We start from the raw sequence: 54,710 nt of genomic DNA, 5'->3' as shown, positions 1-54,710 counted from the left end.
AACTTGCAGTTTTTACTTTTCAGAACTCCCCAGATATATCTGTAAAGTGGATCATTTCCTGAATTGTATAGAACTTTCTCACTATTTTTTGTGTGGAAAGGTGAGGTGATATAAAATTTGGCGGTAACTAGACATGATATTCTTTTTTTTGAGAAGTTATGAAACTTTTGCGATAAAATCGATTAAAAAAATCAATAGTTCAACCCGCTTCGGGGTTGAGGAGAGTGGTTGGTTGTCGTATTCCCCCAATTTGATTGGGGGTGATGAATGGTTGGATCACTTCGTGATCAATATTGAATCCTTCCTGGTTTCATCTTTCCATGCGCTGCCTGCGTCTCGTACTTAAATGGCCGTTTCGTAAACCTTCCGTATAGGTTCCGTAAACTTTCCGTATAGGTTCCGTATAGCCGCCGTATAGCTCCCGTATAGCTCCCGTATAGGCTCCGTATAGGCTCCGTATAGCTTCCGTATACAAGTGAAATTCAAAATGTCATCGATTATCTCTATGGCCGCCGGTAGCTCCCGCTGTTAGCGGGTGCTGGCATTTCTATCCTGCGAAAACTATAATCAACACGTTTAATAGAATTTGCCTGCAATCGGTAAAGTGTCCCAAACTTTTCCACGTTTGTCGTTTCGATTGTGGAAAATCCGGAAATGGAATGCTGAATTCCCGGTGAAGCTGCAAGTGCTGTGTGCCCTAAGAAAAAGGAATGACTTGTCTGCCCGAAAGATAAAAAAATAAGCGACTGCCTTTGCGGGGCAGTCGCTTTCTAGTTGTGATATTTTAACTTTTTATTCCCTTGTCATGGAAAATGGATAGGTAGTACTATAATCTATACCAGGAAGTGAAATGGTAAAAATCATATTATAGTTTCCTTCACAGGAGTTAAATGTTCCTGAACCCTCGTAGTGTATTGGCCCATAGCCCCATGCATCAGATGAAAGGATTTGATTTGCAACAGTCACATTAAAAGTGGCTGGATCAATAACCATTTTCAGAGGTCCTTGATCTTCAACCAATCCTTCTCCACCGGTAACTTCAAGTCCCGAAACATAAACAATGTATGGGTCTGTTTCATCGATAGCAATAGAAATCTTACCTCCACCATCTGCATACCAGTCACTAGTAACAGCATATGAACCATAAGCTAGGCTTGGGTCATATTCACAAGGAAGCTTGATCTGGATACTGGCTAGAGAACGTGTTGAAAGTCCTTGGGATGTGGTAATTACATAGATATAAAAAGAAGTTCCAAGACTTACTTCACTTTCAGAAATACCCAATGCGGTTAACATGTCCGGGGCAGTTATGTTAAAACTTGCCGGGAACGATTGTATTTTATCCAAGATTCCGGTTTTCCCTTCATATACGACTTGAATTTCTGCATCGTCAACAACATCCCCTTCCATTAAGTCAACAGTGAAAGTTACAAAGCTACTTTCTTCCAGATCGGAGAAGACAGGAGATTCGGGTGTTAGTTCTGAAATAACAGGTACAACTGCGAGTCCCCTCGATCCAACTAAGTTTTCGTTGGTATCCTCGCATGCTCCAAATAGTAGAACAAATGCGAAGAAGAAAGCTATTATATTAATCTGTTTCATAGTTGTTTTTTTTGTATTGTAAAAATAAACTAGCGAGTACCTCCGGCCCACCATACGTTTTCAGTATATACATAAGTACCATCTCCGTATGCATTCCGGACATTTTCATTAGTTGTGACATCTTCAGATCCATAAGTAAACCGTAAAGGGAATTTCAATGGATTATCTATTTTAATGAAATCATTTCCCATTGCTTTTAAACGGCGGATGTCATTGTAAGCTTCCACTGCTTCTTCTTCAAAGAAAGCAATATATTTTTGAACCATGATTTCTTTGAGAGTAGCTGCCTGGTCTGTTAAAAGTGGCAAAACTTCATCCTGATAATATGCTTCTGCATCTTCAGCAGAAATACCGATATTATCTTTACCGCATGCCGCAATAATGGCATTTTTGAGGGCATCTTTGGCATCATCCAGTTCATTCTTGCGAGCAAAGGCTTCAGCCTTCAGAAATTCGACTTCATGATAGCTTAATAGATATGTTGGAGCAGTTAAAGAACTGATAGCTGATATTGCATAAACACCTTGGGCTTGGTTTGGGCTACCGTTTGGTGCAAATAAAAGCTCCCCATCTTCATCGTAAGGTTTGAATAATATGGCATCACGAGGATCATTTCGCTCAACTAACTTGTCATGGAAACTTTTACTGGCACCGAAATAGTCTCGATCCAAAAAGAATTGCTGAAACGGACTTTTTGTTGTGGTTCCATTATAATTAAACTCACACTGCTCCGAAGCGTTTGTGAACGACAGATTGGCGTAAGAAATTACAGCGTCATAATCTGCAGACTTATGAGATAATCTCATGGTGTACCTGGCTTTCAAGCCATTGGCGAACTTGATCCATTTAGCAATACTTGCCGCATTTCCTCCATAGATGAAGTCCTGTTTCCCAAGCAATGGGAAAGTGGTTTCTTTGGCCAAATTTGTTGTTGCGTTATCCAACAAGGTGAAGATTTCATTATAGATATCTTCTTGTTTGTCCAGTTTTGGTGTAAAGATAACACCCGGTTGCAGGGCTTCTGTCCAGGGGACATCACCCATTACATCGGTTAAGATGGCTAAGTTGTAAGCTGTTAAAGTCTGAGCAATACCAAGAGTGTGAAAGTTACCTTCTTCGGAACCACCTTCAGAACATTTCTCGATGATCGTTTTCAGGTTTAACAAATTCTGGTAAATTGAATTCCATGAATTATTGTAGGTAGTGCTGCTTTGTGGCTCATTCGAACGGATTTCAGCATTATACATCTGGTTATATACCCCCACATTATGCTCAACGTAAACTGATGAGTAGAAGGCAAGATCACTACCGGTTACACTGAATGCTGAACTTGTCATAGCTTCCGTGATAATCAAACTGGAAGAAACATCTGTTGGGTCATTGACATTCTTGTTGATATCATCCATGGTATCTTCAGAACAAGAATAAACAACAACAGCACAACATGCAATTATTAGTTTATTGATATATTTTTTCATAATCTATACAATTTTAAAATTAGAATTTCACTTCTACTCCAAAACCAAAACTGGTTGCCTGGGGTAATGTAAAGCGCTCGAAGCCTCCGGCGATGTTGTTGTTACCTTGAGAACTTTCAGGATCAAAGTTTGGAAGTTCTGTCCATAGTAGAATATTTCTGGCAAAAGCTGATACAGATACATCCACTTTCGGGATAGTATTCTTCGGTAAGAAATATTTTAGGGAGAGTTCTCTCAATTTGATGAATGAATTTCCAAAAATGTAGTATTCATCTATGTTGGAAAGAACATCAGAATACAGCGTTTGAACAGCTTGCGGATCTGTTTCGCCTCCACGTACGATGTCATTAGGGGTACCGTCGGCTTTATAACCTTGATAGATGAAGGTTGATTCTCTGTCTTCTGTTCTTTCAGACATACCGTAAAGGTCTAGAAGGCCGTTTGAACCTGAGTACATGTGCCCGCCGTTTTTCCATTCGAATACAGCGCTCAATGAGATGTTTTTGTAAGTAAACGTAGAAGATCCTCCAAGGATAAAATCAGGAGACACAGAGCCGAGGACTCCAGGGTCACCGGCCATTGGCATACCGTAGTCAGCATCTCCAGGATTTTCATTGACCAGAATTTGTCCTTTTTCGTTTTTCTTGTATTGAGTACCGTATATTACCGGGTAAGTATCGCCAATTCCGGCACGCACCTGAGGCGTTACAAAACCTCCCAGAAAAATACTTTCAACACCCGGAGCAAGTTCATCCACTACGTTGTCAATCTTTGAATAGTTAACAGATAAATCCCAAGTGAAATCTTTGGTCGAGATTGGAGTGAGGTAAAGCATAACCTCGTGGCTGTTGGTATGAACTTTACCACCATTCATCATTAAGCTGGCAGCACCGGTTGATCCGGCCAATGGAACCTGGAAGATTTGATCTTCAACATTCTGACGAGAGTATGTATAGTCAATACCAAAGCGGTTTTTGAACATTTTTAGGTTTACCCCTACCTCGTATGATTTTGTATTTTGGGGTTTCAGTGCCGGGTCGTACAATATATTGTTGGGAATGTAAGTGTTTACCCCATCTACCGGATAGGCAACAGGTTCTCCAGTCCAGAAACCACCTCCATAGTTGGGTTTAGAGAAAAAGTTTTCATAGTAAGTACCAGCTTGGCCTACTTCAGCATACGAACCTCTTACTTTTGCAAAATTTAACCAGTCTAACTCTTTTAAGAAATTCAATTCTGATGCAATAAAGCCAAGTGAAACAGATGGATAAAAGAACGATCGGTTATCTCTTGGCATCGAAGAAGCGATGTCATTTCTTCCCGTTGCATTGAAGAATAACATGTCTTTCCAGGATAATGAGAGGCTGGAGAAAAATCCAACTGTGCGATTTTGGTATTGTTCTTCAGAAGATGTTACTGTATTGGCATTATTGATATGGTTCCATCCCCCAAAGTTGAATTCTTGTCCGTATTGGTCATATGTCTTTTGACGGTTATGATCTAATTCATTACCCAAAATAACATTTAGCTGGAAATCGTTGTTGATTTTCCAGTCATAATTTGCAGTCAGCAATGAGTTGTAGGTCATATCGGTAACTCCATAGTTATTGATCTCACCTGTTTTACCTTTGCTGCCATAACCGAATATGTCCTGGAAGTGTGTCGTATAGCTATCCACACCTAATTGATATTTAACCGTCAGGTTCATATCTTCTGTGAATGTAGCGTTATACTCAACATAGCCATTCCCGAAGAAACGATTGGTTTCTTCATTGAAAGTATTGTTTTTTTCGATCCAGTAAGGATTGTCAAAAGTGAGTGAACGATAGTAGATCTGTGTGTAAGGATCTCCAGGAACGTGGTATGGGATTCCTTTCAAATTATAACTGCTTGGAGCGGACAGAACACCAGCCAAAGATCCGTCATTGGCACCAGTTAGTTTGTCAATAACTGTTTTGGCATAGTTTGCATTGAACCCAACAGAAAAGTTATTGTTGAGTTTTCGTTCTGCTGTGGCTTTGGCATTCCAGCGTTCCATGCCGGTATTTAAAGCAATACCTGTTTGATCTGTATATCCCAACCCCAAGGAGAAATTACCGTTGTCATCGGCTTGGCTAACATTAGCCGATGAAGTTGACGTAACACCTGTCTGGTAATAGTCATCCCAGTTATTATAAACTTGTGGCTTTACCCATGGATCCAGTCCAGCTTTTTCAAGTTGGGGTACTTTGTACATGCCTTCGTGTCCATTCCCATTTCCGCCATATGTTGGGTCATTAGGCAATTCTGTAATTTTTGCACCCCAAGACATGGACGTACCTGAGCTGTATGCACCTGAGTATCCTTGTGACCAAGTCGTTTGGTAGTCTGGTGTGCGGGATACTTTTTCAAAGCTTGTAGTTTGATTGATTGTGACAACGGGAACACCCTTAGCTCCACCTTTACCACTTTTTGTTGTAATAATAACTACCCCGTTTGATGCCCGGAGCCCATACAGCGCAGCAGCAGCTTGTCCTTTCAATACATTAATGCTCTCAATATCATTTGGGTTAATATCCAGTGCCCTGTTTGAGATGTCAGCTCCGGTAACACCATCACCGGTGTTATAGGAAGCAGTACTGGCTATAGGCATGCCATCAATTACGTATAGCGGAGTATTATTCCCTGTGAATGAACGAGAACCTCGGATAATGATTTGTGATGAAGCACCAGGCATACCACTCGACACTTTAATATCGATACCGGCAACTTTTCCCTGAAGCGCCTTGGCAAGATCCGGTGAACCAGTTTTCATCAATTCTTCCGAATCAACATCCTGTACGGCATACCCAAGGGCTTTCGCATCTCGTCTGATACCCATGGCCGTCACGACAACCTCATTGATGCCTACAACATCAGATTCCATAACCACATTGATGGTAGTTCCGGAAATGGCGGCTTCTTGGGTTTGCATGCCCACAAATGAAAATACCAATGTTTTGGCATCTTGTGGTACTTTAAGGAAGTACTTACCGTCAAGGTCGGTGATGGTACCCAATGTGGTACCCTTGACTGAAACAGAAACACCAGGTATGGACATGCCGTCGTCGGCAGAGGTTACCGTACCTGTAATTTCCTTGGTTTGGGCTAAGACAGCCTGCAAACCAATTGCAAAAATTGCAAGTAGTAATGCGATTTTTTTCATAGAAATAATTTTAAATAATTAAACAGCATCATTTTCAATATAAATAAGGACAGTTGAATGAATTTCCCCTCAATAGTTGATCGTTTTCAATACCTTCTGTTCCCCCAAACATTCAGCTATTGTTTTTTCGTTGTCGTCTTGGAATCGTCAATTTCAATTTATTAATTCCAGCGCAATAATGTTAAAAAACCTTAACAATTACAAAAGTAAAAATTAAAACTTATCCCGAAAGAGGTCGAATAAAAAATTGTATGATATGTTTATGACATTTGTCATGTTTGTGGAAGTGCTTTGTTTTTAGTATGTATGTAATAAGCTAGATATTTTTCTTTGACACAGCTAATTGTGAAAGTGACGGGAACTGATTTTAGGATCTAGAAAATATCCAGAAGTTGTGTTAAATTTTCGATAATACCAGTTTTGAAAGAGGGGGTGGTGGGTGGAATGTTGTCTGTATTTTGGCTTAAGTTCGTAAAAACAGGGGGAGTGTCAGTTGAATTTGTGTTTTTTTGGAGATGGATGCTATCCATGCCGAATTGATTTGCCCCTAAAATGTCGGTTTCGAATGAATCGCCAATCATGATGCTTTTGCTCTTTTTGGCATTGCAGTTCATCAGGGCATGTTTGAAAATACGTTTGTCGGGTTTGGGGGCCTGGATCTCTTCCGAAATGAATACCCCTTCAAAGTAGGGGGCCAATCCGCAGGTATTGATTTTTGCGTGTTGCACCTCTTTAAATCCGTTGGTGATGATGTGCAAATGGTACCGTTTCGATTTTAAATAGCTGAGCGTTTCGAGTGCGCCTGTTACCAGTTGTTTTTGGCGGGGCATAATTTTCAGGTACAGGTCGTTCATCTCCACCGGGTCAATGCCTTCGATTTGGAAGTGGGCCAGGGAGTCTTCAAAGCGCTTTTTAATGAGTTCGGGTTTGCGGATTTCCTGTTTTCGGTAGGCTTCCCACAGGCTGGTGTTCACTTGTTCGTAAAAGTGGTAAAAGCTGTCGAAATCGGGCAGCTGACTCTCTATTTTTAGCTGGGATACGGTTTCCTGCATCGCCAGCCGGGCATTGGTGTCAAAATCCCACAGGGTATTGTCGAGATCAAAAAACAGGTGTTCGTATTTCCGGCCTCCCCCCGCCCCTCCAAAGGAGGGGAGCTTCCCCCGATCCCCCTCCCGAAAAGGGGGAACATTGCCGTCACTTAAATGCTTGGGTTTTGACATTTGGGTTTATTTTTTTGAGTATTTCTTAATTTATAAATCTTGGCTGCAAACACTTTTTCATGAGATTCGCCATGAAACCAAACGGATGGCTAACTCGTGAATAGTTCCGTTAGGAACTTGATATGGGTAGGATATACATTTGTATCAATCCTGTTCCGTCCCGGACGGGACGGAAGAAAAGCTGGACATTGCTTTTTCTACCCATATTTGGCGCCTAACGGCGCTTCTTAAACGTCATTCATGTCGTATTCTACTGGTTTAAAGATGTATCGCTCGTCATGCGGTACTTGAAAACGTTCTAAAAATTCAAGATATTCTTCAATGAATGTTTTCTTATGATGATGGATTTCTTGTCTTTTTATGTATTCAATAACAGGGTCAACATGAGATTTACTGTAGGAAAAAGCACCATATCCCTCCTGCCAAGAAAACTGAACTTGCATAAATCTCTTTTCATTGATCCACTTTGAGGAGCTTCCCTTAACATGCTGCATCAAATCAGATAATGATTGGGTAGGTCTCATGCCAAAGAATACATGGATATGATCAGGCATACCATTTATCGCCAGGATTTTATGCCCATAATTTTGAATGATTCCGGTTATGTACTGATACAATTCATCCTTCCAGGATTTTTTAATCAGACAAGAACGATCTTGAACTGAAAATACTGCTTGAATATGAATTTGCGTGTACGTGTTAGCCATTTCTTATTCTTTTCATTGGTGTCCGGTTAATTTATTCTAAAAATGCTGTAGCCCGCGTTTTTATTGCGTCCGGCAGTTGCCGGACTTGGGGAATAAGGGATTACTTTTTTTCTACCCATATAACGTCCCTAAAGGGACTGTCCGGCAACTACCGGACAACATATTGGAAGAAACATGTTAGTAATTACAACAGAGTCCCGTAGGGACTTTATATCCTGTTTACCGGGCACCAATGTTTTTTTTAGCTGAACTCTTTTCCCCCTCCTTGAGAGGCTTTAGGGGGCGGCTTCCCTTCCACCACGATCACAATTTCGCCCTTAATGGTTTTTGCCTTAAAGTGTTCCAGAACTTCTGAGATCGTGCCTCTGGCATTTTCTTCGTGCAACTTGGACAGCTCGCGGGAGACAGAAATCTGGCGATCGCCGAAATATTCCAGCAGTTGCTCCAGCGTTTTAATCAGCCGGTAGGGCGATTCGTAGAAAATCAGCGTACGTTCTTCACCGGCCAGTGCTTGCAGCTTTTTTTGACGTCCTTTTTTTACCGGCAGAAATCCTTCGAAACAGAACCGGTCTGACGGCAGTCCTGAGTTCACCAGCGCCGGGATCAGGGCTGTTGCCCCGGGGAGGCATTCCACGTCGATTCCGTTTTCGAGGCAGTTTTTCACCAGCAGAAAGCCCGGGTCGCTGATACCCGGTGTGCCGGCGTCGGAAATGAGCGCAATGTTTTCGCCGGATTCGATGCGCCGGGCAATGTTCCCGGCCGTTTGGTGCTCGTTAAATTTATGGTGCGAACTCAGTTTGTTTTGTATCCCAAAGTGGTTCAGTAATTTGGACGAGGTGCGGGTGTCTTCGGCCAAAATCAGGTCCACTTCTTTCAGAATCTTTACGGCGCGGAAGGTCATGTCGTCCAAATTACCGATCGGCGTCGGTACCAGGTATAGCTTTGCCATGATTAATTCGAAAATCTGCGTTTGACCAATTGGGCGAATTTGATGCTCATCTCATTCTTTTTCCACCTGAAATTGTTGCTCAGGTAGCTGACCGCTTCGGTCATGTCGTTCATCCGGTCGATTTGCGTGACGGTGGCATGAAACAAATTGGGATCGTTATTGAAAAGTTCGCGGATAAACTGGAACCGGTCGTTCAGGCCGATGGCTGATTCGAGTCGCGCAATCGGGGTGCTGGCCAGTTGTTGGTCCAGTTTGTGGGCCCCCGAGAGCAGTTCGTTGAGCGACTTTCCCTGGTTGAAAAACTCACCCACAATCTTTCTGTGGTTTTCGATCACATCTTCCTCCTCCTCCGCATCGGGTTGCCGTTCTTCCTCGTTAATTTTAACGGCAGGTGTTGCTGGCGTTGCAGCAGCTTTTTCTGTTTCGTGCGGTGCCGGCCCCGGGATATCACGGGCTGGCGGGGCAACGGCCTCTTTCGGCTGAATAGTTTCCTGAATGGTTTCCGGTTCGGAGAGCTTAGCAGCACGCCTATCCGCCAGGATTGGTGGTGCCGGTTCTGCTGGCCGGTCATCTCTTTTATCCTGTCCGTTGATTGGTTCCGGGGCAGGCGCCGGTATCGGGCGTTCGGCCGGAAGTACCTGCTCGCGGGGCTGGCTGTTCATCTCCTTCAGAAATTCATAGGCCTGTAAAATAAGCCGCGATTTGCTCAGGGCAAATTCAATTTCAATGCCGGTAAGCTGGTTTTTATCCGTCAGTTCCTGTGTGATTTCGTTCAATTCTTCCAGATCTTTAGCGATAATCCGAAGTAGTTTGTTTTTATCCATAATACTATTCCCAACAATTTAACCCAACAATTTCGTTACTTTTGTAAAAGTACTAAAATCTTAATTGAATAACGTGAAATGTTTCTGGAAAGGGATGTCAGTCACCGGAAATCCGGCGGTAGTATTGAGGTAATTGCCGGTTCCATGTTCTCGGGGAAAACCGAGGAGTTGATCCGCCGGTTGCGCCGCGCCCGGTTTGCCCGGCAGAAGGTGGAGATTTTCAAGCCGGCGATTGACACGCGTTATTCGCACGAGGCGGTGGTGTCGCACGACGAGAATTCAATTCCTAGTACCCCTGTTGACAATTCAGCCACCATTTTGTTGTTGTCGGGCGGGGTAGAAGTGGTTGGTATTGATGAGGCCCAGTTTTTCGACAAAGGTTTGGTGGACGTATGTACCCGGCTGGCCGACCAGGGCGTCCGGGTCATCATCGCCGGACTGGACATGGATTTTAAGGGAAAGCCTTTTGGTCCGATGCCCGAACTGATGGCCATTGCCGATTATGTATCCAAAGTACACGCCATTTGTGTCCGGTGCGGGAATGTGGCCCAATTTTCCCATCGCCTGTCGGCCAATGAAAAGCAGGTGTTGCTGGGCGAGAGAAATGAATATGAACCCTTGTGCCGGGTATGTTTCAATAAATTACGTTCGTAATGCCAATTATTCAGCTGAACCGGTTAGCCGCCATCATTAACGGTAAATTTCTGTGCGGACAAGACGTTGCGGCACATGTGCCCGTCAAAACCATCTCCATCGATAGCCGCACCCTGGCCGATGTTTCTTCCTGTTTGTTTTTCGCCATCAAAGGGGTTCGCCACGATGGGCATGATTATCTGGAGGAATTGTACCGGAAGGGGGTCCGCAATTTTGTGGTTTCAACCGAAGATACTCCCTTGGTTCGCTATTCCGATGCCTGCGTTGTTTTTGTTCCCGACACCCTGGAGGCGCTGCGACAGCTGGCTGCAACCGTGCGACACGGTTTTCATTACCCGGTGCTGGCCATTACCGGCAGCAACGGAAAAACCATCGTAAAAGAGTGGTTGTTTGAATTGCTTCAGGATGAGCTGAAAATAATACGCAGTCCTAAAAGCTTTAACTCGCAGGTGGGGGTTCCGCTTTCGGTTTGGAACATGACCGAAAATTTTGACCTGGCCATTTTTGAAGCCGGTATTTCGCAGCCCGGCGAAATGGAGAAGCTGGCCAGGATCATCCTCCCAACGGTGGGGCTGATCACCAATATTGGCGACGCGCATCAGGAGAATTTTCAAAGCCAGGCCGAAAAGGCTGATGAAAAGTTGCAGCTGTTCGAATCGTGTGAGCTGATTATTTACTGCAAAGACCAGGAATTGGTGCATCAGCGTATTCATTCGAAATTTGGGAACGAAGTAAGTTTGTTTTCGTGGTCGTTCACCGATAACAGTGCGGACTTACTTATTCGCGCCGAAAAAGAGGCGACAGCCACAACCCTGTATTTTAAGGTCAACGGTGAAGGGACCTCGGTCGAAATTCCGTTTGGCGATGCGGCCTCCATCGAAAATGCCTGTCACTGCCTGGCTTTTGTGTTGGCCACCAACCGTTTGACGGAACAGGTGAAAAGGCGGTTCTCAAGCTTGCAAGCCGTGGCCATGCGCCTGGAGTTGAAGCAGGGCGTCAATAACTGTTCCCTGATTAACGACTATTATAATTCCGACATCAACTCACTCGAAATTGCCCTGCAGTTTTTGAACCGGCAGGCCAGCTTTGGGAAACAACCGCAATCACTCATTCTTTCCGACATTCGCCAATCCGGTTTTACATCGGGCGAACTGGCTCGTGTGGTGGCCCGGCTGGTGAAGCTGTACCGGGTAAACCGGCTGATTGGCATCGGTGAGGAACTGTGGAAACATCAGGCATTGTTTGCTGCTGATGCTGTTTTCTTCCGAAGTACGGACGAATTTCTGGCACATTTCCGGCCGTCAGATTTCAAAAACGAACAGATTTTGCTGAAGGGCGCCCGTGAATTCCGCTTTGAACGCATTGCTGCCTTTTTGCAGAAAAAATACCATCAAACGCAGATGGAAATCAACCTGAACGCCCTGGTTGAAAACCTGAACCGGTATAAAGCTTTGTTGAAGCCGGAAACGAAGGTGATGGTAATGGTGAAAGCCTTTTCGTATGGCAGCGGAACGGTGGAGATTGCGCGCGCGCTCGAATTTCAGCAGGTGGATTACCTGGCCGTGGCCGTGGCCGACGAAGGTATTGAGCTGCGGCAGGCGGGTATAGAAACCCCGATTATTGTGATGAACCCGGAGGAGCACAGTTTTGAAATGATGCTGGAGTACCGTCTGGAGCCCAATATTTATTCCACCGAAGTGTTTCAGCAGTTCGATGCGGCTGCCCGGCGTTTAGCCGTTTCGGATTATCCCATTCACCTGAAAATTGAAACCGGCATGCACCGGCTGGGTTTTTCATCGGCTGATGAATTGGCGGTGATTGCCCGGCGCGTTCCGGAAGAGGGCCGCCTGCGCATCCGGTCGGTGTTTTCGCACCTGGCTGCCAGCGACGATTCCATGCACGATGCCTTTACCCGGCAGCAGTATCAGCGGTTTAAAGAGCTGAGTGATGTTGTGGTCCGGACTCAGCCCAATCCGGTGATCCGCCATTTGCTGAATTCTGCGGGCATCGAACGTTTTGCCGATCTTCAACTGGAGATGGTGCGCCTGGGGATTGGTCTGTATGGTGTGGCCCAGTCGGCAGCTTTGCAGGTTGAAACCGTTGCGCGCTGGACAACGGTTGTGTCGCAGGTGAAGGACGTTGTGCCTGGCGAAACCGTTGGATACAGCCGGAAAGGGAGAGTGGAACAGCCCAAAAAAGTGGCCATCATCCCGGTAGGCTATGCCGATGGCTACGACCGGCGCTTAAGTAACGGTGCCGGTAAGGTCTGGGTGAACGGGCACATTTGTCCGGTCATCGGCAACATTTGCATGGATATGACCATGATTGATGTAACAGGTTTGGCTGTTCATGCGGGCGACACGGTGGAACTGATGGGCGGACAGATCCGGCTGGAAGAACTGGCCCGTTGGATGGGTACCATCCCCTACGAAGTGCTCACCGGAATTTCACAACGTGTGCACCGGATTTATATTCAGGAGTAATTCCGTTAAATATGTCCATTAAATGTGTAGGTTTTCCGGGGTCAATTGAAATTCTTATGGGGAAATTCATTATGTGATATTAAGCAAGAACCTTATTCTTTGTAACTAACCTTAGTAGCCCATGTGGCAATGTGCATCCAACCTTATTCACCTTATTTTTTAGTGTATCCTGATAATATTTTAGGAATTGTTCATGCTCCTCGGAGAAGCTCAACTTTTTATGATGTTCTGGTTGATTTAAAATGTCTTGACATGCCTGGTGTTCAAGTCATTATATTCAATCTTCACCAGATAAGGTAAATAAGGTTAATATGCACTTGTTTATTACTGGACTACTAAGGTTTAAAAGATAAAAAAAATAAGGTTTTATTTCACTGGTGTCCGGTTAAATCTTTCCGATATTTCTGTAGCTCTTGTTTTAATTCCATCCCCAAGGGGACTTCAAGAATTTGGGCTTACTTTCTTTTTCTACCCATATTAAGTCCCTTACGGGACTGTACCTCAACCAGAGCTACTTTTTACCTCGAACACTATTTTGTCCTGCATGCCCAATTATCCCGATAGGGACCATATGTGGGTAGGGAAATATGTTGCCAATATGTATCTAAGTCCCAGAGGGACGAGATATATTTTACCGGATATTAATGGTATTATTTCTTGTGTGATCTATCCTAATTTACTGATTCGTTCGAGTTTGTGCAGGTCGAGGATTTTGATTTTCCGGCCATCGATGGCGATCACTTTTTCACCGGCAAAGGTTGAAAGTGTGCGGATAGCATTCGAGGTGGTCATGTTCGACAAGTTGGCAATATCTTCGCGCGAAAGGTAAGCTTTCAACGATACCCCGTCGTTTTCGAATCCGTATTTTTCTTTCAGCAACAACAAAGACTCAGCCAGTCGTCCGCGAATGTGTTTTTGGGTGAGGGTAACTGTCCGTGAGTTGGAGAAGCCAAGCTCTTGGGCCAGTTTGCGCAGGATCCGGGCGCTAAAATCAGGATTGCGGAGCAGTCTTCCAAAAAAATGGTCAGGGCTTACCATGCAAACCAGCGAATCTTCCAGGGTAACGGCTGATGCATTATGGATTTCCTCCGCCAATAGGGCCCGGTAGCTGACATAGCCCATGGGTTTGGTCATGCGGATGATTTGTTCGCGTCCGCCAACGCCTTCTTTGAAAATTTTCACTTTCCCGTCGATCAGGAAAATGAAAGCTGAAGGTTTGTCTCCTTCCTTATAAATGAATTCGTTTTTTCTGAAAACAGTGATCGAGGCGTGTGAAAGAAGTTCTTCCTTTTCTTCGGGGTTCAGCAAGCTGAAAACAGATTTAGGATTTTCAAAAATCTCTTTGATCCCCAGTTCTTGACTCAGCATAGGGTTTAGTTTACATGTTTTACAGCATCAAAGTTAATTAAATCCACGAAATAAGAAATTTTTTCCGGCTTTATTTTCAGCTGTTCTCCCGACTAATCAAAGGAAATCGATTGCACAAGCCCCGGTTGTCCAAAGTAGCTTTTTGTTTAGAAATACCTTGCGACGAGGGGCATTTTTCTTCCAAAACCAAAAGCTTTTGAGCTGACCCGTAAAATCGGGGGGGCCTGGAAGCGTTTATATTCGTTTTGGTTGACCATGCGTACTGTTTTTAGTACCGTCTCCCGTTCAAAACCTTGTTTGATGATTTCTTCCGGCGACTGGTTCAGCTCGATATATTTGAAAAGGATGGCATCCAGGATTTCGTAGTCGGGCAGGGTGTCGGTGTCTTTCTGGTCGGGGCGAAGTTCGGCTGATGGCGGTTTGATGATGCTGTTCTCGGGTATCAGTTCCTCATTCCGGTTGATGTACCGGGCCAGTTTGAAGACATCCGTCTTGTAAACATCACCCAGCACCGAAAGCCCGCCGTTCATGTCGCCATAGAGTGTCCCGTAGCCAATCGCACATTCGCTTTTGTTGGTGGTGTTCAGCAAAATATTTCCAAACTTGTTCGAAACAGCCATCACCAAAATGCCGCGCGCGCGGGCCTGAATGTTTTCTTCGGCCACACCGGGAGGTAGATTTTCAAAGATGGGGCTTAGCTGGTTTTCAAACTCGTTCACCATATTTTGGATGCTGATGATGTCGTAGCGGATGTCCAGGTTTTCGGCCAGCTGAACGGCATCGGCAACGCTGTGGTCGGACGAATAGCGGGAAGGCATCAAAATGCCGCGGACATGCTCGTTGCCCAGCGCCTCGACGGCCAGCGCGCAAACCACGGCTGAGTCAATCCCGCCCGACAGGCCCAGCACCACATCCGTAAAACGCATCTTTTGGAAATAGTCGCGAATGCCCAAAACCAGCGCCTGGTGGATCTTGGCGATATAATCTTTTTGCTCCTGCTTCTTTTCAACCGGCCTTTCGGTGTCCACCACCACAAAGTCTTCTTTGAAGTAGTCCAACTCAACCGGGATGCTGCCGTCTTCTTTTACAAAGCAGGAGCCGCCATCGAAAATCAATTCGGTCTGCGCACCGGTTTGGTTTACATAGACAATGGGGAGCCGGTATTTCACCGCGTTTTTGACCAGTATATTTTTGCGCCAGTTTTCCTGGTTGTACGAAAAAGGCGAGGCCGACAGGTTAATGACCAAATCGGGCTGCTGTTTGCTGAGTTCTTCCAGTGGCGAAGTTTGGTACAGCTTGTCCTTGCCAAATTCGTTTTGGGTGGGTTGCTCGTCCCACAGGTCTTCGCAAATGGTGACAGCCAGCTTTTTGCCGTTAAATTCGATGACGTTGAACTCCTGGTTGGGCTCAAAATGCCGGTATTCGTCAAAAATGTCGTAAGTGGGCAACAGCGATTTGTTGCGGATGGCCTCTACCTTGCCGTTGTTCAGAAACAAAGCCGAGTTGTAGAGTTTTTTGCCCCGGCTTCCCGTGTTGATGCTGGGGGCGCCCACCAGCGCGGCAATACCCTGGCAGGCTTGGGCGATTTTCTCCACGGTTTGGCTGGCCTTTTCGATAAACTCTTTACGTTCCAGCAAATCGTGGGGATAATAGCCGGTAACCGACAGCTCGGAAAAAACAACCAGTTCGGCGCCTTCGTTCTTCGCCTGGTTGATGGCCGTAATTATTTTTTCGGCATTGTCTTCAAAATTGGCAATATGGTAATTTAATTGGGCCAGCGCGATCTTCATAAAACGGTTGTTTTTGGATTTGATTTCGGCTAACAAAAATAAACGAAATCGAAGAAAAACAGGGCTTATTTTTAAAATAGCAGCCCTACCTTCAAATTGAGCGAGTTCACGGTCGTTTTTTCATCGAAGGCATTGTCGGTGGTCACGTCCAGGAAGCCGTTTTTGTAAATCAAGCCAATAACCATTGCATTGCCGCTGCCCAGGTCGAATTCGCCCCCCGCGCCAATGTTCATGGCCAGGTTGAACAAGTTCACTTCTTTGTTGATGTCGTTTTTGTCGAGTACGCCATCGCTATCTCCTTTTGCCCCAATGTTGATGAAGCTGGAAATACCAAACTGTCCCCAGTAGGTCCATCGTTGAAAGTGGCTGGTTTTTAATTTGACGGCCATCGGTATTTCGAGGTATTGCAGGCGGTATCGGATGCTGCTGCCCGGTTTGATGGATTCACCTGCAAAAGTAAAGTTGGTGGGTGAATAGAAGTCGAGTTCGCCCCCGGTGTTCGAAATTAAAAGCCCGGTTGTGAGGGCGTACCGTTCGCTGGTATCGAAAAACAGGTCGGCGTTCAGGCCGAAGTCAAAACCCGCCGTAGCTTTCCCCCGCGAGATGACATTCAGCCCCGAGCTCATCCAGTTCAGCGAGGGATGGGCCGAAAAAGAAAGGCGAATGGATTCGGGCCAACTTTTTTGGGCCGATGTCATGAGAAAGAGTACTAAAAAACCGGTAAGGAGTGTAAATTTTTTCATGCGCTAAGAATTTTCTGTTTGTTGAACGCTCTTAAAAGCTGGTTTTGTATGTGCAAATCTCGAATAATAATTTTGAATTACCAATCCTCCCGGTGTTGGTTAACGGTATCGTTAAGTTAAAAGTAAAACGTCAAAAGGCAAAAATAGAACCTGCAAATAATTAAGTGCGCAGAAATAAGGCTGATGTCGGAGGATACCGCTGACTGGTCCCCAAAGGCTGTTGATCCGGATAGCCAGTGATGACTTCTGCTCCTTCAAAAAAAATTAATCAGACAAATAAAGACAAAAAGGTATTAAAATGAATTAATTTTGTCGTAACTTGTATTTCATTGAAATTTAACAATTTAAATTGCGATTATGAAAAAACAGAGTTACACAGGAAAGAAGACAAGGCTGGTTGCTTTGATGCTGGCTTTGGTTTTCGGAGCGATCCCCATCTGGGGTTTTGCTCAGCAGAATCCGAACATGTTTGCGGTGGTTGACTACATGAAAGTAAAGCAAGGTGAGGAAGGAAAATACCTTGATTTGGAGAAAAACTTCTGGAAACCCATCCATCAGGAGCGAATTGCCAATGGCGAGATTTTTGGTTGGTTGTTGTTTGGTGTGCGCTATACCGGTACAGCCGACGAATACAATTATGTAACGGTGACACTTTTCAACGATCCGGCCAAACTGGAAAGGACCTTTCAGATTGATCCGGCAAAAGTACATCCCGGAAAGGACCTGGATAAAGCCTTTCATGAAACTTTGCACTGCCGTGACCTGGTCAGGAGCATCCTGATCCACCGGGTAGATGCAGCTTTCCCTGAAGACGGCCCCGGGAGTAACCAGTATTTGCAGGTAAACTATATGAAGGTGAAGCCAGGCGTTGAAGGTCAGTATGTGGAAACGGAACAGCAGGTTTGGAAACCGGTGCACCAGGAATTTATTAAAGCAGGAACACGTTCCGGCTGGTGCTTGTGGCAGGCAGCCTTCCCCGGAGGTGCAAATTTACCCTATCAGTTTTTGACAATTGATTATTTACCTGACTTTTCAAAAATTGGAATGGCGGATTATACGGATGCTTTTTTGAAGGCGCACCCGGGAAAGGATGTAAGTTTGCTGACACAGAATACAAGCCAATCCCGAACATTAGTCCGGTCGGAGTTATGGGAAAAAATGGATGCCATTTTTAAGGAATAAATCCAAACATCACGATGGAATTAATCTTCAAGAATAATTCAGGCCCCGAAATTCGGTTTTCGGGGCCTTTTCCATTATTTTTGAAAAATCATTGTGCGAAAAATACCTCTTGTTATGAATCGTGTTATTTGGGCTTTCGTGCTTGCCACCTTGTTGTTTTCGTGCCATCAGGACCCGCTGAAAGTGGATGTGTCGGACATCGATGTTCATTTGCAGCTGAAAAGTCTTGATGATGCCTTGTTTGGGGCAAGGGACAGGCTGCCGGAAGAATTGTCGTCCATCGAAGCTGAATTTGCGAATTTATTACCCTTGTTCACTTACCAGATGATCCGTATCGGCGGTCCGGAAAACCCCGACTATACAGCGCATCTGCAATCGTTTCTGGATGATAGCCTCCTGCTGGAACTGAAGGAAAAGGTTGATCAAACCTTCCATAAAGAAAGGCTGGAGCGTGAACTGACGGATGCATTTCGCCACTACCGGTACTATTTCCCCGAACGGCTGATACCGGAAGTTTACACCTGTGTGAGCGGTTTCAACCAGTCGCTGGTACTTACCGACAGCCTGATCGGTATCAGTTTGGATAAGTATATTGGCACTGATTGTGAGTATTATACGCAACTGGGGCTCCCCCGGTATAAAATACGAAACATGCATCCTGAAAAAGTGGTGCCCGATGTGATGTATGCCTGGGGATTGAGCGAATGGCCGTTTGAGGAAATCGCCCCGCATTTGATTGACCGGATGATTTATGAGGGCAAGTTGCTGTATTTTGTGGATGCCATGCTGCCAGATGTGGCGGATACGCTGAAGATTGGCTTCACCAATAAGCAGCTGGAATTTTGCCGGGCCCGCGAAGATGCCATGTGGACGTACCTGGCCGAGAATAAACTGTTGTTTTCAACCGAACGGATGGACGTCAAAAGGTACATCGACGATGCACCGTACACGTCCAGCTTTACGGCCGATTCACCCGGAAGGACAGGCGCCTGGCTGGGGTGGCAGATTGTGCGGTCGTACATGAAGAAAAATCCGGAAACAACCTTGAAAGAGCTGATGGCAGAAACCCATTATCAGGGCATCCTCAATCGATCGGGATATCAGCCCGGCCGCTCCGGGAAATGACAGTGGACTTATTCGTTGATTTGCAGGATGAAGCCGCTGCTGTGGATGTTCCTGATTTCTACCGTAGTATCTTCTGATAAAAATTTTCTCAACTTGGTGATGTAAACATCCATGCTGCGGGCCGTGAAATATCCGTCGTCGCCCCAGATTTTTTTCAGCGCTACTTCGCGGGGCAATAAGTCATTCCGGTATTCGCAAAGTAGTTTCAACAGCTCGGCTTCTTTGGGCGACAATTTTTGTTCGGCTCCCTGTCGCACAATGCTTCTTCGCTGCACCTGGAAACGGTAACTCCCCAGTTGATATTCTTCCGGTTTCTTCTGGTAGGTTGTGCCTCTGCGATTCAGGATGGCCCGTATTTTACAAAGCAGGACCTCGCTGTCGAAAGGTTTGGTTACGTAATCGTCGGCGCCTGCCTGGTATCCTTTCAGAACGTCTTCTTTCAGGGCTTTTGCCGTCAGAAAAACAAAGGGGACCTGTTTGTCGATTTTACGGATTTCGGCGCCCAGGGTAAAACCATCCACATGGGGCAACATCACATCCAGCAGGCACAGGTTGAATTTCCCGTTGCGAAAACGCTCCAGGGCACGTTTCCCGTCGTCCACCCAGGTTACGGCAAAGTCATTCAGTTCGAGGTACGATTTAAGCACTGCACCAAAACTCAGGTCGTCTTCCACCAAAAAAATATGTTGACTTTCGCTCATGTCGCAGAAAAAATTAAAGGTTCGCTAATCCCGGGTTTCCCGGTGAAACGGTAAAAACACATCAAAGCGGCTGCCCTTTCCGGGTTCGCTGTGTACCGAGATGCTTCCCCGGTTGGCTTCTACCACGGCCCGCACGTAACTCAGTCCCAATCCGAATCCTTTCACATTGTGGATGTTGCCGGTGGTTTGCCGGTAAAACCGTTCAAATATTTTTGCCTGCACCGATTTGCTCAGCCCGATTCCCTGGTCAATCACCGAAATGATAACTCCCCGCTCTGTATTTTTCGTTTCAATTCGGATGCGGGGCTGGTCGGGCGAGTATTTGTTGGCATTGTCCAGCAAATTGTAAACGATGTTGGCGCAGTGGGTTTTGTCGGTGGTGATGGTCGGGTTCGTGGCATTCAGGGCAGTGGTAATTTCACCTTTGCGCTTTTCCACTTGCAGGATAATGCTTTGTACAACCTCATGGATCAACTCGTGTATTTGTACCGGTGCCCAGTTGAACTCGAAATCCTTTTTGTCGAGCCGGGCAATGGTCAGGATATCTTCCACCTGCCGGTTCATGCGGGTATTTTCTTTTTTGATCATACCAACGTAGAAGCCAACTTTTTCGGGCTGGCCGATCACCTTTTCGTTCAGGATTGAGTCGGCAGCTACCGAAATGGTGGCGATCGGCGTTTTAAATTCGTGGGTCATGTTGTTGATGAAGTCCGATTTCATTTCGGAGATTTTTTTCTGTTTCAGCATGAACCATACACTCAGCGTAAAAGTAAGCAGGATGATGAGCGAAAAGACCAGCGATGCCAGCAGTAGCCACGATACCGACCGGTAAATGAAACGGCTTTGCCCGGGAAAATGAATGACCAGGTAACTGTTGCGGGCAAAAATGGCATGGGGGAACAGGCGGGTTTTGTGGGGACTGGTGGCCAGCGCCAGGCTATCGGCTTGAGCGGTTGTTTCGCGGAGGGTATCGTTTTCAGCAATGGCCAGGTCAAATTCAATCGGGATGTTTCGGTCGGCCAGGATTGTCTTTACCAGCACATGCATCTCTTCAATCGGCACATCGGTGTGGTTGAAGGTGGTTATTTCGGTCATCACCTGGTTGGTGAATTGCCGCAGCTTTTCGGTTTTCAGATGAACGCGTTGCCGGATCTCCGGTTTCAGGATGTCGAGCGAATCAGTCAGCAGTTGCAACGAATCCAGCCTGGATAAGCTGGCATCCATAAATGCGCGGGTGTCGGTCAGCAGGGTGTCTTTTTCGGAGATGATGATGCGTTCAGTCTGCATTTTTTTCCCGTTTCCCAGGTTGAAGGTGAACACATGTACTTGTTTGCTGGTGTCGGTTTTTACCTCGAATCGGGTGTTGGCCGGATTGTTGCGGTCGCGGATAATTTTCACCGGACGGGGCGGGGGAGGAGGAGCGATGTTTTTTCCCTTCCAAATCAGGCTGTCGGGGCCGGGAAACCGGCTGATGAATTCGAGGTCCTGCCGGTCCTCCAGCTTCTGGGCTGCCAAGGCCAACGCTTCGTACACACTGCGGTTGAACAATTCATTTTTTACCCGGATGGCATTGTTAATCCAAACCACCTGGATGACAATGATGCCGATAATCGACAATCCCATCAGGGCCATAATGACTGTAAACGCGCGTTTGTTCATGCATCAAAAGTACGGAATTCGCCGGCAGGCTGTTTTGATTTTAACTTTTCCTTAACGGTTTTTAAGCAGGTGTTAACTCATTTTCAGTACACTCCGGGCATACCTTTGTTTCGTAATTTGAAATGAAACACAAAAAACGGACAGATATGAAGACACTTGTTAAAACGGGTTTTTATACCCTGGTTATGATGTTGGTTCTGGTGGTATCGGGTTTTGCCCAAATCCCCGGCGACCAATCCAAACCTGAAAAGAAGAAGCACCTGAGAATGGTGAAGATTGAAAACGGCGTGAAAACCGAGTTGGATACGACGATTGTTGGCGATGGCGATTTTACCTGGTTCGAGGGTGATTTTCCGCATAATCTTGACTCCGTTATTCATTCTAAAATGAAACGGTTTGAGTTTGACTTGCAGGACGATGAAAGCGGAAAATCCCGGAAGTTCGTGTTTGTTTCGCCCGGAGGCGAGGATGAATGGATGATGCATGAATTCGATTTTCCGGAGGTTGATTCGCTGCGCCGGATGATCCATCTGCACCACAAAAAAGCCTTGGGCGACAAGGATGTGATGATCTTTAAAGGGAAAGCGCCCATACCCCCTCATCCGCCGCTGCCACCTATGCCGCGGGTAAAAGTAATGCACGGTGGAAACGTGATTGATTTGGATGCACCCGAAATCATTTCATACAAGAAAAAAGACCTGAGCGGTGATCGGGAGAAAATCGAAATCATCCGGAAGAAACGTCCAGAAAAGGAGATGCGGATGGAAGAAGAGATTATCATGGAAAGCCCGGAAGAATGATTCCGGTGCCCTGTGAAAACAAGGAAACATTCCCTTTTGCAGAAACAGAAACAAACAAGCGACAAAGCCGGCTGGTCATTCACCGGCTTTGTTTTTGCTCAGGGCATCCGTTGTGCACCGTTTACGAATTAGTTGTTCTCCCTCGTGTTTTCTGCCTTGTTCAGGGTCATTTGCAGGGGCTTCATTTCTTCGCCCCAGTAAATGGTGTGGTGAGGGAACGGAATTTCAATGCCATGCTTGTCAAAGGCTTCTTTCAAGCGTTTGCGATATTCGCGGCCCACGTTCCACTGTTCAATGGGGCGGGTTTTGATGCGGCCTTTGATGACCAGGGCGCTGTCGCCAAAACTGTCGAGCCCGAAAATTTCCATCGGCTCCAGGATTTTTGGCCCAAAGGTTTCATCATTCCGTAATTCTTCCGATACTTCACGCATGACGTCCATCACCCGGTTCAGATCTTCCTTGTAGGCTACGCCAATGTCGAACACCATGGCCGACCAGCCTTTGGTCATGTTCGACACCGTGTTGATTTTCCCGTTCTGAAACACATGCACCGTTCCCGACTGATCGCGCAGGGTGATGGTGCGCAGTTCAATTTTCTCGACCAGTCCGCCGGTGCCGTTAATGATGGCCACGTCGCCCGTACGGATTTGGTTTTCGAGCAAGATGAAGAAGCCCGAAATAAAGTCGCGCACCAACTCCTGTGCACCAAAACCCACGGCCAGCCCGACGATTCCAGCCCCGGCCAGGATGGGAGCAATATCGATGTTTATTTTTTTCAGAAAGATCATGATAAAGACAGCCCAGATCAGAATCGCTACACCTTTTCGGACGATCCCCATTAGGGTGTTTAGCCGCTTTTCAGCCTCCAGATCCGGTTCGTCCTGGTTGTAAACCGTCCGGCTGATCAGAATATTTTTCAACTTACGGATTAAAAACGAACTGGTGCGCAACAATACGATTAACAGTAAGATAAGGATAATGATGGAGGGCAATTCGCTAATGGCCCAATCCGTGAATCCAATTGCCAATTTCCCCCAAAAATCAGTTGATAATATTTTCTCCATAGCATTTAATTTTTATAATTGATTTGATCTGAATATGCCTCTTTTATTGACTTCATTAAAATAGTAAACAGAATGAAACAGCCAAGTGTTTGCTCTTTTTTTGTTTGTTCTGCGATTTGCCCGTTGTTCCCACGCTGAATTCACCGGGTATTGTATTTGTACATTCTTGAATTTGGCGCGTTTTAATGAACGCTTGTCTGCACATAACGCTTGTTGGCCGATAAAATTCGTATTCATGACAAATGACGTCTATTTTTAGGGAAGCGTTTTAAACGTTTTTCATAAATAAAAGTCTATCCACTGAACCAGAATCTGACGAACGTGAACATTACCATTGAAGGACTGAGCAAAATTTACCCGAATGGCAACCGGGCCATTAATAATATATCACTTGAAATACAGGACGGGATGTTTGGTTTGCTGGGGCCCAACGGGGCCGGTAAATCTACCTTGATGCGTATTTTAGTAACGCTGATGAAACCCAGCTCCGGGAAGGTGACTATCGATGGGCTCGACCTGGTGAAGAACCGCAAAGAAATTCGAAAGATACTGGGCTACCTGCCACAGGACTTCCGTTTCTTCTCTAAACTGACCACGCACGAATTTTTGGACTATGCTGCCCGGTTGGCCGGGATGAAAGATAGCAAAACGAGGGCTTCGGCCGTTGATCGGATGCTGGAAGAAGTGGGCCTTTTCGAGGCCCGCGACCGGCAGGCCAACCGCCTTTCGGGAGGGATGAAACGCCGATTGGGCATTGCACAGGCACTGATCAACAACCCACGGCTCATCATTGTGGACGAACCTACCACCGGCCTCGATCCCGAGGAGCGTATCCGGTTCCGCAACCTGCTGTCAACCATTTCTACCAAAGATGTGATCATTATCTTGTCCACCCACATAGTTGGCGACATTTCGAGTACCTGCAAAAGCATGGCGCTGCTCAACCGCGGCGAACTGGCCTACAGCGGCTCGCCCGATGAGCTGGTAGAACAGGCTGGCGATAAGGTGTGGCTCATTAAGGCTACCGAAGCGGAATACCTGGAGATTAATGAAAAATATCCGGTCATTTCGACCGTGCCCACCCAGGAAGGGTGGGAAATACAGGTGGTGGCCGACTCGATTAATGGCTATTCCGGAAACCACATCGATGCCAACCTGGAACATGCTTATGTGTATTTTATGGAGAATCAATTAAATCAGTGGACAGCTATCTAACCTAAATTTCTGCATCATGATTTCCCTTCACAATATTCGTTCTATTGCCCTGTACGAAACCAAAACCCTGCTGCGCAGCTGGTTTTTTCGCATTTTCGCCATCATCGCGATGGTGTTCCTGGCCTTTTTTAATTTTGGTGTACTTATCGAATCCAATGGTGGGGCAGGGCAATGGGAACTGAAAGGTTTGCCTTCGCTTATTCCATATATCAACCTGTTGTTTTTAAACGTGGTGCAGGCCATTATTGCCATCTTTCTGGCCTCCGACTTTTTGAAGCGGGATAAGAAATTGGATACCACCGAGGTTATTTACATGCGCCCAATGACCAACGGCGAGTACGTGATTGGTAAAACGTTGGGTAACCTGGTCGTTTTTTTCGTCCTTAACCTGATCATTCTGTCCATTGCCATTATCTTCAACCTAATCACCAAAAACGTTACCGTAAACTGGATGGCATACGTTTATTATTTTGGGCTGATCAGTGTGCCCACGCTGGTTTTCATCATGGGATTGTCATTCCTCATTATGTCGCTGATTCGTAACCAGGCCGTTACATTTGTGGTTTTACTGGGTTATGTGGCCATCTCACTGTTTTACCTTCAGGACAGGTTTTACTACTTGTTCGATTATATGGCCTTTAATATTCCACTCACCTTTTCCGATTTTGTGGGTTTTGGCAATCTCGAAACAGTACTGATCCACCGCGGCATGTATTTCTTTTTGGGCCTGGCATTTATTTTCTATACCATTATTTTATTGCGCAGGTTGCCCCATTCTGAAGGGATGCGCTACTTTGCGCTGGTGTTTGGAAGCGTTTGCCTGGTTTTTGGTATTTACCTGGGCAGCCGCCATGTGGGGGCATTTTTGAGTGAGCAACGTTTGCGGCGGGAGCTGATCGGCCTGAGCGATCAGTACCTGGACGTGAAACAGGTACAGGTGAAAGATTACGACATAAAAGTGGATCACCAGGGACAACAGCTTGTTTGTGATGTCACGCTGGACGTAACGAATGAAAATTCATCACCACTTGAAAAAGTTATTTTCAGCCTGAATCCCGGACTGAAAGTTACCCGCATACAGGTGAACGGCCAGGATCATGATTTTGAACGAAAACTGAACGTGGTAGAGCTTACCGGCCTGAAGCTTGACGCCGGGCAACAAGCCAGCATCTTTTTTTCATATGAAGGAAAAATAATTGAGTCGGCCTGCTACCTGGATATTGATGATGAAACCCGTATTGCCACCTACCGCAATTTTTTATATCAAATCGACAAGCGATACGCGTTTGTTACGCCTGATTATATCCTGTTGACCCGGGAAAATAACTGGTACCCGGTTCCCGGGGCTGGCATGGGTGCCAAGAACAGTCAATGGCTGTCGCGCCAATTCAGCAATTACAAGTTGGAGGTAAACACCAAGCCCGGGCTGACGGCCATTTCGCAGGGGACCGTGCAGCAGGATGAAAACCGTTTTGTGTTTACCTCGTCGCACCCGCAAACGCAGGTGTCGCTCACCATTGGCGATTACGAACGCAAACAGGCGGATATCGATGGGCTGGAATTTAATGTTTACGTGCGTAAAGGGCACGATTATTTTTCAGCTTTCTTCGAAGAAATAAAAGACACCATACCTTCGGTAGTTGCCGAAGCGTTGCAGGACTTTGAGCGAAGCGTGGACATGTATTACCCCTTTGAGCGGTTTTCGCTGGTGGAAGTGCCGATTCAGTATTATTCGTACGACCGGGTGCTGAGTGGCGCCCGCGAGCAGATGCAGCCCGAGATGGTGTTGTTTGCCGAAAAGGGTTTGCTGGTGGGCGATGCCGATTTTTACGGACGCATGGAAGGTCGTCGCCGTTTTGGGCCCGATGCCAGCCAGGAGATGACACCGCAGGAGAAAAAGATACAGGTACTGAAAAATTTCCTTTCTTCCTTCACTCAGGAACAGGGACGGCCTGATTTTCAGCGTTCGCAGGGACAGGTGCAAATTGAGGAAAAACCAAATCCGTATTACATCTTTCCCTTATTTTATAACTATGCCTATTATATCCGCTCCGACCAGTGGCCGGTTACCGACCGTGTGTTTGAAAGTTACAAAAAGCAAGGCACCGACAGTCCTCGGATGGGTTGGATGCGCGACATGCAAGGCATGTCGGAAAATGAACAGGGCAACCTGGCCTTGCTAAGCCAAAGTTTTGAGGAAATACTGAAAGACCCGAAACAGCTGCAAATTGTTGACAATGTTATTCAATTGAAAGGAAAGGCGCTCTTCTCCATCATCAAACGGAAAGCAGGCGATGCCGAGTTTGAGGATTTCCTGTTCAACTATCTCAACGAAATAAAATTTAAAACCGCCTCTATTGAAGATTTTAACAACGCCGTGTACGACCGTTTCGGAATCGATCTGATCCCATACATGGAGAGTTGGTTTAGCAGCAAACAGTTACCTGCTTTCCTGATAGACAATATTAACGCGGTGAATGTGTTGGATGGCGATCAGTTGAAGACGATGGTTAAATTTAAGGTGAGCAATACCGAAGGTGTGGAAGGTATCATCTCGGTTGATTTCAGGCTGGGCGCAGCCGGTGGCCGGTTTGGCGGCATGGGCGGCTCGGCCGAAACCATCAGCAAGCTGATTCACCTGGAAGGCAACCAAACCAAGGAAGTCAGCTTCCTGTTGAGCGGTAGCCCGCGCGGGGCCAGCATCAATACGCTTACCTCACGGAATATCCCTTCGGAAATCAGGCTTCCGCTGGAAAATCTGGAAGAGGATAAGAAGGCAGTTCCCTATGAAGGCGAAACCGTTGTGGACATACCGGTGCGCATTGCCGAAGAGAATGAAATAATCGTCGATAATGAAGATCCGGGCTTCGTGGTTACCACCAACGATGAAGGGAGCCTGCTGCGTAAGTTGCTGATTACCGAAGAGGAAACCACCAGTAGATATGCCGGTTTTTCGGGCTGGCGGCCTCCGCGCAACTGGACCTTAACGGCCAATTCGGCCTTTTACGGGGCCTACATCCGTTCGGCGCATTATATTAGCTCGGGCGAAGGTGACCAAAAGGCGCAATGGAACATTCCCCTCAGCGAAAGAGGTTTCTACGATGTGTATGCCTATGTGTACAAGGATACCCGCCGGGGCGGGCGGCGTGGCGGAGATTCCAATGCGGGAGAATATCACTACATTATCCATCACGACGACGGCGACGAAGATGCCACCGTTGACCTGAAAACCGCCGAAGAGGGCTGGAACCACCTGGGCGCCTTCTACTTTTCGTCAGATACGGCCTTGGTGGAAATGACCAACCAGTCGCAGGCCCGCATGGTGGTGGCTGATGCTATTAAATTGATCAAACAATAATGACTAGATATCTTATGAATACCGTAATTACCAAAATCAAACTACTGATCGTGTTTTGCTTGTTGCCGGGAAGCCTGTTGCTGGCCCAGCAGCTGCTCGATCTGGAGCAGGCGCTGAACATTGCTATGCAAAATAGTCCCGACATTCGCCGCTCACTGCTTAACCTGGAGCGCTCGCAGGAATCACTCAACGCGCAAAATGCCGCGCTGAAGTCGCAGTTTTCGCTCAGCCTCGCCCCGGTCGATTTTAGCCGTACCCGTTCTTTTGACGACTTCAATTCAACCTGGTACACCAACGAAAGCTGGGGTTCGTCCGGAACCTTTACCGTGTCGCAACCCATTTTATTGACCGACGGTACCATCTCGCTGGTGAACCGCTTTGGCTGGCAACGAAGTACCAACGATAACACCAACCGGGAAGACAAAGCTTTCACCAACAACTTGTATGTAAACCTGGCGCAACCCTTGTTTACTTACAACCGCTTGAAACAACAATTGAAGGAATTGCAGCTCGATTTGGAAAACTCGAACCTGAGCTATGCCATGCAGCAACTTAACCTGGAAAAACAGGTCACCCAGTTTTTTTACAATGTGTATATGGCGCAAATGAGCCTGAACATTACCCAGGAGGAATTTAAGAACACCGAAAAGAGTTACGAAATCACCAAAAATAAGGTAGAGGCCGGACTGGCAGCCAAAGAGGAACTTTATCAGGCTGAACTGAACTATGCGTCGGCTCGTTCCAACGTGGAAAATAAAAAGGTGTCGCTCGAGAATTACAAAGACCAATTCAAGCAATACATCGGGATGGACATTTTTGAAGAAATTGCCGTGATGGCGGATGTGGAAGCCCGTCAGGTGGACGTGGATTTGACGAAAGCCATTGATTACGGTTTGGGTTCACGTATGGAAATCCGTCAGCGCGAGATCAATATTGAAAATTCCCAGTTCGATCTGATACAGACGAAGTCGCTGAACGAATTCAGAGGCGAAATGAACCTGTCGATCGGGGTGATTGGCCAGGACAGGGAGTTGGGCAACATTTACGACAACCCCACCAACAACCCGCGGGTTTCGGTCGCTTTCAACGTTCCGCTGTGGGACTGGGGCGAAAAGAAATCACGCATAAAGGCGCAAGAGGCTGTCATTAAAACACAGGAGCTGAACCTGGATGAAGAGAAGAAACAGATTGTGATTGATATCCGCCAGGTTTACCGCAGTTTGCAGAACCTGCTCAACCAAATCGACATTGCGAAGCAAAACGAAAAGAACGCCCAGCTGACCTATGAAATTAACCTGGAACGCTATGCCAATGGGGATCTTACCAGTATGGATTTGAACCTGTTCCAAACCCAGCTGTCGGAAAAGAAAATGGCGTATGCCCAGGCTCTGATCGATTATAAAGTGGAGCTGCTCAACCTGAAAATACAAACCTTGTACGACTTTGAATCAGGCGTTGGCATTGTGCCGGAAGAACTAATCAAAAAAAGTAAAAAATAAATTCAACCATGATAAAAACTGAACCCATGAAGATAAATGCTTTCCAATCATTGGCCTTATTGGTGGTACTTGCACTTGCAGGCTGTAGCAATCCGGGCAGCAATGCCGAAACAGATTTGGCCATCCCGGTATCGGTCGAAGATATCAAGTTGAGTTCCATTGAGCAAACCATCAGCACAACCGGAACGGTGGCTGCGACCAAACAGGTGGTTCTAACCACGGAAATGAGTGGTGATTACCAGCTGGCAACCAATCCGCGTACCGGAAAACCATTTGCCCTGGGCGATGCCGTTGAGCAGGGGCAGGTAATTGTTCAACTTCAGGATAAAGAATATCTGAATAATATCGGGCTTGAAGCCAAGGAGTTAAGCCTTAAAATATCGGAGCAGGAATACACCAAGCAAAAATCGTTGTACGACAAAGGGGGCGTTACCCTGAGCGAACTGAGCAATGCCGAAGTTTCGCTGGTGAATGCCCGCAACAATTATGAGATGGCCCAGATTCAGCTCGAAAAAATGAAGGTCCGCGCACCGTTCAAGGGCATCATCACCGAGTTGCCCTATTTTACGCAGGGCACTAAAGTAGCAAGTGGTACGCAGGTGGTGAACTTGATGAGTTACGAAAAACTGTTGTTGGAGGTGAACCTGCCCGAGAAATACATCAACCAAATTGAAAAAGGACAAGACATTCGGGTAATGAACTACACGCTGCCTAACGATACGCTGCATGGATCTGTCAGCGAGTTGTCGCCGGCCATTAGCACCGAAACCCGCACCTTTAAAGGAAAACTGTTGGTGGAAAATGAAGGGCTGAAACTTCGCCCCGGCATGTTTGTGCAAACCGACGTTATTCTCGATCGCAAGGACAGTGTGGTGGTGATTCCCAAAAGTGTGGTCATTTCCAATCAGCGCGGCAAGTCGGTATTTGTGGTAACACAGGGAACAGCCGAAGAAAAGCAGGTCACCTTTGGTTACGAAAATCAGGACAACGTGGAAATCACCTCCGGGTTGAAAGCCAACGACCGGTTGGTGGTAAAAGGATACGAAACACTGCGTAACCGCTCCAAAGTAAAAATTATCAAATAGCGAGGGAGGTACCGTGAAGAAGTTAAGCGAATTTTCGGTCAATTACCCGGTAACTATTTTGATGATTGTGCTCGGCGTGTTGTTGCTGGGCTACATCTCGTACGACAAACTGGGGATCGACCTCTTTCCCAATCTGAATAATCCGCGATTGTTCATCGAGTTGGCATCGGGCGAACGTCCGCCCGAAGAAATGGAGAAGCAATATGTGGAGAATCTGGAGGCCCTGGCCATCCGGCAATCCGACGTGGTGCAGGTGTCATCGGTTTCGAAGGTGGGCAGCGCCCAGATTACCGTGGAATATGCCTGGAACAAGGATATGAACGATGCTTTTCTGGACCTTCAGAAGGCTGTTTCCTCATTTGCCCAGAATGCCGGGCTGGATGAAATCAACATCACCCAGCACGACCCCAACACCTCGCCGGTGCTATTGCTTGGACTGAGCCATGCCACCATCGACCACATGAATGAGCTGCGCAAGGTGGCCGACAATTACATTCGCAACGAGCTGGTACGCCTCGAAGGGGTGGCCGAAGTGGAAGTGTCGGGGTCGGAAGACGTGGAAGTGCTGATCGAAACCAGCCAGTACCTGCTGGATGCTTTCGGATTGACCCTCGATGAAATCAGCAGCCGAATCCAGAGCTTCAACCAAAGCATTTCGGGCGGGAGCATTGAGGAAATGGGGCTTCGCTATGTCGTGAAAGGAGTGAGCCTGCTGACCGACATCAGCGATTTCGAAAATGTGATTGTCGGCTACAAACAAGTAGTGGCCGAAGATAACACAGCGGCCTTTGCACCCATCTTCCTGCGCGAAGTGGCCAAGGTGAGCTTTCAGAACAAAGACGCGGAGAACATTGTCCGGCTGAACGGAAAACGCTGCCTGGGCCTTTCCATCTATAAAGAAACCAAGTTTAACACGGTGAAGGCCGTGGATGAAATTAAAAAGGCCATCGTTTCCATCGAAAAGGCACTGCCCGGGTATCAGCTGACGGTAGTGACCAACCAGGGCAGCTTCATCAGCGATGCTATCAAAGAAGTGGAAAACTCGGCCTTGCTGGGGATTGTGCTGGCTGTTTTTGTGCTGTTCCTCTTCCTGCGGCGGATCGGCAGTACGCTCATCATCAGCATTGCCATCCCGATTTCGATCATTGCTACCTTCAATCTGATGTATTTCAACGACCTTACGCTGAACATCATGACACTGGGCGGGCTGGCGCTGGGCGCCGGCATGCTGGTTGACAATGCCATTGTGGTGATGGAAAACATTTTCCGCAATCACGAAAACGGGCTGTCGGTGCGTGAGTCGGCCATTGAGGGGACTTCGCAGGTGGGGGGAGCTATCACGGCCTCAACCATCACCACTATTGTGGTGTTTCTGCCTATTGTATATCTGCATGGCGCATCGGGTGAATTGTTTAAAGACCAGGCCTGGACGGTGGCCTTTTCGCTGCTCTCGTCGCTGGTGGTGGCCATCCTGGTTATCCCCATGCTGTTCAACCTGTTTTACGGGAAGAAAACGCGGCGTGAAATCCGTTCGGTACAGATGAAAGGCTATGGCCGTTTCCTGGAGAAAACACTCAAAATGAAAGGAATGGTCGTGTTGCTGGCACTTGTGTTGATTGCCGGATCGGCTTTGCTGCTCCCGTTGATTGGGACCGAGTTTATGCCGAAAACCGAAACCCGCGAGTTCAGCATGGACATACGTATGCAGGAAGGTACCCGACTGGAACGTACTGCTTCGGCAGTTGAAAACCTGGAATCGATTGTTGCCGAATTGCTAGGCGACAACCTGGAAACCCTGTACAGCCACATAGGCCCTTCAACCGGACTGAGCACTTCGGCCAGCGCTATTTTTGAAGGCGAAAACACGGCCAGCATGAAGGTGGTGCTGAAATCGGAAAGCAAACTGGCTTCTTCTTCTGCCATTCGAACCATCAGTGGGGCGATCGGCGAAATTCCGGGCATGGAAATCAGCTATAAGCAAGACGAAACAGCCCTGAAAAGCATCTTGGGAACAGATGAGCCACCATTGGTGATCGAAGTGCAGGGCGCCGACCTCGACGTGATTGAAGAACTGACTGCCGAAGTAAAAAGCCGTGTGGAAGGGATCGCGGGCATTTACAACCTGGAATCATCGATGGAAGAAGGTTCACCCGAGGTGGAAATCCTGGTGGACCGCCTGCGCGCCGGGATGTATAACGTGAGTGTCAGTAGCATCGTTTCGCAAATTCAGGATCAGCTTACCGGGAAGGTGGCCGGACAAATGGAACGCCACGGCGAAATGCAGGACATCACCCTGAAGCTCCCCGATAAAACACTCACCAGCCTGAATGATTTGCGCATTACCGGCGGCGGACAGGTTTTCCTGGTGAACGAATTGGCTGAGATAAACATTGGACAATCGCCCAAGGAAATTTACCGCACCAACCAAAACCGGATTGGTAAGATAACGGCCCAGCTCGAAAAGAAAATGCCGCTCGGCGATGCGGTCAAACAAATCGAAACAGCCATCGCTCCCATGACTTTACCCGTTGATTATCAAGTTAGGATTAGCGGCGAAGAGGAAAAGCGACAGGAATCAATGGACAGCCTCAGCTTTGCGCTGATTTTATCAATTATCCTGGTGTACATGGTACTGGCTTCCCAGTTCGAGTCGTTGCTGCATCCTTTTACCATTTTGCTGACGATTCCGTTGGCGGTGGTGGGTTCGGTGATCTTGTTCTTCCTGCTGGGACAGTCGTTTAACATGATGGCCTTCATTGGGGTGATCATGCTGGTGGGCATCGCGGTGAACAACTCCATCATTCTGGTTGATCGCATCCTGCAATTGCGCAAAGATGGACTGGATCGCGTGGAGGCCGTTTTACAAGCCGGGCAGCAACGTATCCGGCCCATCATCATGACCAGTCTCACCACCATCCTGGCCTTGCTGCCGCTCACGCTGGGCTTCGGCGAAAGCGCTTCGCTGCGCTCGCCCATGGCGTTGGCCGTTATTGGCGGATTGGTCACATCCACGTTGTTGACCCTGGTGGTGATTCCGTGCGTCTATGAAATTTTTGAAGAAATAAAAGAACGGTTTAGCAAAGCCGGGGCTTAATGTCAAGTAGGAAGTTATAAGAAAAAAGGTAAAAGTCAGAACAGGAACATGCTTTACCGGTAAAATAGTAAACGAATGAAGTTTATAATAGATAGAAAGACCCTGATCAGTATGCTGTTTATCGGGCTCACCCTTCTGGGGTACGTGTCCTACAAACAGTTGGGAGTGGAGCTGCTGCCCAATGCAGAGTTGCCCTTCCTGTATGTTCAGGCTTCATCCACACGCGAAGCCGATCCGGCATATCTCGAAAACCAGGTGGTGATTCCGTTGGAAGGAGCCATCGGTACGCTCGAAGGTATCGAATCGCTGGAGTCGAACATCAACTCCCGAATGGGTACCATAGTGGTGTATTACCAGAAGGATGTCGATTTCAACTTTGCCTATCTCAAGTTGCAGGAAAAGATCAACGAGATGCAGTCGAGCCTGCCCGAAGGTATCCGGGTGAGCGTAAACCGGGTTGACCTGGCCCGTATGAACAACCAATTTATGGAGCTTCAGGCCCGCGGTAGCGGGGGAGTGGACCGGGTGCGCAACCTGGTGGATGAGGAAATTGCCCCCAAGCTGGAAAATATCGATGGCATTGCCGGGGTAAATGTGTACGGCGGCCAGGAAAAGTCCATCGAAATCATCCTGGACGAAGGGGCTTGTGAGGCCTACAACATCACTCCGGGAAGTATTCGCTCGCTGTTGTCGCAAAACGCACAGTCGCGGAGTTACGTGGGCAACCTGAAAGAAAAAGATAAGTTGTACTTTGTGCATGTCACGGCCGAATACGACCGGGTTTCGGATGTTGAGAACCTGGTGGTGGCCAATGGCCCCATTTTGCTGAAAGATGTGGCTCAGGTGCGTTTCGGGGTGAAAGAGGAAACCAGCTACAGCCGCGTAAACGGGCTGGATGCCGTGACCATTCAGCTGATCAACGATTCGCAGGCCAACCAGATTGAACTGTCGCACAAAACCCAGGAACTGATTGCCCAACTCAATGAAAAGCTCAAAACCAAAGAAGTGGAGCTGGTCATCCAGAACAACTCGGCCGAAACCATGGAAGAGAACATCGATCAGATTATCAATCTTGCCCTGGTGGGCGGGCTGATGGCTGTGTTTGTGCTGTGGATGTTCCTGAAAAATGTCCGCATTGTGGCTTTCATTGCCTTGGCCATTCCCGTTTCGGTTTTCACGGCCTTCAACTTCTTTTATGCTTACGGCATCACCCTGAACAGTCTCACGCTGGTTGGTATGGCGCTGGCCATCGGGATGCTGCTCGACAACAGCGTGGTGGTGCTAGAAAATATTTATCGCTTGGCCGGTAAGGGCGTGGATGCCGGCACCGCTGTTGCCCAGGGAACCACCGAGGTGTGGCGCTCCATCGTGGCGGCCACGCTCACTACCATCACCGTCTTCCTGCCCTTCGTGTTTTCATCCAATTTCATGATCGAGATGCTGGGCAAAAACGTGGGTGTTTCCATCATTTCCACCTTGCTGGTTTCGCTGGTGGTGGCCCTGCTGTTTGTGCCCATGGCCATCCACTTCATTCTAAAAGGAAAACGAAGCAGCTCCATTCATTTTGAAAAACTGACCACCAACAACCGCATGGTGCAGGTGTACATGCTGTTGCTGAAATCCTGTATGCGTTATCCGGCAGCAACGGTGCTGGGGGCGGTTGCCGTCTTCTTTTTGACGATCTTCATCTCGCTGGCCATCAGCGTCAGTTCGCTGCAGGAAGTGGAAGAAAGCCAGCTCCAGCTGTATGTGACCATGCCTTCGGGATCGAGCCTGGAAAAGACCGACGAGACCGTGCAAAAGATTGAGGAAAAGCTGGGGGGCGTGAAGGAAAAGCTGGACGTAATCAGCCGCATCGAAGAAGAGGAGGCCACCGTGACACTAAAGCTGGTGGAAGACTTCGAAAAGGTGGACGGGCGCAGCTTTGCCGAAATAAAATCCAGTGTCAACGACTTGGTGAAAGACATTCGTTCGGCCGAAATTTCGTTTGAACAGGTGCAAACCAACCGTAGCTTTGGTGGCGGGAGCCGCAATATGATGGGCAACTTCCAGCGCCTGCTGGGAATTGGCACCGAAGAGGAACGGATTGTGCTGAAAGGACAGGATTTCAACCTGATGCAAACGGTGGCCGAAGATCTGGAGTATTTTCTCGAAGACATGGACATTATTGACCGGGTACGGTTGAACGTATCGGACAACCGACCCGAGGTGCACATGATATTTGATCCTCTGCTGATGACCGAATACGGCATCAACATGCAACAAGTGTCGGGCGAATTGAATTCTTTCACCCGTGAAATTTCTACCGGGGTGATGTTTAACCAAGGGGTGGATGAATATGAAATTACCATTAAAACCGGCGAAACGGAGGAGGAGCAGACCGACGTCCGCACGATGGATGACCTGAAGATGCTCCAGGTGAGCGATGCCGGTGGCGGATTACACGATTTGCAGGAGTTTACCCAACTGGTGTATGCCCGCGGTCTGGCAGGCATCAACCGGGTAAACCAGGAAAAACAGATCGAAATAACCTACCGCTTGGTGAGCGAGGCCCAGCAATCAAAAGATCTTCTTACCGCCTACCGTTACGAGATTGACGCCCTGATTGCCAACTATGCATTTCCCTCGGGCATTGCTGCTGAGGTGATCCACGAAGAAGATGAGTTGGCCGAATTCTACTTTCTGATACTGGCTGCCATTGTGTTGATATTTATGATTTTGGCTTCGGTGTTTGAGTCGATTGTCACACCTTTTGTGCTACTGTTTTCTATTCCGCTCGCGGCGATTGGTTCGTTGCTGGCGCTCATCATCACAGGCAACAGCCTGTTCAACGCCAACACCATGATCGGCTTTCTGATTCTGCTGGGCGTGGTGGTCAACAATGGGATCATCCTGATCGACTACAGCAACATTCTTCGCAAACGTGGTTACCGGCGCTCCCGTGCCCTGATGACAGCTGGCCTGTCACGCGTTCGGCCCATCCTGATTACGGCCATCACCACCATTGTGGCTATGGTTCCGTTGGCCATGGGGCAGGCCGAATATGTGAGCGTAATTGGCGCCCCGTTTGCCATCATTGTTATCGGCGGATTGGCTTTAAGTACCTTGCTGACGCTGATTTTCATCCCCACCTTTTATTCCGGTTTGGAGAATGCGCTGGAATGGTTCCGCGGGCTCAACTGGAAATTGCGGGCGTTCCAGATTGCCTTGATGGCCTTGGCGCTCGTTTATATTTATCTGGAAGTGGACACGACCACCTGGAAAATGATGGACACCGTGCTGGCCGTGGTGCTGGTGCCGGGTACCACCTGGTTTGTACTGAACAGCCTGAAAAAGGCCGGCACTCAACTGATCGGGCCGGATGAAAAAGTTCATATTGTCATCCAAAACCTGGTAAAAATATACGACCGCCCCGGACGTTTCTCACGCGAGTGGACCGGAGGGTTGAACATCCGCCGCAGGGCCGGGTTGGAGAAAGAATTCCGCTCCATCCGGGAGTTCGACCAGCTTATCTGGCAACTGCCGCTGCTGGCGTTTATGGTCTATTTCACCTTTATCTTCCTGAAGCCGGCCTTCTGGATCAGCTTCATGATGCTGATGGTGTATTTCTACCTCAACCTGATCTGGAAGCCTGTTGCCATTTACCTGGAGAACCGCTACCAGGAAACCCAAAAGGGAATTTTCCGCTTTCTGAAAAAATATGGCAACAATTATTTCTTCTGGGTGCTGCCACTGGTGGAGTTGGCCATCCTGTACCTGAAAACCGAATACATTGGGCTGGTGGTTGCTTTTGCCGCTTTGTGGTATTTGGGACTGCTGATCTCTGTGACGGCTAAACGTCTGTATGAGGAGAAAGTGAACATCGACCGCATTACCGGACGTTTCGGGTCGTTGAGGCGGACCGTTTTCCGCTTGGTAAAACAAATTCCGGTAATCGGGAAACGGCGGGTGCCCTTTAAGGCGCTCAACGGTGTTTCCCTCGAAATCGGCACCGGCATGTTTGGTTTGTTGGGGCCTAACGGTGCCGGGAAATCCACCATGATGCGGACCATTTGCGGTATCCTGGAACAAAGCTACGGAAAGATATGGATCAACGGGATCGACACGCAGGAAAAGCGCGAAGAGCTGCAGGGGTTGATTGGCTACCTTCCGCAGGAATTTGGTACGTACGAAAATATGCCGGCTTGGGATTACCTGGAATATCAGGCCTTGCTGAAAGGCCTCACCGATGTGGACGAACGTAAAAAACGGCTGGAATATGTTCTAAAGGCGGTTCATATGTACGACCGGCGGACGGAGAAGATTGGCTCCTTCTCGGGCGGGATGAAACAGCGGATCGGGATTGCCCAGATTTTGCTTCATCTGCCCAAAATTTTGGTGGTGGACGAACCCACGGCCGGCCTTGACCCGCGCGAGCGCATCCGTTTCCGCAACTTGCTGGTGGAACTGAGCCGCGAGCGGATTGTTATCTTCTCGACCCACATTATCGAAGATATTTCGAGCTCGTGTAACCAGGTAGCGGTGATCATCCGCGGACGGGTAAAATACCACGGTACGCCCATCAACATGGTTAACCTGGCCGAAAACCTGGTATGGCAGTATGAAGTGCCTGCATCCGAATTCGACAAAATGCCCAACAAGCAAATGGTGGTGCACCATATGCGGGTGGGTGAGCATATCCGTGTTCGTGTGCTGTCAAAAGGAAAGCCTGCCGACGATGCCGTGGAGGCCAAGCCGTTGCTCGAAGATGCCTATTTGTGTTTGATTAAAGATTTGAAGTAATGGACAAACGAAAAATAAAAAATACACTCAACCTGATTAGCCAAATGGTCCGCTACAATTTCCGGATCATCTTTGCCGGACGGTTTATCTGGTTTTTGCTGGCTGCTTTTGCCTTTTATGTATTTATCGCGGTATCGGCCGTGTGGAACGGCGAGCTGCCCGACGAGGAATTTGTGTACAGCACCCTGCTTTTTCCGGCCATTTTGCTGATTTTTTACCCGATGACCTTCGGCATCCAAAACGACGTGGATGCTGGTATCCTGGAAATTTTGTTCGGGATACCCGACTATCGTTACAAGGTTTGGCTGGTGCGGCTGGTACTGGTGTTTGTGCTGGTTTTTCTCATTCTGATTGGTTTTGCCGGATTGAGTTACATTTTCCTGACACCGGTCAATTTGTTCGAAATGACCTGGCAAATTATGTACCCGATTTTGTTTTTGGGCAGCATGGCTTTCATGTTTTCCACCATCATCAAAAACGGGAACGGTACCGCCGTGGTGATGGTCATTTTGGGCGTGCTGGCGCTAATTCTGTCCGGATCGGTGGAGCGCACCATGTGGAACATTTTTCTGAACCCGTTTAGTGTTCCCCGTAACATGAATGAAATGATCTGGGAAGGCATTGCCCTGAAAAACCGAATCTTTTTAGTGGTGGGAGCGCTTGTCTTTATCCTGTACGGATTGTTCAACCTGCAAAAGCGGGAACGCTTTATCTGATTGAACTTAAACTGGCAGGGCAGTTGGTTTTTTGAAGAAGTAAAAAGCGGAGATGGCTACTGGCAAGAGATGCGCTTTTTTGGTCGACTGGTACCCCGGTATCTCAGACAGTTTAATTGGCAAATCTGTTAAAATCGTTAAGAAACGCTAAAATGCACTTCTGATACAGTGAGTTATCAAACTTTTTAATGATCTTTGTCATCGTTAATTTTATCAGGAGGGTTGTATGAGTGTTGTTGCGATGTTAAAATTACTTCATGTTTATTTGTTGGCTTCGGTCAAGTATTTTGTCACTTTTCCCTATGCTTTGCTCATTGGTTTAAATTACACCCAGGCGATTATTGCGGTGACCGTTGGCGGTATCAGCGGTTTTTTCTTTTTTTATTACCTGAGTGGATTTCTGCTGCGGTATTACCACCAGCATCACCAAACAATTTATTGCGCGATCAAAAAATACATACGCGTGGATCTTTGTCACCGGTTGGCGCAAAAGGAGCAACGTCAGAAGCCCCTGTTCAGCAAACGCCGGAGAAACCTGGTAAAGTTGAAAACCAAGTACGGTTTCTGGGGCATTGTTGTCACGACGCCGATTTTGCTGAGTATTCCCCTTGGAGCTTATTTGCTGAATAAATACTACTCGAAGCAGAAATATATCCTGGGTTATATGATGATTTCCATTGTTGGTTGGGCGTTGGTGTTTTCAACAATCGTGGTCATCCTTCCGCATCATCCTCTTTAGCAGTTCACTTTTATTGATTTCAAGCAGGCGGCGGTCGGCTTCCTGCCAATTTAGTTGATCCAACCCATTGCGGGAAATCCAGATTGAATGGTTGTGTTCTGTTAGGGTGATCGTTCCATGCACTAATTGGCAAACGAACGGGATGAGCCGGATCGATTTTTCGGGATAGTTATGCTCAACCGCTTGTAGCTTCGCCAGGGGCTGGATTTCAACCTGAAGCTCTTCCCGGATTTCGCGGACGATACATTCCGCATAATTTTCCCCTGGTTCCACCTTTCCCCCGGGAAACTCCCATTGATACGGATGATGTGATTCTCCACCTCGCTGAACGGCCAGTACACATTCACCCGAAAAAATGATGGCACAGCATACTTCGATCATAAACGGTTTTTCCTAATGTTGGGCTAAAATTATACTTTTGAATTCAATTAGCCTGATATGGAAACCGAAGATATCATAGACGTCATTCGGCGTTGGGAAAACCTGGATCTTTTCAAGCAGCATCTTATTCATCATCCTGATCAACTTCAGTTGTTGTTCCGGGTGGCGTTTGATGATTCGAACCCGGTGTATTGGCGGGCTGCGTACCTGATCGACCAGTTATCTGAACAGAACCCCGCATTGATCCGTCCGTATGTCCCGCAATTGGTGAAAGCGTTGTCTGCTACCTCCAATACCAGCAAACTCCGCCATTATTTGAAGGTCGTCAGCCAATATCCAATTTCCGAGGATTCGATAGACTTCCTGTTTGGCTTTTGTCTGGATGTTTTTACCAAGCCATCTTACCCGGTTGCTGTGCGGGTACATGCTATGAAAATCCTCTATCATATTGCCGAAATGGAACCGGGACTAAAGCCTGAATTAATACAAATTATTGAATATGAACTGACGTTGCATCCTACGGCAGGCCTGAAATCACGTGGCAGGCACCTGTTAGCGAAACTACGTCGGTAGGTTTTTAAACAGAAGGAAAGCGAACTGATTTTTTTTGAAGATCTATCCTTTTGATATTCAGTTAAGATATTAATTATGGGTGGGTGGGAGATCAAAAAAAATTAAGAAAATGGTTTTGGGAATTGAAAAATTTTATACTTTTGCCGCTGTCTTTAAAGAAAAGACATGAATGATTGACCCGTGGTGTAATTGGCAACACGTCTGATTTTGGTTCAGAAGAGTCCAGGTTCGAGCCCTGGCGGGTCAACAAAATTGAGATTCAAAAAGTATTAAAAGCACTTAAATCACTGATTTTAAGTGCTTTTCTATTTAACAGCACTCCCGTATTATATCATTTCAGGTCAAAATAAGCGAGACCATATCGAGACCTCATCAAATTCCCGCAAAAAAGGTCTCGATTGAATAGATAACTCTCTGATTACATGCATTTAAAATGATTCATTTTGGCGCATTTTCGGCCTTGATTTTGGGGTATTTTACCCTTATTTTTAATAGCTGATTTCGCCATAGAATCCATAATTTTTAAAAAATGGTTTGTTATGAGAGTTACAATTAATCTGCTTTTAAAGAATTCCAAGGGGAAATCAGAGTCAAAAAAACCGGTATATGCCAGAATTACAATGGATAACCGAAGAATTGAGGTTTCGACAGGTGTATTTATTGATCCTGCACTGTGGGACAAGAAACGGCAGTTGTTAATTGGTAAAGACGAAGAAGCAAGGGTCACAAACAGCCGTATCTCCAAATTTTCGACTCATGTAAATGACTGCTTCAACCAATTGGTTTCAGTTGGGGAGGAGTTTGATATCTACGATTTAAAAGACCAGATCATTGGCAAAAGGCAGCAAAAACTTGTTTTGGAAGCCTTTGATCAGGTAATAGAATCCATTGCCGGGAAAATAGATCATGGATATTCTTTCAGTACTTTAAAGCATTACCGCACTTGCAGGAACAGGATGGTGGAATTTATTAGTAGGGAATACCACCGGCCGGATCTTCCGCTGTCCCGGGTTAACGTTAACTTTCTTGACCGTTTTGACATTTTTTTGAAATCTAAGATAAAGATATCATCAAACACGGCATGGGGGTATCACAAAGATTTCAAGCATGTGCTGAACGATGCAGTATCGAAGGAGCTTATTCTGAAAAATCCTTATTCCGATTACAAAGTCAAAAGCATGACCTCAAACCGTGACTTTTTGACCAGAGAAGAACTTCTGAAACTGACACGAAAGAGCTTTCCGATCAAACGCCTTGAAGTTGTGAGGGATTTGTTTGTCTTTGCATGTTATACGGGACTGTCTTTTTCGGACATGGAAAAACTGAGTCCCGACCACATATTCAAAGGTGATGATAAAGAGCTTTGGGTTATCATCGACCGCACAAAGACATCGACCCGGTGCCGGATTCCGATTTTACCAACAGCCCTCCGGATAATCGAGAAATACAAAGAGCACCCCAAAAGCGGCGCAACCGGAAAAGTACTGCCTGTTCATTCCAATCAAAAGATGAATGCCTACCTGAAAGAAATAGCAGACGTATGCGGCATCCGGAAAACACTCACCATGCACGTAGCCAGGCACACCTTTGCCACAACTATCACCTTGTCCAATGGTGTTCCGTTAGAGACAGTATCGAAAATGCTTGGCCACAGCTCGTTGAAAACCACGCAGATTTATGCACGGGTCATTGACTCAAAAATATCCAGTGATATGAAATTGCTTAAACGACAACTGGAGAAGAGTCATCTGTAATTTTATAAACATAAAAACTTCCATGCCGGTAACCCCTTATTCGAGTTCATTCCAGCAACCAACCCAGAATGGTGAAATTGGGCAATATCATTGGCTTTTCTAGCGTATATTACGCCCAGAATCAGATAATGGTTTTATCCAGAGCCTCCATTATATCCAATTTTATAAGTTCCCAAAATTTACCTTTTAAACAAATGGGGTCGAAATCGTTATCTGCCTGTTCGAACTTTGTAAAATTGACCAATAACTCTGCCCCGTTGTGATTGTATGGATATCGTTCTTGATGAAGTTGAAGCATTTGATCAATGGTGTAAAAGTCCAATAATTCGTGCAGGTCCCAAAAATCCTTTTTTCGTCCCCCCTGTCCAATTACTTCAATTTTCATTGCTACAATGTCGTCAATACTGGCAAAGCGGATACCATCCATTCTCACGATTTCTCTGATAAAAGGATCGGAATAGAATAAATCCAGTTTTACAGCGTGAAGTTCTGAATTTCCAACGAAATAAGAACGTCCTATCCCTACTATTTCGACACCACTTGTGTCGAAATATGGGAATTGATTTCTTAAAAATTTATCGATTGAATCAAAATCGATCGTCCCATAATCCGCATCAGTAAACAAATCAATATCCACCGATTCCCTATGCCCCAGTTGTAAACTCAAAGCAGTTCCTCCAACTAACCTGAAAGAATTGAATATGTCTGCTGTCATTAGTAATTTCAATGTTGATAGAAGCAAAGGGGTTACTGTTCTGTAAAATAGATTCTCAGACATCTTTTCAAATTTTTAAAACTATTGACGTACCCCAGCCCAGTGGCCCAAATTTCCCGATTGTTCTAAAATCTCAGTGACGTCTTCTTGCCCGTAAAAGCGGATTATCTCGAGCTTCTCGGCTTCGTTTCCCCGTTCAAAAACCCGTCGAATGACGCTGGACTTATACTTTACCCAATCGATTTTCCGGATATCTGTATCCCAAAAAATTATTGGCCTTATTTTCGACAGATCCGGATGTAGAGACTCATGTAATTTCCGTTTTTCCTGTTCAATATCATGGTAAGCCTGCAAAATCAAAAAATATTCTTCATCCAACCCAAGTGCCTTTCCTATTCTGATAGATAATTGAGGATTGATCCGACGTTTCCCCTTTGTAATCGCTCCGATTGTTTGAGGAAATTCATCAATTAACAATGCGAGACGTTTCTTTGGAAGCTTTCGCTTCTTTAGTTCCCGGTTAAGAATTATACCTGGGTGGATCCCTTTTATGATCGAGATTTCCTTATTCATGACAAAGACCTCCTTTTTGCAAAAATAAACAAAATTGTTTACTATTGCAATTACCTGTAACCTTTAAGATTCTTTTTCTGCCAAGTTCCAAAAGGAATATGTCGAATGGTTTACAGATTACTCTTTTCCATATCAACAATTCATTTTATCTGCCCGTCACTCTTTAATTTGTCCGATTCCGGTAATGCCTGCAGCGGCTTTATCGAACATATCTAGAAACCCATAATGCAGTAGATCCCTTCTTTTTCCATGGATTTTTATAATTTATTCCAGCAGTATGACTTTTCGAAACGCCATTAACAACAAAAAAAACAACTAATCGATAAAATAAAATTATGTATTTCGTAACTTTATCCAACCGATAAACAAGAAACCAATGTCACATTCAACCAAATCGCGAAGGTTATTAAAATTGATTTTATTTCTTTCCTGCTCCTACCCCAAAAGCAAAGAAGAGTGTCTCGAATATTTAGGAATTGGAGATTCCGCATTTTACAATTACCGGAACGACCTGATTGAAATCGGGTTTAACCTAATTCAAAAGGACGGCAAATACTGGATTGAACACCACCGGAACGACCACCAGGTATTGCAAAACATTCTCCATTTTACTGAAGAAGAGAGCTGGCTCCTTTCGCAAACGATCGATTTTTTGGATATTCCGGCGAACACCTCATTGAGATTAAAACAAAAACTCACCTCCTTTCTTAATCAGGACAAAACAATTGGATCCTATTTGCACAAAGAGAAATCGTTTATTGTTCAAACACTTCGGAAAGCCCAAAAAGAGAAAAAACAAGTTTTGCTGGTAAACTATGCCTCCGGGAATAGTCAAACGGTCAAAAACCGGTTGGTCGAGCCATTCGAATTCAGAGAAGATTTTAATCTCCTTTGGGCGTTTGACACTGCGCTAAAGCAGAACCGACAATTTAAGATCTGTCGGATTGAAGATGTGCAGCTCTCGCCTCTGGGCTGGGAACATGAACGACGCCATCGCACTAAACCGGTTGATATTTTCCGAAACACCGGCGACCTGGACAAACGTGTAGAGCTGTTACTTTCACTTAAAGCGCGCAATTTACTCATTGAAGAATATCCATTGACAGAACGGTATATATCCAAGATAAGCAACAGCCAATATCTGCTAAAAGCACCGGTTGCCAAGTATGAAGGTCCTGGCCGGTTTGCTTTGGGATTGGCCGAAGATGTTCAGACTATAGGAGATCCCGGATTTCTGGAATACCTGAAAGAAAAAATAAAAAAATACTCAAAACTTATTCTGTGACTCCACGAAGTCTGGAGTTACGAATACGAAATTTGACCAAAACTAAATAATATGCAGGATAAAGCCATCGCACAAATAGGCCACTGGCAATTGGAGCAAAACCGCGGCCTCGACCCGGTTGACCTCTACATCGAAAACATGTTTCCGGGCAAAGATTATCAAATGTTGCTGTTGGTATTCGAAATTGCCAGCGACAACGGTGAGTTGACCTGCGCCTACAAGGGAATCGATATTGAAAAGGTGAAAAAAGATTCAACCAGTTACCGGAAATATGCCTACCGAAAAGGAAGCGCCCGTGGGGGCGATGTAACCCTTACCACCAAGCTCAGCAATCCTGCAGATAAGAAGTTGCAAAACATTAAAGAGGCGCAGCTTAAGAAACTCACCTCTCCGAAACATCCCGACGCCCAACTGTTCAAACTTATCGAATCAGAATTTCTCAGAAATGAATCAATAATTAGTTCGGATGTTGAAGGCTATTTCAGCAGCGCGTCTAAAGAGGAGCAAACGACTACAGGTATTTCGCTGCGGATACATAACGAACGGGCGTTGTACCTGAACAATTTTGAGTTGGTACATAACATCCTGCTTGATTCGGGTTCGGAGAAGAAATACGACCACAACGGTACCCAGTCTCGAACCAACAACTCAGTTTGTTCAGTGACCAGCGCCGTTGCTGAAGACATTTACGGGTTTGCCGCCCCATTTAAATATTCAAGCCCCGACAAGCCCGGTTTTATCAGCGGCTTTTTCAACAAGGAAAAATTTTGGCGCAACTATCCGGTTTCGTCGAAGGAGGCACTTGCGTTGGAGTATGGCAAAAAGTACATTAAACAGCACCTGACCGGTTATTTCTATGGTCACGAGTTTTTGTTTGTACCGCACCCCATTATCCGCAGCAGCCATAACGAACTGGAGATGATTGTAGAATTGCTGAAAGAAGCCTTTGCCACTGCCCGCGAAAAGAAGACATCAAAAGAGGAACGGTCGGATGCAGAAGAATATGTACAGAAGATTATTGCCCGGCAGGAGAACTATTTCTACCTCGATATGCTGTTCTATTCAGAGGACAAAAAAACCGAAGCCATCAGCATTGAGATGATGCTGGAAGAGGTGCTCCCATCAAGATTTAACAAACTGTTTGTCGAAGTGCCCGAAATGGTTAATCGCAACCTGCTGTTTAAAAATGCCATTGTTATTAAGAAAGTTGAGCAGGATTTGAAATTTTCATTTGGGATTGTGAGCGATTTCTTTGGCGACAAATTTCTCGATATTGTTCAACGTATCTTTGTTGGCAAATCTATTTCAAAAGCCTTTTTATTTGAACGGATTATTGGTGTTATTCGGAAAAACTACAACGAATCGCACTCACAGGACAAATGGACAGAACCGGCAGGATGGACGATTTTGAAGGCCATAATGCTCATTAATTATTTACTGGAACTAAGAATTATCGAAAACAATAAAAACTATAAGTATATGGATACAATCGTTACTGAAAAGAAAACAAGCCGGTTTAACCTCGATGGATTCAACCAGTTTGTAAAGGTGAACGAAAGTTTCCTCGACAGCGATATCAAAGTAGGGATATTTGCCGTTGGGGTAATGGTGCGTTTCCTTTTCGACATTCAACATGCCAATCTCAGCAATACCCCGTTCGAAAACAAACTGCGCGGGTACAAGCTAAATCCGGAACTACTGATGCAAGTTTATACCGAGGCATTGGACAAAATCCAGAAATACCAGAAGAATTTCTACATCTATGGCGATTTGCGCGAAGTGATCAGCCACTATTTTGTAACTAAAAAGCAAGAACTGGTCTCGTTGAGCAACAACGAGCTATCGTTCTACTTTGTGGCGGGCCTAGAAATGGGGCGCAAGTTCAAGAATGAAAAAGAAAACAATAGTCAAGTAGCAGAATAATAATCTTTTAAACACATAAAACAATGAGTGAAATAATCAGCAATCGCAGCGAACTTTTGTTCCTATATGATATTGAGAATGCCAATCCGAACGGTGACCCTCTGAACGAGAATCGTCCGCGTTTCGACACCGAGAGCAGCTCCATTCTGGTGTCGGATGTACGCCTGAAACGTACCATCCGCGACTATTGGTACGAGTACAAGGGCTTTAACGGACAGGGCGAGAATCAGGATATTTTTGTTCGCGAAACGACATACGCAGAAGGCGACAAAGAGTATATCAAGGACGGGAAACGCCGTGCCAAAGACTTTCAGGAACAAGCCGCTATGATCCTCAATAAATGTATCGACATCCGTGTGTTTGGCGGGGTAATCCCTCTTTCAAACGATTCGATTACCAAAATTGGCCCGGTTCAGTTCCAAATGGGAAAATCGATCAACAAGACCGAGATTATTGAAGAACAGGGAACAGGAGCATTTTCATCGGGAGATAAAAAGAATCAGGCAACTTTCCGTACCGAATACAAAATCCCCTATGCAGTGATTGGCTTCAACGGGGTAATCAATGAGAAATCGGCGCAATATTCAACCATGAACGAAGACGACAAAGCATTGTTGATCGAAGGAATTTGGGAAGGTACCAAAAACCTGATTTCACGTTCAAAGTTTGGTCAAGCACCCTTATTCTTATTGACCATAGACTACAATGAACCTTTCTACATTGGTAACCTGCGTCAGCGGCTAAAACTGGACTGTGGCGAAAAGAACGAAATGCAAATCCGCAGCACCAACGATTTCAGACTGGATGTAACTGAATTGGTCGAGGTGCTGAAAGCAAATAAGGAAAAGATTGCCGCCCTCAGTTTGAAAACCGATTCTCGGCTGACAATGATCAATAAAGGTCAAATCATAACCAACATCAGCAAAAATGAACTATAAGGAATTGCTCATTTTCGACATCAGGGGCGAATACGGGCACTTCCGAAAGTACAATACCACCACCTCGCCGCTAACTTACTCCATACCTACCCGCACGGCCATTGCCGGGATACTGGGGGCCATACTGGGTATGGAACGGGAAATACGCGACGGAGTGTATCCCGAAGGAGCAGAGCCAGTGCAGGAGTTCTTCTCGAAAGAGCGGGCCGATATGACGATACAGATTATGCGCCCAGTGAAGAAAGAGAACATTGGGTTTAACCTTATCAATACCAAGACTTCGTTTTACGACCTGACCCGAGCCGGTCGCACGCAGATTGAGTTTGAGCTGGTAAAGGATGTCCATTATCGCATTTACCTGAGCATGGCCGATAAACTGAAGTTTGAAGAACTTTCGGAACGGATTGCCAACAAACGACACCATTTTACACCGTATTTAGGACTAGCACAATTTACTGCTCAGGTCGATTTTGTGCAGCGGGCTACGGCAAATAATGTTTCCTCTAATGGTGAGTTTGCCGAAATTATTACGGCAGTGAACATGTCGAAACTGCAAGGTGAACCTCCTGTGGAGTTTCAACGGGAATACTTCTATTCGGCCAATAACATGCCTATTGAGATGAACCGCGACCGCGAGGTACTCGAATACTCCGAGGTACTAATCGAAAAGAACGGGAATCCGCTGCGTGTGCGAGTACCCGATTACCACGCGGTTAAGGGAGTTGGAAATATACTGTTCCTATAATGAATGTATACGTCATATTGGATACACATTTCACAGGGGGATGGTCCCCAGATTAGAGACCAAATGCTATGACAGAACTACGCTCGCATCCCGATAAATACCTAATCGACCATCTCCGCGAGGTGGCTACCATCGCCACTTGCTTAGTGAGCGATAAAGGCTATCGCTTCGTGCTGGCTAATGGAGCAGGGATAACCCAACAGCAACTTACCGACCTGGTATGGATTGCTGGTGCGTTCCATGATTTAGCCAAGGCTACCAGTTATTTTCAAGCGTACATCAGAGAGCCGGAAGGGGTACACAGTCATTTAAAGAACCACGCACAACTGTCGTCGATCTTTACATGGTTCGTGGCAAGCCGGTATTGTAAACAACAGTTTAGCGATAAACTTCTTTCAGAATTGATTCCTACATTGGTGTTAATTGCCGTAAAGCGGCATCATGGGAACATCGAGAACCTGGAAAAGGAACTATCTTTCTCAAACGATGATCTTGAGAACTTTTCAGAACAGATCAGAAGCATCGATAATGAATCCATTGAATTGATCATTTCAGAGTTACTTGTCAATTGTAAGGTTAAAACATCATGGAAGGAGTTTACCGCATACTGGCAGGGCAATACTTTCCAGCAAGAAATGAAAGATTTCAAAATCATGTCGTTTAAGTTTCGTTATCCCAAGTTCGACGAACCTTCGCGCATCACATTGTTCAATCTTTTTCAGGTGATCTATTCGGCCTTGATGTTTGCCGATAAAAACGATGTCATCCTTGATGAAACCCGTTTCGACCAGAAGCAAACCAATATAACCAAGCGCTTGGGCCAATTCAGGGAGAAGAAAGGGTTCAACATAGCACAAACAGAAATTGACAGGCTGAAAAATGAAGCCTATTTCAATACACTGGAGCATCTGGAAAAGGTATTCAAACCAGAACAGCACCTTTATTCCATTACTCTGCCAACCGGATTGGGCAAAACCCTTACGGCATATGCGGTGGCCGATAAGCTCAGGGAGCTAAGCGGTAATGCCGATGCCAAAATTGTCATCAACATTCCTTTTACCTCCATCATCGATCAGAACTTTGATGTTTATCGCCAGGTGCTGGGAACTGATTCGAGCGATGTGCTGCTAAAACATCATCATCTTGCGGAACCAAATTATAAGGATGGTTCGGAAAAGGTTTACGACTTCGATAAAAGCCAGTTTCTGATTGAAACATGGCAGTCGGAAACCATTGTTACGACGTTTGTGCAATTTCTGGAAACCATTCTTTCGATGGACAAAACCAAACTAATGAAACTTGCCCACCTGAGGAATGCGGTGGTGCTGCTCGACGAAATACAAACCATTCCTTATGAATTGTGGGAAACTATCCGAAAATCGTTCCTTTCGCTGGGTGAATCGCTGAACATGTACTTTGTACTGATCTCGGCCACACAACCCTTGATTTTTACCCCCGGAGAAAATATTACCGAACTGGTACCCAATTATCAAAAGTATTTCAAAGTGTTCAACCGCACAAGGTTACATTATCATGCGGAAGCGGTTTCGTTTGATTCATTTGTTGAGTCTGTCTCAAATTACGTTTGCGAGGAACCGGAGAAGGATGTCTTGGTCATTATGAATACGAAGAAAGCAGCGCGGACTTGCTTTGAACAATTGGTCAACCTTGATCTGGACGATACCGATTACTATTTCCTTTCCACCTTGATCACCCCTTATGAACGGAAGGAGATTATCCGAAAAATTAGAAAGAAGAACGGAAACCGCAAGCTGATTATATCGACCCAATTGATTGAAGCAGGAGTGGATATTTCAGTCGATACCATCTTCAGGCAACTGTCGCCCATCGATTCCATCATCCAGTCGGCAGGCCGGGCGAACCGTTACAACGAAAAGAAAACAATCTCAGACATTTTCCTTTTCGAAATTGATGGGGAACATCAAAGAACCACCAGTCGGATTTATGGTTCAGACTTAATCCTGAAAACTAAAAATGTTTTGAAGGATTTCAACGACATTGAAGAATCGAACTATTTAAAACTGATAGAGTGTTATTTCGAGGAGGTCAGGAAACAGTCCGATGAAACCTCATCCACTTTATTGGATGCGATATTAGGTCTGCGGTTTGCTGAAATTGGCTTGAGTTTAATCGAGGAGCGAAAGTCCGATTCCGTATTTATTCAATTGAATGAAGAGGCCAAGGCTGTTTGGGAACAATATGTCTCGCTATATAGAGCGGAAGGATTGACTCCTTGGGAATTGAAAGCTCGGTTTTCGGCATTCAAATCAACGTTCTATGACTATGTCATTAATGTCCCTGTACCATATGGAGAAACAAAGATCAATTTTGATTCAGAACAGTTATTCGGTTTTTATTTATCAAACTTGGAACAGCAATCACTCTTCTACTCTTATTCTGCCACTGATTCAACTTTAAATACAGGGTATAATACAAATAAACAACTTGTATCTATTTAACCATGCAAATCACACAAACCACCATACAATTTCCGGATATTCAACTTCAGACCCGCGATGCACACAAGCTACGGGGTTATTTTGGCAACCTGTTTAAAGAACATTCGCCGTTGTTACATAACCATTATGCCGACGGAAGTTCACGCTACGCCTACCCCTTGGTACAATACAAAGTAGTCGATAGAATCCCGGCATTGGTTGGATTTCAGGAAGGAGCCGACCTACTGGTTTCGCTCTTCTTGAAAATATGTGAACTCAACATTGAAGGACAACATTTCCCGGTACAGGCTAAAAACATTCAACAAAAGCAGATTGAGTTGAGCGTTAACCAGCAACTCTACAACTATTTTTTCAAAACACTATGGATGGCACTGAACCAGGAAAATTTTCACAAGTACAGTATGCTGTGCGACGAAGACAAAAAACAGTTCCTGAATCGCCAAATTCAAAATAACATCCTCAGTTTTTACAAAGGGCTCGGTTTTCGGACGACCGAACGTATTATGGCTGTTGCCCGGCTCGAAGAAAAACAAACTCTGTTTAAGAACCAGACTATGCTTGCCTTTTCGGGGAGTTTCACCAGTAATGCGTTCTTACCCGATTGGGCAGGAATTGGCAAAGCCGTTAGCCGCGGTTTTGGCACGATCAATCTAATAGAATAAAGTTTGAAGCATGCAACTAATTATTAACACCTATGGTACTTATGTCCATGTAAAAGACGAGTTATTCGAGGTTTCGCTCACAAAAGACGGGGAAAAACAAAAACATCATTTTGCCAGTCAAAAGGTCACATCCATCTTAATGAGCAAAGGATCGGCAATCAGCACCGATGCAGTTATCCTCGCCATGAAGAACAATATCGACATCATTATTTTCGAATACGATGGTGTACCCGTCGGCCGTTTTTGGCATAGTAAACCTGGAAGTACCTCCAAAATTCGCAAACAGCAGCTGGAAGCAAGTCTGAACGAGGTGGGTGTTTTCTGGATTAAAAGCTGGCTAACGAAAAAGCTCGACAACCAGGTGGAATTACTGAAACGGCTGAAAAACCATCGCCCGGCGACAGCCGACAAAATTCAGGAAAAAATTGACTCGATTTCATCACTCAAACAAAAAATGAATGAGCTGAAAGGAAGCAATATCGATACTATCGACGACACTCTTCGAGGTCTGGAAGGTACTGCCGGGCGCATCTACTTCCAAACCTTAAGCTCTCTGCTAAACGAGCGATACCAGTTCAGCGGTCGGAGTTTTCGACCGGCGCAAGATGCCTTCAATGCTTTTCTCAATTATGCCTACGGCGTACTTTACAGCAGGGTCGAAAAGGTTCTGGTCATCGCCGGACTTGATCCCTATGTTGGGTTTATGCACCGCGATGATTATAATATGAAAAGTATGGTCTTCGACTTTATTGAACCCTACCGCATATATGCCGACGAAGTCGTATTCAAACTGTTCTCTGCAAAAAAGGTAAACGACAGTCACACCGACGACATCACCAACGGCATCAGTTTAAATGCCGATGGTAAAAACCTGTTGATGCAATCACTCATGCAGTTTCTCGACGAAGAAAAAATAAAATATAACGGAAGGAATCAAACCCGCATGAACGCCATGCAGATGGATGCCCATCAGTTTGCAAACAAATTAATCAACAAGCTATGATTTGCTGGGTCTTATATGATATTAAAAAGAACCGACAACGGGGAAAGATCTCCAAGATTTGTAAAAAGTCGGGATTGTACCGGGTACAAAAATCGGTGTTCTTGGGCAGCATGGAAGACAACGAAAAAGACAGCCTTGAGCTGGAAATAAAGGAACTCATTGACGAAGAAACCGATTCTGTTTACATCTTCCCTATGAGTAAAAACGAACTGCGGCAAACTGCCCTCATGGGGCAGGCATTCGACAAGAAACTAATTACCGATGAAGTTAAAGCCCTGTTTTTCTGATGTCAATAACTCCGTCACATATCATTGAATACTTGTACTGTCCGAGATTTACGTATTTCGAGTATGTTCTAAGTATTCCTCAATATGAAGAAAGACACTTCAAAGTTGAAAAAGGGAGAAGTGTACATGAGCAAAAGCTCGAACAAAACCGGGACTACCTCAGAAAGCGAATCGGCGTACAAGCAAAATACGCAGACCAATATTTAGCCAACCAATTGTTACGCGGAAAAATTGATGAAGTACTTTTACTAAATGATGGGACAATGGCTCCGCTTGACTACAAATTTGCTAAATTTGAAGATCGGGTTTATGAAACCTATCGGACTCAATTGGAATGCTACGCGGTTCTTATTGAAGATAATTTTGCGAAAAAAGTAACCAAAGGATTTTTGGTCTATACCCGTTCTGCAAATAAATTGGTCGAAGTTGAAATTCCGGACGCGGCAAAAAACGAAGTTCGTTCCATATGCCAAGCTGTAAACGAAATAATTACACAGAATTATTTTCCCAAAGCAACCAAATACAAGCAACGTTGTGTCGGCTGTACTTACCGGAATATCTGCATCAAATAGGCAATCACGGGTGGCAATTTATTTAATAAGTTGAGAAATCGAGCTATAACTAAAAGAATAACAATAAATTACACCTTCGGAAATGCATACAAAAACACACATATCAGCGTTCTTTGACATACTGAAAAATGAAATTGGACACAAGCAAATAAATCATTATAGCACTGGAAAACAGACAAATGAAAAACTGTACGGCTTCCAGAGCATCATCCACCGAAACAAGGATTGAAACATTTCCTGATAGACGAAGGACAAACCGATAGACAGCCTTCCAGAGCATCATCCACCGAAACAAGGATTGAAACGCTTATACCCCCTGACAGGATTAAACATGTCTCCCTCTTCCAGAGCATCATCCACCGAAACAAGGATTGAAACGATATGTTCTCAGGCGTTGCGGTTCCATCGTAAACGACTTCCAGAGCATCATCCACCGAAACAAGGATTGAAACATATTAACGCCCCGGTTTCATTCCGGGGCTAAACACTTCCAGAGCATCATCCACCGAAACAAGGATTGAAACCCCTTTTTCAGCCAACTCACAACCGTTTGAAAGTGCTTCCAGAGCATCATCCACCGAAACAAGGATTGAAACGCTTCAGGTGTTGCTTTTTGCTCGATATCAGGTTTGCTTCCAGAGCATCATCCACCGAAACAAGGATTGAAACACTACAAGGCTGTATCTGTTAATATCTTCCGAGTCTTCCAGAGCATCATCCACCGAAACAAGGATTGAAACAAATATGGCGTTAAACGGTACTGGCATCGTGATTACGCTTCCAGAGCATCATCCACCG

The 54,710-nt window shown here is 45.9% G+C and carries 40 protein-coding genes, 1 tRNA gene and 1 CRISPR repeat array; of the genes, 25 read left to right on the top strand and 16 right to left on the bottom strand.

All coding sequences use genetic code 11. The features are described from left to right. Window positions 1-792: 792 nt before the first annotated feature. From N2K84_RS15785 to N2K84_RS15755, 7 genes are all read right to left on the bottom strand, one after another. Window positions 793-1,602 carry a hypothetical protein gene (locus N2K84_RS15785; protein WP_282592794.1) on the bottom strand — a complete coding sequence of 270 codons (810 nt, stop codon included), beginning with the start codon at window positions 1,600-1,602 and terminating at the stop codon, window positions 793-795. Window positions 1,603-1,631: 29 nt separating this feature from the next. Then, window positions 1,632-3,080 (bottom strand): SusD/RagB family nutrient-binding outer membrane lipoprotein, encoded by a 1,449-nt coding sequence (locus tag N2K84_RS15780; protein WP_282592793.1) that lies wholly within the window; start codon window positions 3,078-3,080, stop codon window positions 1,632-1,634. Between the two features lie 19 nt (window positions 3,081-3,099). Further along, window positions 3,100-6,264 (bottom strand): SusC/RagA family TonB-linked outer membrane protein, encoded by a 3,165-nt coding sequence (locus N2K84_RS15775; protein ID WP_282592792.1) that lies wholly within the window; start codon window positions 6,262-6,264, stop codon window positions 3,100-3,102. A gap of 374 nt (window positions 6,265-6,638) precedes the next feature. Continuing rightward, entirely contained in the window at window positions 6,639-7,484 is an 846-nt protein-coding gene (locus N2K84_RS15770) for a YjjG family noncanonical pyrimidine nucleotidase (RefSeq protein ID WP_282592791.1), read from the bottom strand. 227 nt (window positions 7,485-7,711) lie between these two features. Then, window positions 7,712-8,191 carry an IS200/IS605 family transposase gene (gene tnpA, locus N2K84_RS15765; RefSeq protein ID WP_282592790.1) on the bottom strand — a complete coding sequence of 160 codons (480 nt, stop codon included), beginning with the start codon at window positions 8,189-8,191 and terminating at the stop codon, window positions 7,712-7,714. A gap of 241 nt (window positions 8,192-8,432) precedes the next feature. Then, the gene (rsmI, locus tag N2K84_RS15760) at window positions 8,433-9,140 is read right to left on the bottom strand and encodes a 16S rRNA (cytidine(1402)-2'-O)-methyltransferase (RefSeq protein ID WP_282592789.1); all 708 of its coding nucleotides are present in this window, start codon (window positions 9,138-9,140) and stop codon (window positions 8,433-8,435) included. Window positions 9,141-9,142: 2 nt separating this feature from the next. After that, a complete protein-coding gene (locus tag N2K84_RS15755; RefSeq protein ID WP_282592788.1) occupies window positions 9,143-9,964 on the bottom strand; it encodes a hypothetical protein in 822 nt (273 codons plus the stop codon). Window positions 9,965-10,042: 78 nt separating this feature from the next. On the opposite strand from N2K84_RS15755, the gene N2K84_RS15750 reads away from it, so the two are divergent. Beyond that, window positions 10,043-10,618, top strand: a complete 576-nt coding sequence (locus N2K84_RS15750; protein WP_282592787.1) for a thymidine kinase — start codon at window positions 10,043-10,045, stop codon at window positions 10,616-10,618. Beyond that, a complete protein-coding gene (locus tag N2K84_RS15745; protein ID WP_282592786.1) occupies window positions 10,618-13,101 on the top strand; it encodes a bifunctional UDP-N-acetylmuramoyl-tripeptide:D-alanyl-D-alanine ligase/alanine racemase in 2,484 nt (827 codons plus the stop codon). Before N2K84_RS15750 ends, N2K84_RS15745 begins: the two co-directional genes overlap by 1 nt. Window positions 13,102-13,767: 666 nt before the next feature. Here N2K84_RS15745 and N2K84_RS15740 read toward each other — a convergent pair. The 3 genes from N2K84_RS15740 to N2K84_RS15730 all read right to left on the bottom strand — a co-directional run bounded on the left by N2K84_RS15740 (window position 13,768) and on the right by N2K84_RS15730 (window position 17,002). Then, window positions 13,768-14,469: a Crp/Fnr family transcriptional regulator gene (locus N2K84_RS15740; RefSeq protein WP_282592785.1), complete on the bottom strand. Its 702-nt coding sequence runs from the start codon at window positions 14,467-14,469 to the stop codon at window positions 13,768-13,770. 146 nt (window positions 14,470-14,615) lie between these two features. After that, window positions 14,616-16,259: an NAD+ synthase gene (locus N2K84_RS15735; RefSeq protein ID WP_282592784.1), complete on the bottom strand. Its 1,644-nt coding sequence runs from the start codon at window positions 16,257-16,259 to the stop codon at window positions 14,616-14,618. Between the two features lie 71 nt (window positions 16,260-16,330). Further along, on the bottom strand, window positions 16,331-17,002 hold the full coding sequence (locus tag N2K84_RS15730) for an outer membrane beta-barrel protein (RefSeq protein WP_282592783.1): 672 nt from the start codon (window positions 17,000-17,002) through the stop codon (window positions 16,331-16,333). A gap of 357 nt (window positions 17,003-17,359) precedes the next feature. Here N2K84_RS15730 and N2K84_RS15725 point away from each other — a divergent pair, with 357 nt between their 5' ends. Next, window positions 17,360-18,184: a hypothetical protein gene (locus N2K84_RS15725; protein ID WP_282592782.1), complete on the top strand. Its 825-nt coding sequence runs from the start codon at window positions 17,360-17,362 to the stop codon at window positions 18,182-18,184. A 114-nt stretch (window positions 18,185-18,298) separates the two neighbouring features. Next, window positions 18,299-19,309 carry a gliding motility lipoprotein GldB gene (gene gldB, locus N2K84_RS15720; RefSeq protein WP_282592781.1) on the top strand — a complete coding sequence of 337 codons (1,011 nt, stop codon included), beginning with the start codon at window positions 18,299-18,301 and terminating at the stop codon, window positions 19,307-19,309. Between the two features lie 8 nt (window positions 19,310-19,317). On the opposite strand, the gene N2K84_RS15715 is transcribed toward gldB, so the two are convergent. Together N2K84_RS15715 and N2K84_RS15710 are read right to left on the bottom strand one after the other, a co-directional pair. Then, window positions 19,318-20,010 carry a response regulator transcription factor gene (locus N2K84_RS15715; protein WP_282592780.1) on the bottom strand — a complete coding sequence of 231 codons (693 nt, stop codon included), beginning with the start codon at window positions 20,008-20,010 and terminating at the stop codon, window positions 19,318-19,320. 24 nt (window positions 20,011-20,034) lie between these two features. Beyond that, window positions 20,035-21,669 (bottom strand): sensor histidine kinase, encoded by a 1,635-nt coding sequence (locus N2K84_RS15710; RefSeq protein WP_282592779.1) that lies wholly within the window; start codon window positions 21,667-21,669, stop codon window positions 20,035-20,037. Between the two features lie 146 nt (window positions 21,670-21,815). On the opposite strand from N2K84_RS15710, the gene N2K84_RS15705 reads away from it, so the two are divergent. Further along, window positions 21,816-22,469 carry a hypothetical protein gene (locus tag N2K84_RS15705; RefSeq protein ID WP_282592778.1) on the top strand — a complete coding sequence of 218 codons (654 nt, stop codon included), beginning with the start codon at window positions 21,816-21,818 and terminating at the stop codon, window positions 22,467-22,469. Between the two features lie 128 nt (window positions 22,470-22,597). Here N2K84_RS15705 and N2K84_RS15700 read toward each other — a convergent pair whose 3' ends face one another. Then, window positions 22,598-23,533 carry a mechanosensitive ion channel family protein gene (locus N2K84_RS15700; RefSeq protein ID WP_282592777.1) on the bottom strand — a complete coding sequence of 312 codons (936 nt, stop codon included), beginning with the start codon at window positions 23,531-23,533 and terminating at the stop codon, window positions 22,598-22,600. A 321-nt stretch (window positions 23,534-23,854) separates the two neighbouring features. Here N2K84_RS15700 and N2K84_RS15695 point away from each other — a divergent pair, with 321 nt between their 5' ends. From N2K84_RS15695 to N2K84_RS15660, 8 genes are all read left to right on the top strand, one after another. Further along, a complete protein-coding gene (locus N2K84_RS15695; protein ID WP_282592776.1) occupies window positions 23,855-24,748 on the top strand; it encodes an ABC transporter ATP-binding protein in 894 nt (297 codons plus the stop codon). A gap of 16 nt (window positions 24,749-24,764) precedes the next feature. Beyond that, the gene (locus N2K84_RS15690) at window positions 24,765-28,106 is read left to right on the top strand and encodes a golvesin C-terminal-like domain-containing protein (protein ID WP_282592775.1); all 3,342 of its coding nucleotides are present in this window, start codon (window positions 24,765-24,767) and stop codon (window positions 28,104-28,106) included. After that, window positions 28,106-29,605 carry a TolC family protein gene (locus tag N2K84_RS15685; RefSeq protein WP_282592774.1) on the top strand — a complete coding sequence of 500 codons (1,500 nt, stop codon included), beginning with the start codon at window positions 28,106-28,108 and terminating at the stop codon, window positions 29,603-29,605. Before N2K84_RS15690 ends, N2K84_RS15685 begins: the two co-directional genes overlap by 1 nt. A 26-nt stretch (window positions 29,606-29,631) precedes the next feature. Then, window positions 29,632-30,690 (top strand): efflux RND transporter periplasmic adaptor subunit, encoded by a 1,059-nt coding sequence (locus N2K84_RS15680; protein WP_282592773.1) that lies wholly within the window; start codon window positions 29,632-29,634, stop codon window positions 30,688-30,690. A 13-nt stretch (window positions 30,691-30,703) separates the two neighbouring features. After that, window positions 30,704-33,784, top strand: coding sequence for an efflux RND transporter permease subunit (locus N2K84_RS15675; RefSeq protein WP_282592772.1), 3,081 nt, complete (start codon window positions 30,704-30,706; stop codon window positions 33,782-33,784). Between the two features lie 75 nt (window positions 33,785-33,859). After that, a complete protein-coding gene (locus N2K84_RS15670) occupies window positions 33,860-38,566 on the top strand; it encodes an efflux RND transporter permease subunit (RefSeq protein ID WP_282592771.1) in 4,707 nt (1,568 codons plus the stop codon). Continuing rightward, window positions 38,566-39,282 (top strand): hypothetical protein, encoded by a 717-nt coding sequence (locus N2K84_RS15665; RefSeq protein ID WP_282592770.1) that lies wholly within the window; start codon window positions 38,566-38,568, stop codon window positions 39,280-39,282. Before N2K84_RS15670 ends, N2K84_RS15665 begins: the two co-directional genes overlap by 1 nt. 241 nt (window positions 39,283-39,523) lie before the next feature. Beyond that, the gene (locus N2K84_RS15660) at window positions 39,524-40,021 is read left to right on the top strand and encodes a hypothetical protein (RefSeq protein WP_282592769.1); all 498 of its coding nucleotides are present in this window, start codon (window positions 39,524-39,526) and stop codon (window positions 40,019-40,021) included. Here N2K84_RS15660 and N2K84_RS15655 read toward each other — a convergent pair. Then, complete coding sequence (locus N2K84_RS15655) at window positions 39,983-40,402, bottom strand: (deoxy)nucleoside triphosphate pyrophosphohydrolase (RefSeq protein WP_282592768.1); 420 nt, start codon at window positions 40,400-40,402, stop codon at window positions 39,983-39,985. The genes N2K84_RS15660 and N2K84_RS15655 overlap by 39 nt on opposite strands. A gap of 57 nt (window positions 40,403-40,459) precedes the next feature. On the opposite strand from N2K84_RS15655, the gene N2K84_RS15650 reads away from it, so the two are divergent. The 3 genes from N2K84_RS15650 to N2K84_RS15640 all read left to right on the top strand — a co-directional run bounded on the left by N2K84_RS15650 (window position 40,460) and on the right by N2K84_RS15640 (window position 42,729). Then, window positions 40,460-40,975, top strand: coding sequence for a hypothetical protein (locus N2K84_RS15650; RefSeq protein ID WP_282592767.1), 516 nt, complete (start codon window positions 40,460-40,462; stop codon window positions 40,973-40,975). Between the two features lie 174 nt (window positions 40,976-41,149). Further along, a tRNA-Gln gene (locus N2K84_RS15645) sits at window positions 41,150-41,222 on the top strand. 292 nt (window positions 41,223-41,514) lie between these two features. Beyond that, window positions 41,515-42,729 carry a site-specific integrase gene (locus tag N2K84_RS15640; protein ID WP_282592766.1) on the top strand — a complete coding sequence of 405 codons (1,215 nt, stop codon included), beginning with the start codon at window positions 41,515-41,517 and terminating at the stop codon, window positions 42,727-42,729. A gap of 121 nt (window positions 42,730-42,850) precedes the next feature. Here the strand turns inward: N2K84_RS15640 and N2K84_RS15635 are convergent, their stop codons facing one another. Together N2K84_RS15635 and N2K84_RS15630 are read right to left on the bottom strand one after the other, a co-directional pair. Next, window positions 42,851-43,507, bottom strand: a complete 657-nt coding sequence (locus N2K84_RS15635) for a nucleotidyl transferase AbiEii/AbiGii toxin family protein (RefSeq protein ID WP_282592765.1) — start codon at window positions 43,505-43,507, stop codon at window positions 42,851-42,853. Window positions 43,508-43,525: 18 nt separating this feature from the next. Beyond that, window positions 43,526-44,017 (bottom strand): helix-turn-helix transcriptional regulator, encoded by a 492-nt coding sequence (locus N2K84_RS15630; RefSeq protein ID WP_282592764.1) that lies wholly within the window; start codon window positions 44,015-44,017, stop codon window positions 43,526-43,528. A gap of 376 nt (window positions 44,018-44,393) precedes the next feature. On the opposite strand from N2K84_RS15630, the gene N2K84_RS15625 reads away from it, so the two are divergent. From N2K84_RS15625 to cas4, 9 genes are all read left to right on the top strand, one after another. Then, entirely contained in the window at window positions 44,394-45,302 is a 909-nt protein-coding gene (locus N2K84_RS15625; RefSeq protein WP_282592763.1) for a helix-turn-helix transcriptional regulator, read from the top strand. 51 nt (window positions 45,303-45,353) lie between these two features. Then, window positions 45,354-47,225: a TIGR02556 family CRISPR-associated protein gene (locus N2K84_RS15620; RefSeq protein ID WP_282592762.1), complete on the top strand. Its 1,872-nt coding sequence runs from the start codon at window positions 45,354-45,356 to the stop codon at window positions 47,223-47,225. Window positions 47,226-47,248: 23 nt separating this feature from the next. Beyond that, window positions 47,249-48,163 (top strand): type I-B CRISPR-associated protein Cas7/Csh2, encoded by a 915-nt coding sequence (gene cas7b, locus N2K84_RS15615; protein WP_282592761.1) that lies wholly within the window; start codon window positions 47,249-47,251, stop codon window positions 48,161-48,163. After that, window positions 48,153-48,908: a type I-B CRISPR-associated protein Cas5b gene (cas5b, locus tag N2K84_RS15610; RefSeq protein WP_282592760.1), complete on the top strand. Its 756-nt coding sequence runs from the start codon at window positions 48,153-48,155 to the stop codon at window positions 48,906-48,908. Before cas7b ends, cas5b begins: the two co-directional genes overlap by 11 nt. Window positions 48,909-48,976: 68 nt before the next feature. Continuing rightward, entirely contained in the window at window positions 48,977-51,388 is a 2,412-nt protein-coding gene (cas3, locus tag N2K84_RS15605) for a CRISPR-associated helicase Cas3' (protein ID WP_282592759.1), read from the top strand. 2 nt (window positions 51,389-51,390) lie between these two features. After that, window positions 51,391-52,050, top strand: a complete 660-nt coding sequence (locus tag N2K84_RS15600) for a CRISPR-associated endonuclease Cas6 (protein WP_282592758.1) — start codon at window positions 51,391-51,393, stop codon at window positions 52,048-52,050. A gap of 10 nt (window positions 52,051-52,060) precedes the next feature. Further along, on the top strand, window positions 52,061-53,053 hold the full coding sequence (gene cas1 / locus N2K84_RS15595) for a CRISPR-associated endonuclease Cas1 (protein ID WP_282592757.1): 993 nt from the start codon (window positions 52,061-52,063) through the stop codon (window positions 53,051-53,053). Next, window positions 53,050-53,340: a CRISPR-associated endonuclease Cas2 gene (gene cas2, locus N2K84_RS15590; protein WP_282592756.1), complete on the top strand. Its 291-nt coding sequence runs from the start codon at window positions 53,050-53,052 to the stop codon at window positions 53,338-53,340. Before cas1 ends, cas2 begins: the two co-directional genes overlap by 4 nt. Next, on the top strand, window positions 53,340-53,912 hold the full coding sequence (gene cas4 / locus N2K84_RS15585; protein ID WP_282592755.1) for a CRISPR-associated protein Cas4: 573 nt from the start codon (window positions 53,340-53,342) through the stop codon (window positions 53,910-53,912). Before cas2 ends, cas4 begins: the two co-directional genes overlap by 1 nt. 195 nt (window positions 53,913-54,107) lie before the next feature. Then, window positions 54,108-54,652: a CRISPR direct-repeat array (repeat unit 37 nt; unit sequence CTTCCAGAGCATCATCCACCGAAACAAGGATTGAAAC). Between the last annotated feature and the right edge of the window lie 58 nt (window positions 54,653-54,710).

The sequence above is a fragment of the Gaoshiqia sediminis genome, from assembly GCF_025907915.1.
GTDB classification, from domain to species: Bacteria; Bacteroidota; Bacteroidia; order Bacteroidales; family Prolixibacteraceae; genus Gaoshiqia; species Gaoshiqia sediminis.
The sequence above is the reverse complement of the archived record's forward strand: the minus strand, read 5'-3'. Positions and strand labels throughout refer to the sequence as shown.

Coding starts and splice junctions, on each gene's coding strand:
- N2K84_RS15670 (WP_282592771.1), top strand. CDS start 33,860: ATGAAGTTTATAATAGATAGAAAGACCCTGATCAGTATGCTGTTTATC.
- N2K84_RS15745 (WP_282592786.1), top strand. CDS start 10,618: ATGCCAATTATTCAGCTGAACCGGTTAGCCGCCATCATTAACGGTAAA.
- N2K84_RS15660 (WP_282592769.1), top strand. CDS start 39,524: ATGTTAAAATTACTTCATGTTTATTTGTTGGCTTCGGTCAAGTATTTT.
- cas7b (WP_282592761.1), top strand. CDS start 47,249: ATGAGTGAAATAATCAGCAATCGCAGCGAACTTTTGTTCCTATATGAT.
- N2K84_RS15680 (WP_282592773.1), top strand. CDS start 29,632: ATGAAGATAAATGCTTTCCAATCATTGGCCTTATTGGTGGTACTTGCA.
- N2K84_RS15730 (WP_282592783.1), bottom strand. CDS start 17,002: ATGAAAAAATTTACACTCCTTACCGGTTTTTTAGTACTCTTTCTCATG.
- N2K84_RS15705 (WP_282592778.1), top strand. CDS start 21,816: ATGAAGACACTTGTTAAAACGGGTTTTTATACCCTGGTTATGATGTTG.
- N2K84_RS15735 (WP_282592784.1), bottom strand. CDS start 16,259: ATGAAGATCGCGCTGGCCCAATTAAATTACCATATTGCCAATTTTGAA.
- N2K84_RS15780 (WP_282592793.1), bottom strand. CDS start 3,080: ATGAAAAAATATATCAATAAACTAATAATTGCATGTTGTGCTGTTGTT.
- N2K84_RS15725 (WP_282592782.1), top strand. CDS start 17,360: ATGAAAAAACAGAGTTACACAGGAAAGAAGACAAGGCTGGTTGCTTTG.
- N2K84_RS15630 (WP_282592764.1), bottom strand. CDS start 44,017: ATGAATAAGGAAATCTCGATCATAAAAGGGATCCACCCAGGTATAATT.
- N2K84_RS15785 (WP_282592794.1), bottom strand. CDS start 1,602: ATGAAACAGATTAATATAATAGCTTTCTTCTTCGCATTTGTTCTACTA.
- N2K84_RS15635 (WP_282592765.1), bottom strand. CDS start 43,507: ATGTCTGAGAATCTATTTTACAGAACAGTAACCCCTTTGCTTCTATCA.
- N2K84_RS15740 (WP_282592785.1), bottom strand. CDS start 14,469: ATGCTGAGTCAAGAACTGGGGATCAAAGAGATTTTTGAAAATCCTAAA.
- N2K84_RS15715 (WP_282592780.1), bottom strand. CDS start 20,010: ATGAGCGAAAGTCAACATATTTTTTTGGTGGAAGACGACCTGAGTTTT.
- cas5b (WP_282592760.1), top strand. CDS start 48,153: ATGAACTATAAGGAATTGCTCATTTTCGACATCAGGGGCGAATACGGG.
- N2K84_RS15710 (WP_282592779.1), bottom strand. CDS start 21,669: ATGAACAAACGCGCGTTTACAGTCATTATGGCCCTGATGGGATTGTCG.
- N2K84_RS15650 (WP_282592767.1), top strand. CDS start 40,460: ATGGAAACCGAAGATATCATAGACGTCATTCGGCGTTGGGAAAACCTG.
- N2K84_RS15600 (WP_282592758.1), top strand. CDS start 51,391: ATGCAAATCACACAAACCACCATACAATTTCCGGATATTCAACTTCAG.
- cas3 (WP_282592759.1), top strand. CDS start 48,977: ATGACAGAACTACGCTCGCATCCCGATAAATACCTAATCGACCATCTC.
- cas2 (WP_282592756.1), top strand. CDS start 53,050: ATGATTTGCTGGGTCTTATATGATATTAAAAAGAACCGACAACGGGGA.
- N2K84_RS15775 (WP_282592792.1), bottom strand. CDS start 6,264: ATGAAAAAAATCGCATTACTACTTGCAATTTTTGCAATTGGTTTGCAG.
- tnpA (WP_282592790.1), bottom strand. CDS start 8,191: ATGGCTAACACGTACACGCAAATTCATATTCAAGCAGTATTTTCAGTT.
- gldB (WP_282592781.1), top strand. CDS start 18,299: ATGAATCGTGTTATTTGGGCTTTCGTGCTTGCCACCTTGTTGTTTTCG.
- N2K84_RS15665 (WP_282592770.1), top strand. CDS start 38,566: ATGGACAAACGAAAAATAAAAAATACACTCAACCTGATTAGCCAAATG.
- N2K84_RS15690 (WP_282592775.1), top strand. CDS start 24,765: ATGATTTCCCTTCACAATATTCGTTCTATTGCCCTGTACGAAACCAAA.
- N2K84_RS15685 (WP_282592774.1), top strand. CDS start 28,106: ATGACTAGATATCTTATGAATACCGTAATTACCAAAATCAAACTACTG.
- N2K84_RS15755 (WP_282592788.1), bottom strand. CDS start 9,964: ATGGATAAAAACAAACTACTTCGGATTATCGCTAAAGATCTGGAAGAA.
- cas1 (WP_282592757.1), top strand. CDS start 52,061: ATGCAACTAATTATTAACACCTATGGTACTTATGTCCATGTAAAAGAC.
- N2K84_RS15620 (WP_282592762.1), top strand. CDS start 45,354: ATGCAGGATAAAGCCATCGCACAAATAGGCCACTGGCAATTGGAGCAA.
- rsmI (WP_282592789.1), bottom strand. CDS start 9,140: ATGGCAAAGCTATACCTGGTACCGACGCCGATCGGTAATTTGGACGAC.
- N2K84_RS15640 (WP_282592766.1), top strand. CDS start 41,515: ATGAGAGTTACAATTAATCTGCTTTTAAAGAATTCCAAGGGGAAATCA.
- N2K84_RS15750 (WP_282592787.1), top strand. CDS start 10,043: ATGTTTCTGGAAAGGGATGTCAGTCACCGGAAATCCGGCGGTAGTATT.
- N2K84_RS15700 (WP_282592777.1), bottom strand. CDS start 23,533: ATGGAGAAAATATTATCAACTGATTTTTGGGGGAAATTGGCAATTGGA.
- N2K84_RS15770 (WP_282592791.1), bottom strand. CDS start 7,484: ATGTCAAAACCCAAGCATTTAAGTGACGGCAATGTTCCCCCTTTTCGG.
- N2K84_RS15625 (WP_282592763.1), top strand. CDS start 44,394: ATGTCACATTCAACCAAATCGCGAAGGTTATTAAAATTGATTTTATTT.
- N2K84_RS15655 (WP_282592768.1), bottom strand. CDS start 40,402: ATGATCGAAGTATGCTGTGCCATCATTTTTTCGGGTGAATGTGTACTG.
- cas4 (WP_282592755.1), top strand. CDS start 53,340: ATGTCAATAACTCCGTCACATATCATTGAATACTTGTACTGTCCGAGA.